This is a genomic window from Halobellus limi (assembly GCF_004799685.1).
Classification (GTDB): Archaea; Halobacteriota; Halobacteria; order Halobacteriales; family Haloferacaceae; genus Haloquadratum; species Haloquadratum limi.
Window position 1 is genome coordinate 2744254 of record NZ_CP031311.1, and the last position, 55079, is coordinate 2799332.

The following is a 55079-nucleotide window of genomic DNA, read 5'->3' on the forward strand; positions in this document are numbered from 1 at the left end:
GGGAGGCGGAACCCTCGGTCCCGACGACGACGCGTGTATCGCGATTCAAGCGGGCGATGTCACGCTCGACGGGAACGGCTACACGCTCGAAGGAGACGGCGACGGAGTAGGGGTCCGGATCGGGATGTACGGGCCGGAATCGACGGTACGAAACCTCACGGTTCGGAATTTCGATCGAGGGATCGCACCGGAGTACGGGTCGGTCGTCGCGATCGATTCCGTGACAGTCGAGGGAAACGCCGAGGGGATACGGGGCGAGTTATCGGACCTCACCTGTACGAACTCGGTCGTTCGGGACAACGACGGGTACGGCATTTACCTCAGTAACGAGACCCTGACCGTCCGAAACTGCGAGATACGCGACAACGGCGGCGCTCCAATTGGGATGTGTTGCCGTGGGTCAGTGGTTGTCGAGGAGTGTGAGATCGTCGGGAACGGGGGTCCGGTCTGGTTCACAATAAACCCCGACACGAGAATCGAGGGGAGCGTGATCGCCGGATCCAGCGAGGAGGGAATCGCAACGGGAGTGGGCGATATGCACAACGCCCCCGACGAGCCCGTTCGCATCACGGACTGTTACATCCACGATAACGAGGGCCCCGGAATCAACCACCGCAACGGATATTTCGAAGTGAGACAGTGTACGCTCGCCGGCAATCGGGACGGGTACTACGCGGATGGAATCGAAGTGGGCAGCGCCGTACTCAAATATAACAACATCGAAAATAACGAGGAGTACGGGGCGTTCTTCCGGAAGGAGTTCGAGAACGAAGTCGACGCGGAATGCAACTACTGGGGTCACGAGAGCGGTCCGAAGCACCCGAACAACCCCCAGAGCGATCCGAGGGGCGAACGCGTCACCGAAAGCATCGACGTCACCCCGTGGTCGGTCGAGCGGATCGAAGACGGCGAGGGCGTCTGCATCGGCGGGCAAGAACAGGTCGGCTACATCAGTCAGTCGTCGTTCGCGAAGGTGATCGGCGACGACGAGGTCGCCTGTGTCCCCAATGGGAACGGCTGGGAAGAGACGTTCTACATACGGCGAGAGGCCCGGAACGGCTGGAGCGACGAGGGCGTCGTCGTCGACGTCCCGAATTCCTCACAACGGTTCCGCGGCTACCTCATAACTGCGACGGGAGACACCACTTGCAACGGCGGCCCGAGCGGCGAGGGTCCCTGGGGAGAGGACTGCGGTAGCTGGGTGTTCGTCGACGAATCGCAGGACGTTCAGGTCGACGTCGAACACAGCGTCCACGACCCCGAGGCGACGGTCGCCCACGAGGCGATCCAGCCCACGAACGGCGACGGCGAAGAGGTCGGACTCCCGCTCGATCTGGTACGGACCACGTTCGCTCCCTTCGCTGAGTCGGAGTAGCGAACTACGGATATCCCGGGACGCGGGCGGCTCGCAGAAGCGTCCCTGCTCAAATCTCCGGTCGGAGTTTCGCGAGACGCAGACTCCTCGCTCCGCTCGTCGTGTTGTGCTGCAGAGAAACGTCCTGACGGAGTTCCACGCGAGCGGACGCGAGCGTGGAGCAAGTCAGGTCGCGAACGAAGTGAGCGTCCTGACGGAGATTTGAACTCCGGTCCCTGGCTCCGCAAGCCAAGAGGATAGTCCACTACCCTATCAGGACTCACTTCTCCGTACTGCGGGTTCACTTATGAGGGTTACGATGCGACGGGAGCGCGACACCGCACCACACGGCAGCGATTCACCCGGACGGGTTCGGGTCTCGTAGTGTAAGCAGCAACATTTTCTGCTATCTGCGAAGATCCCAGGATTCGAGCGACGACGCAGATGCCACAGAGAACTGGCAGAATGTTACGTGATTGTGTCGGTCCGAGAAATATGTGAGTCACATCCGGCGTTAATCGCTGCCCTGTCGAATTCCCGCCGTCGCAGGTGGCTTCAGAAACTGACGAGACGCGGGAGTCTTTAGGGTCCCGTGGTCTTGATCCGGTTATGGTACAGCTAATTCGGTCCCTCTGGCGACAGTATCGGTCCGTCGCGCTCATCTATCGGATCTTCGTCGCCTTCGTGCTCGGCTCGGCAGCGGGTATCGCCTTCGGCGAGCGGATGGCCGTCGTCGCCCCGCTCGGCGACCTGTTCCTCCGACTGCTCAATATGCTCGTCATCCCGATAATCGTCTTTACGTTGCTCACCGGGATCAGACAGCTCTCGCCCGCGCGGCTCGGGCGGATCGGCGGCGCGACCGTCGGGCTGTACGCCGCGACGACGACCGTCGCGGGGATCATCGGCCTCGCCGTCGCGAACGTCCTCCAGCCGGGGCGCGGCGTCGAGTTCGCCGGCGGCGAGGCGCAGTCGCAGGCCCCGCCGTCGGTCACGGAGGTGCTCCTGGGCCTCGTCCCGAACAACCCGGTGGCGGCGATGGCCGACGGCAACCTCCTCGGGACGGTCTTCTTCGTGATCGTCTTCGGGATCGCGCTCACGTACGTCCGCGCGCGAAAAGAGGAGTACGCCGAGAGCGTCGACTCCGTGTTCGAGGCCTTCGAGGTCGGCGCGGAGGCGATGTTCGTCGTCGTCCGCGGCGTGCTCGAGTACGGCGTCGTCGGCGTCTTCGCGCTGATGGCCGCCGGGATCGGAACCGAGGGAATCGGCGTGTTCACCTCCCTCGGTGCGCTCGTCCTGGCCGTCGCGGTCGGGGTCGCCGTCCACATCGCCTTCACGTACCTGTTCCTCCTGATGGGCGTCGTCGTCGGCGTCTCGCCGGTCTCGTTCCTCGCGGGCGCGAAGGACGCGATGCTGACCGCGTTCGCGACGCGCTCCTCCAGCGGGACGCTGCCCGTGACGATGCGGAACGCCGAGGAGGACCTGCGGATCGAAGAGCGCGTGTACTCCTTCGCGCTCCCGGTCGGCGCGACGGCGAACATGGACGGCGCGGCCATCCGGCAGGCGATCACGGTGATGTTCGCCGCCAACGTCGTCGGTCAGCCGCTGGCGCTGACCGAGCAGGCGTTCGTCCTGCTGGTCGCCGTCCTCATCAGCATCGGCACCGCTGGCGTCCCCGGCGCGGGCATCGTGATGCTCACCGTGATCCTCACGCAGGTCGGCCTCCCGCTGGAGGTCGTCGGCTTCGTCGCCGGCGTCGACCCGATCCTCGGCCGGATCGCGACGATGAACAACGTCACCGGCGACCTCGCGGTCTCGACCGTCGTCGGCAAGTGGAACGACGCGGTCGACTTCGAGGAGGGGGTGTGGACCCGCGGGAGAGAGCGTCTCGGCACCGTCGTGCCCGGCGGCGACTGAGTCTTTCTCCGTGAGTCGCGATCGAGGCTCATACCTCGAACGCGACCTCGGATGGGACAAGGATCCGTTTGAACCTCCGGCACCTCTTTTGGATCACCCGTGATACGGGGAGGTATGCACCGCCGAACCGTCCTGTCAGGCCTCGCCGTCGCCCTCCCCCTCGCGCTCGCCGGCTGTACCGGCGCCGCCCCGCCGGGCGATTCGGACGGGACGAACACCACCGACGAACAAAGCGAGACGGACGCGCCGACTAACGAAACCGAGACGCCTGACGAAACCGTCACACCGGGACGCATCTCCGCGAATCTCGTGCCGCGCGAGGAGTGTCCGAATCCGGGTGCGGCGACGGTCAGTCTCGGTGACGAGGCGGTCTCGGTCGTCGGGTGCGTGGTCGGGAACAACGGCTGTAACGTCCCGCGGTTGCAGGAGGTCGACTACGACACCGAGAGCCGGGAACTCGTCGTGGTCGTCGCCGCCGTCGACGAGAGCGGCGAAGACGAGGCGTGCACGGAGGCGCTGGTGAACCTCGGCTACGAGGTCGAGATCGAGGCGGACGGGATCGAACCGATCAGCGTGCGCGTCGTCCATGATGACGTCGATGGGCGTCGAACAGTCGTCGACGTGACGAGGTAAGCGGTCGGGAGTGCGTCGGACTCGGGCCGCGAACGTTCTTATAGGAAGCCGAGCCCACACTCGGTGTGCCAGGAATCGACAGCGGAATCGGGAGACTGCGAGGGGTCGTCGCCGACGGTGTGCGGGAAAAGACCGCGGCCCGACTCCGAATCGACACCGCCGACAAGACAACGCTTAAGCGGCGGCCTGCCTTGGCTGTGGATATGTCTGTGGCCGTAGCCGCTCGAACCGCGGGTTTCGCGCTCGGACCCGACGGCCGTCGGCGCGACGGGGGTGTCGCGTAGATGGGTGCGATCGAAGAGGTGTACGAGGACCTCGACACCGACGTCGAGTTCGAGGAGTTCGAGGCGGCCGTCGAGGACAAGGTCGAACAGATGGGCGGCCTCGCCGACGAGGAGACCGCGGCGATGCTCATCGCCCACGAACTCCGCGACGAGGAGGTCGAGGGCGTCGCCGACGTCGCGCCGGGGATGAACGACGTGAAGTTCCTCGCGAAGGTGATGAGCGTCGGCGACCTCCGAACCTTCGAACGGGACGGCGAGGACGAGGACGGGAAGGTCGTAAACGTCGACGTCGCCGACGAGACCGGCCGGATCCGGATCACGATGTGGGACGATATGGCCGAGGACGCCGTCGAGAGCCTCGAAACCGGCCAGACGCTCCGCGTGGCGGGTCGCCCGAAAGACGGGTACAACGGCATCGAGGTCGACGTCGACAAGGTCGAACCCGCGCCTGACGCCGAAGTGGACGTCGAGGCCCGTGACACCTACCGCGTCGAGGACCTCGCGCTCGGACTCTCGGACGTCAACCTGAAGGGCCGGATCCTCAGCACCGACAGCGTGCGGACGTTCGACCGCGACGACGGCTCCGAGGGCCGGGTGGCGAACCTGACGCTCGGCGATCCGACCGGCCGAATCCGAGTGACGCTGTGGGACGAGAAGGCCGACGTCGCCACCGAGTTCGAGGCCGGCCAGTCGGCGGAAGTCGTCGACGGCTACGTCCGCGAGCGGGACGGGACGCTCGAATTACACGTCGGCAACCGCGGCGCGGTCGACGAACTCGACGAGGAGATCGAGTACGTCCCCGACACCCGCGCCGTCGACTCGCTGGAGATCGGCGAGACCGTCGACATCGCCGGCGGCGTCATCGAGACCGATCCGAAGCGGACGTTCGACCGCGACGACGGCTCCGAGGGGCAGGTCCGGAACGTTCGGGTGAAAGACGACACCGGCGACATCCGCGTCGCCCTGTGGGGCGACAAGGCCGACCTCGACGTCGACCTCGCGGACTACGTGGTCTTCACCGACGTGGAGATCCAGGACGGCTGGCAGGACGACCTCGAGGCCTCCGCGGGGTGGCAGTCGACGGTCAGCGTGATGGACGACGCGCCGGAGGACGCCGCCGACACCGACACGGAGGCGGCGCAGTCGACCGGTCTGGGCGCGTTCGAGGCCGGCGGATCGCCGGCGGGCACGGGTGACTCGGAGTCCGACTCGACTGCGTCCGGCGTCGGGGGCACAGCCAGCGACGGCGGCGGTTCCGCCGCGGCGGCCGTGGCGGAGCGTCCCGGCGAGGCCGACGGAGAGGCGGAGACGGAGACGTTCACCGGGACGGTCGTCCAGGCCGGGAGTCCGGTCGTCCTCGACGACGGGAGCGAGACGCGGAGCGTCGAGACCGACGAGTCGCTGCGGCTCGGCGAGAAGGTGACCGTGAGCGGACCGCTCGCCGACGGGACGATCACCGCCGAGGACGTCGAGCGGTCGGGCTGAGCGCGCGGCCGCGTATCGCCCCGGACGCGTCGCTCGGGTGACCGTCGCACTGCGCCCGGACGGATCGCTCCGATCGAGAGCCGCTGCGCCGCCGAGAGCGTCGAAGGCGGACGGAGCGGCCTACGGAAAGGATTATACGCCGGTCGAACACGATATAGTGGTAATGAGTGTCGAATTGCCGTTCGCCCCCGTGGACGCGATCATTCGACGGAGAGCCGGCGACCTCCGGGTCAGCTCCGGGGCCGCAGAGGAGCTCGCTCGCCGCGTCCAGGCGCACGGAGCGGCGCTCGCCGTCGACGCCGCCGAGCGGGCGGCCGCAGACGACAGAAAGACGCTGATGGCCGAGGACTTCGACGTCCAGCAGGTCGTGAGCCGTCGCGACCTCGAACTGCCGATCGCGCCGATCGACCGCATCGCCCGCCTCCGGATCGACGACCGCTACCGCGTCTCGATGGATGCACGGATCGCGCTGGCGGACATCCTCGAGGACTACGCCGACAACGTCGCGAGCGCGGCCGCGACGCTCGCGCGGCACGCGGACCGGCGGACCGTCCAGGCCGAAGACATCGAGACGTACTTCGCCCTCTTCGAGTAGCGATGCAGTTCGGCTACAGCGAGACCTGTCTCGCACACGATACCGGCGAACGGCACCCGGAGACCGCCGACCGTCTGCGAGCGATTCGCCGGGCGCTCGCGAAGCGGCACGGGATCTCCTACGTCGAGGCGGACCCGGCCGACGAGGAGTCGGTCGCCTCGGTCCACGACGACGACTACGTCGAGGAGGTCCGCGAGTTCTGCCGGGACGGCGGCGGCAACTGGGACCCCGACACCGTCGCCTCCGAGGCCACCTGGGAGGCCGCGACGGCCTCGGCGGGCCTCGCACAGTGGGCCGCGCGGGAGGCCACAGAAGGGGCGAGCGGACGCGACACGCCCTTCTCGATCGGTCGCCCGCCCGGACATCACGCCGTCGCGGACGACGCGATGGGGTTCTGCTTCATAAACAACGCCGCCGTCGCCGCCCAGACGCTCATCGACGACCCCGATTCCGACGTCGAGCGCGCGGTCATCTTCGACTGGGACGTCCACCACGGCAACGGCACCCAGGACATCTTCTACGACCAGGGCGACGTCCTCTACGCGTCGGTCCACGAGGACGGGCTCTACCCCGGAACCGGCGAGATCGAGGAGACCGGAACGGGAGACGGCGAGGGGACCACACTGAACGTCCCGCTGTCGGCCGGCGCGGGCGACGAGGACTACCTCCTCGCGGCCGAGGAACTGCTCCGTCCCGTCGTCGAGCGGTTCGATCCGGACCTCTTCGTCGTCAGCGCCGGGTTCGACGCCCACCGGCACGACCCGATCTCGCGGATGCGCGTCTCGACGGAGGGGTACGCCCTGCTGACCGACCGCGTCCGCTCGATCGCCGACGACGCCGACGCGGGGCTGGCGTTCGTCCTCGAAGGCGGGTACGGGCTCGACACGCTCTCGGAGGGCGTCGCGACCGTCCACGAGACCTTCGACGGCCGGTCGCCGGTGGAGCCCGACGGAGACCCCGGCGAGTCGACCGAGCAACTCGTCGAGGACGTGCGTCGGGCGCACGATCTCGACGGCTGACGGCGGGTCAACGAGCGGACAGGAACCCGGCCCGGCGGCCTCATCCGCCGAAGTGGTCGGGACCGATCCGCCCTACGGTCGGGGGTCGAAGTACGACGCCAACTCGCCTCCGAACTCCTCGGACAGCGTCGCGACCTCGTCGCCGACGAGGACGTCGTACTCGGTTTCGAGCGCCGTTTCGACCCGGGCCCCGAGGCCGACCGAGAACAGTTCCGCCGAGCGGAGCAGTTCCGCGGCGTCGGTGAACTCCCGCTCGCGCTCGACGACGTAGCGCTCGCCGTCGACGAACGGCCCGTAGGTGTCGGGCGGGGCGTCGCCCCCGGGAGGCGTCTCCCTGTCGCCGCCGTTCGGCGCCGCCTCTGCGTCCGCGTACGCCTCGTAGAACCCCTCGGCGTGCGCCCGGACGTGCACCGGCGGCCCGCCGTGGCGTTCGATCGACGGGAGGGTTCGGCGGGCGAGTTCGACGAACAGGACCGCGCGCTCGTCGGCGAACGTCGTCGCCCGAATCGGCTCGAACCCCCGGCGGGCGAGTTCGTCGCGGACGCCCGACAGCGACTTCCGGAGCTGGGGGTACAGCTGATCGTCGACGAGGTCCGGCGCGTCGAAGACGACCGCGATGGGCGTCGTCCCGCGGCGGTCGAGATGCGCGCGGACGGCGTCGGGGCCGATCGGCTCGGGCTCTCGCGGCTCGAAGATCCCCTCGCTCGGGGCCGAAAGGAACGCCCGGGCGTAGTGCTGCAGGCGGGCGACGTTCTCCGCGGCGCAGACCGCCGCGACGTTCCGCGCGGGGTCCGTCGGGTCGACCATCACGAGCGGGTCGTCGTGCGATCTCGTCGCGTGGTCCTCGGGATCGAAGACGACCGGCGGGTGCCAGTCGGCCGCGGCGGCCAGGAGCGTCTCGACGTCGCCGTGTTCGAGGACGAGCAGTTCCGAGAGGTACCCGGAGAACCCCTCGGTCTTCAGGTTGCTCCCGTAGACGCCGATCCCCTTCAGGAACTGCTTGAACACGCGCATCTCGCCGGCGAGGTCGTCGTCGATCCGCTCGCGCAGGTAGGCGTTGTGGTGCGGCGTCCGATCGACCGCCGACTGGAGGGCGGACCCGTCGCCGACGTCGTAGCAGGGCACGAGATCGACGTCGAAGCCCTCGAACTCGCCGGTGACGTAGGGGTGTTCGGCGTACTCCTCGTGGCCGTCGGGGAGGACCGCGTTGCCGATTTCGAGCCCGTAGCGCTCCAGCGTCTCGCGGTCGAGGTCGGCCGGGAACCGCACGAAGAGGTCGATGTCGCGGTCGCCCGCGAGCCAGGTCCCGCGGGCGGTCGATCCGACCTGGACGACGTCGGCGTCGACCGGGAGGTCCGAGACCGCGGCTTCGATCCGCGCGGTGAGCGTCGAGACCGCGGCCCGCATCGCTTCGCGCTCGTCCGCGTCGGGGGTGACGCGCTCTCGGACCCGCTCTATCACCCGCCGTCTCGCGTCGGCGTCGGCCATCGTTGTCACGGCTTCGAGAGGGTCCGGCGAAAGGGTGTCGATGCGGACGGACGTCGACGCCGACGGATCGGAGACGCCGACGCCGGCCGAACGAGCGACTCTCGTCCCGGCGGCGTGCCGTCACCTCGCACCCGTGCGGTGAAAACGAAAGCCCTATCATACTACCTCGGTGTACATTCGTGTGCAGGCACGCCGAGCCGTCGTAGCTCAGTTGGTAGAGCACCTCGCTGTTAACGAGGTGGTCCCAGGTTCGAGCCCTGGCGACGGCGTCAGTTTCTCTCGACGTCGACTTCGGAGTGGCAAATTTGCTCCTCCTCTCGGCGTACCGCCCGCCAACGACACGTCTAAGGGGGAGACCGGGAAACGGTAGACCGCCGGGCCCTTAGCTCAGTCTGGTCAGAGCGCTCGGCTCATAACCGGGTGGTCAGGGGTTCGAACCCCCTAGGGCCCATCACGAAACGAATCGCTCGTGAGCCGGTGCCGTCCCAATAAAGCCGAGTTTGGATTCGTTTAAAACGCCGAAAGTAGCCTTCAACGGGAGTAAACCGGCGATATCCTGGTTCAGAGTGTTGCCGGACTAAGTGGTGTCCGGTCGATGGATCGGACACGATGAACCGAACGAAATCGAAGACCGAGCTGAGCAGACGGACGTACCTCAAGGCGACGGGAGTGGCGGCGGCGGGAACGGTCGGGCTGGCGGGGTGTGCCGGGACCGCGTCGGCGACCGGAACGCTCGCCACGCAGGTGACGGATCAACCCGGCGACATCGCCGACTTCGAGTCGTGCGTCGTCACGATCCAGGGGATCTGGGTCAAGCCGAGCGGGGGCGACGACGACACCGAGACCGCGGAGACAGAGGGAGACGACAGCGGAACCGACGGCGATCAGACCGACGGCACACAGACCGAGACCGGCGCGGCGGAGGAAGGGACCGAGGCGGAGGTCGACGAGAGCGACGCCCGGGAGTACCACGAGTTCGAGGAACCGCAGGAGGCCGACCTCGTGGAGCTACAGAACGGAAACACGCAACTGATCGACGAGCGCGAACTCGACGTCGGGACCTACGAGTTCCTGCAACTCGACGTGACGGACGTGGAGGGGGTGCTCGACGGCGGCGACGAGGCCGAGGTCGACACCCCCGGGAGTGCGCCCCTGCAGTTCAAGGAGCCCTTCGAGATCCGCGAAGATCAGGTGACGACCTTCACGGGGGACTTCACGCCCGTTCGTCGGGGGCGGACCGATCGGTACCTGCTCCAGCCGGTCGCGAGCGGGACTCGGGTGGAATACGGAGACGAGGCCGGGGATGGGTCCCAGTAGCGCGCTGTTGATCGGCGGCCCGCTGACCTCGCCGCCGGGGATCGTCGCGACGCTGCTCGTCCTGCTTCTCGTGATCGTGGTGGGACGCATCGTGCTGGCGCTCGCCTGGCGGATCGTCCTCGTCGCCCTCGTCGTCAGCATCGCGCTGTGGCTGCTGGGCGCGGTGGGGCTCGGGCCGCTCTGACGGCTGACGTCAGCCGAGCGAGATATCGAGATACAGCATCACGACGACGCCGACGATCGTGCCGAGCGTCGCGATCCGCTCGTGGCCGCCCGTGTGCGTCTCGGGGACGATCTCGTCGCTGATGACGAACAGCATCGCGCCGGCGGCGAAGCCCATCGCGTAGGGGAGCAGTACGGAGACCGTCTGGACGGCGTAGGCGCCGAGGACGGCCAGCGGGATCTCGACCACGCCCGAGCGGATGCCGGTGAAGACGGCGTAGGCGCGTCGGTTGAGCCCGGCGTTGACGGCCGCGACCGACACCGCGAGCCCCTCGGGGATGTTCTGGATCCCGATCGCGAGCATCAGCGGGATCGCGCCCGCGACGTCGCCGCTGCCGAACCCGACGCCGACGGCGAGCCCCTCGGGCATGTTGTGGATCGTGATCGCGAAGATGAAGAGCACGACCGGGACGAGCCGTTCGTCGTCGAGCGGGAGCGCGTCGCTCGGGTTCGCCGCGTCGGAGCGCCGCCGTCCGGTCAGGAGGTAGTGCACGTGCGGAACGAGGCCGTCGGAGCGGTCCAGAAAGAGCGCGCCGAGGAGGACGCCGACGAGCGTCGGGATCGGGTTCCCGTTCGAGTAGATCTCGATGCCCGGGATGATGAGACTCGTGAAACTGGCCGCGAGCATCACGCCCGCGGCGAAGCCCAGGGCGCCGTCGAGCGCGCGCTCGGAGGGGTTCCGCCAGACCAGCACCAGGGACGCCCCGAAGAGGTTCATCCCGGCGATGACGAGCCCCCCGACGAGGGCGTGGACGACCGGGTTCGAGCCGAACCACTCGACGAACAGCTCGGCGATCACGACGCCGCCTCCGGCCCGGCCCGGCGGGGCCGAGCGGTGGGAGCGAGCGCGCGCCGTCGACGACCGTCCCGAGTGACGTGGCCGCCGTCGGGCCGCCGGCACCTCGAAGGGTCGATCACAGCAGGGAACTCGGCGCGGAACGTCTTATATTGTCGGTCGGACGTCGTTCGATCCGGAGAGATACCGCCCCACGGGACCGCGCCCCGGCCGTCGAAAATACGGTTTCGATCCGGTATTCGGTCCCTAACAATAGCCGAGCGGGGACGTTACCACGTCGTGTAGGGGTAGGGATCGAAATGGGAGTCACAGTACTGGTTTCGAGGCCAATCGCGCGACGGCGACACCACCGATGAAGGCGGAGAGAGCCGTCTCACTGGTGATCGCGGTGTCGTGCGTCCTGGCCGTCGGCGTCTCTGCGACCACCCTCGACGCAACCCTCTCGACGGATCCCGACGACGTGATCAACGTCGACTGGGCGGAGCTGCCGGTCGACGGGGGCGTCGCTGGGTCGATCGAGCGCGAAATGCAGCGTCGACAGGGCGGTGAACGGGAGACGCGGGAGAGGTCGTCTCGCGACGCGGCCGCCCGGAACGCCGCCGCGTCGGGCGCGCCGGAGCGGCAGTCACAGCAGCAGGACGCGTCCCGAACCGGATCACAGCTCCGCGAACCGAGCCCCTGGGCGAGGCTGCTCGCGATGCTTCGGAGCGGCCTCACCTGGCTGATCACGCTCGGGTTCCTCACCGTCGGGAGCACGCTGGGGTACCGCTACCGAGCGCGGGTGCGTGGCCTGCTTGCCCGAGCGTTCCGCGGCTCCAACCGCGGCGGGCGAGACCGGGGCGAGGAGAGCGACCCGGTCGCGGTGGACCCGGCGACCGAGATCGACCGCATCTGGGGGGCGGTGGTCCGCTCGCTCGACGTCGAAAGCCCGGAAACGACGACCGTCAGCGGCGTCGTCCGCCGGGCGATCGATCGCGGGCACGACCCCGACGCCGTGCGGGATCTCGCCGACGTGTTCGCCGCCATCCGTTACGGGGAGCGACCCCTGACGGGCGAGCGCCGGCGACGCGCCCGGGAGAGCTACCGGGCGCTCGATCTGACGGACCCCCCGCTCGATCCGTCGGCGTACGCCGACGGCGGCGACCGCGACGACGAGTCCGGGGATGCAACGACAGGAGGCGGTGAGTCGGAGTGACCCGACTCAGAGACGCCCTCGCCGCCGGCGGGGGAGTCGTGCTCGCGGGGGCGGTCCTGGTCGCCGTCGCGCCGGGAACGGGAGCGGAGCAGTACGCCGAGGGGCTCGTCGAAGCGGCCGGCAACGACTACCTGTTCGTCGTCCCGATCGGGGTCCTGGCGGTGACCGCGGTCCTGGCGGCGCTCGGGGGGCGGCTCCGGTCGGGGATCGACCAGGCGCGGCCGCCCGATCCGGAGGGCGTCCCGAGCGGGCCGGCGCCCGGAACGGCGTTCGATCGGCTGGCCACCGGGAGACGGGGGGCGCTCGTCGGCCTGTCCGCCGATCGGAGCGAGGCGGTCCGCGAATCCCTCCGGGCGACGGCGGTCAAGACCGTGATGCGCGTCGGTGGCTGCTCGCGCTCGGAGGCGCGCGAGCGGGTCGACGACGGTCGCTGGGCGGACGATCCCGCGGCCAACGCGTTCCTCGCGTCGGAAGACCGGGAGCTCACGGGCGTGCTCGATCGGCTCCGGGCGGTCGTACGGTTTCGACGTCGGCTCCGCCGCACGGCCGCGGCCGTCGCCGCGTACGACGATCAGCCGAAGCGCGCGAGTGAGACACGTCACGATCGGCCGGGAAGCCGCGGCTTCGGCGTGGCTGACGGCAGCGGACCCGGCACATCCGACGGCGAGGAACACGATCCGGCCGGCGAGACGACCCGATCGGAGGTGGCCGATGTCGACGCGTAGGACGACCGGGCGCTGGCGGGGCGTGGTGGCCGTCGCCCTGTTCGCCGGCGCTATCGGCGTGTTCGCGAAGCGTCCGGACGTCCTCCTGTGTGCGGTCGTCGGCGTCGCCTTCGCCGTCTACCCGCAGGTCACGTCCGGGCCGACCGTGGACGTCGAGGTCGACAGGGCGGTCAGCGACCGCGCGCCGACCCACGACGAGCCGACCGAGGTGACGGTCACCGTCCGCAACGCCGGGGAATCGACCCTGCCGGACGTCAGAATCGTCGACGGCGTCCCGCCGATGCTCCCGGTGAGCGGCGGGTCGGCGAGACACGCGACGGCGCTTCGACCGGGGGAGACGACGAGGTTCTCCTACGAACTGACCGCCCGCCACGGGACTCACTCGTTCGGAGAGACGACGGTCATCGCCCGCGACGTCAGCGGGATGCGGGAGCGGGAGACGACCGTCTCGGCCGACGCCGAAATCGACTGTCACGCGGCGGTGCCGGTGGTGCCGCTGCGCGCCCAGACGGGCCGGCGTCCCGGCCGGATCGCCACCGACTCGGGCGGGAGCGGGATCGAGTTCGACCGCACGCGGACCTACCGCGCCGGCGACCCGCTGAACCGCATCGACTGGCGGCGGTACGCCCGGACGGGAACGCTCACGACCGTCGAGTTCCGCGAGGAGCGCGCCGCCTCGGTCGTCGTCTGCGTCGACGCTCGGCCGCCCGCCTACCGCGCCCGCGAGGGGGAGCCCCACGCGGTCTCTCACGGCGTCGCGGCCGCCCGAGAGATCTGTGCGGCCCTCTCGGAGACCCACGACCGAGCCGGTCTCGCCGCCTTCGGTCGCGATTTCCTCTGGGAAGCGCCCGGTATGGGCGCAGAGCACGACGCGCGACTGCGTCGGGTGTTGGCGACGCATCCGACGCTGTCGCCACGTCCCCCCGACGGATCCGGGTCGCGCTCGGGGAGCCGTGACCGGTCCGGGGGTCCGTCGAGCCCGCTCTTCGGACCGCTGGTCCCGGAGACGCTGGACCCGCTCGCGGGGACGCTGGAGTCGCTCTCCCTCCCGCGTGAGTCGCCCACGGCTCGCCCCGGAATCGCCGACGGCGGCGAGTCGAAGGCGACAGAACAGACCGCGGAGTTGCGGCGGCGGCTCGACGGCGAGACGCAGGTCCTCCTGCTCTCGCCGCTGCTCGATGACGACGTCGTCGAAGCGGCGTTGACGCTGGAGGCCGGCGGGAACGCCGTCACCGTCGTCAGCCCCGACGTCACGACCGCGGAGACGGTCGGCGGTCGCCTGGCCCGAACCCGGCGGGCGAACCGGAGTCACTCGCTGCAGCGCGCCGGCGTCCCGGTCGTCGACTGGGACACCGCCGAGTCGCTGGGGGCCGCGCTCCTGCGCGCGGCCGAACGGAGGTCGCGATGACCCGGGGAGCGTCGACCGCGACGCGACGGTTCCCGACCGCGGTTCCAGAGGGATCGCTCGTGACCCGGACCGTGCCGGCCCCCGCTCGGAGGGACCGGCGATGAGCACGGTCGTTCGCGCCCACGACGACCGTCCGACCGTCGTCGCGGCCGTGCTGGCGACCGCGGCGGCCGTACTTTCGGTCGCGGCCGTCGCCAACGACCCCTCGCAGTTGCTGGCGGTCGCGATCGAGGTCGGTGCCGTCCTCGCGCTCGGGGGCGGCGCGCTCCTGTACACCGAGGCTCAGGGCGCCGAGAACGAGAAGCACGGCGCGGACGCCGGCCGCCGCGCGGTCGCCGTGTTCGCGGTCTGCGTCGGGGTCGTCGGCGCCGCGGTGGCGCTCGGCCTCGCCGTCTACGCACCCACCGGAATGACCGCGCGTCTGGAACTCGTGCCGGGGCTCCTGGGCGTCACGACGCTCGTGTGCGGCCTGCTCCCCGTCCGCCGGGGACGGTGGGCGCGGTACCTCGTCGGGACCGGCGCTGCGCTGCTGGTGATCGCGGCCCTCACGAGCGGCGTCGTCTACGGGGCGGACACGGTCGCGCTTCTCTCGGCGACGGCGCTCGCAATCGTCGCCTGGGACGCCGGCGAACAGGCGATCAACCTGGGAACGCACGTCGGCCGGCGCGGCGAGACGGCGACGGCCGCGCTCGTCCACGTCGGAGCCAGCACGGTCGTCGGCGTCGTCGCCGTGACGGTCGCGCTGCTCGTCCGCTCGATGCAGGTCACGGGACTCTCCCTCCCGGCGCTGGCGTTGCTCCTCGGAGCCGCGGTGCTGTTGGCCGCCGCGCTCTCGGAGTGACCCCGGCGAAGGGCGGAAAGCGGAGCCTAACCTTCCTCACGACGGACTCGTTCTGACGGTCGGCACCTCGATCTCGTCTAAGATGTCGGCGATCACCGTCCGCTCGTCGACGTCGTTGACCCGCGATTCGGGCGTGAGCACGAGTCGGTGGGCGAGAACGGGCTTCGCCGCTCGCTGGACGTCCTCGGGCGTGACGTACGCTCGGCCCCGGAGCACGGCCATCGCCCGCGACACCTCGAGCAGTCGCTGGGTGCCGCGCGGCGACGCGCCGGCCGCGACGCGGGCGTCCTCCCGTGTGGCCCGGGAGACGGTCGCGACGTACCGACGGACGTCGGCCTCGACGTGGACGTCCTCCGGGGCCGCGCGGACGTCGTCGACCGCCTCGCGCGTGCAGACGGGGTTCGCCGACGGCCGCTGGCTCCGACGCGCCAGCCGCCGATCGATCAGTTCCAGTTCCCCCTCCAGCCCCGGATAACCGAGGCTCGTCTTGACGATGAACCGGTCCTTCTGGGCCTCCGGCAGCTCGAAGGTCCCCTCCTGCTCGACGGGGTTCTGCGTCGCGATGACGAAGAACGGGTCGGGCAGCGGCCGGGTCTCGCCGTCGACGGTCACCTGTCCCTCCTCCATCGCTTCGAGCAGCGCGGCCTGCGTCTTCGGCGAGGCGCGGTTGATCTCGTCGGCCAACACGACGTTCGCGAAGATCGGGCCCTCGGTGAACTCGAACTCACCGCTGCGCTCGTCGAACACGTGCGTCCCGGTCACGTCCGTCGGCAGGAGGTCGGGCGTGAACTGGACTCGCGAGAAGGAGAGATCGAGCGCCGTCGCGAGACTCCGTGCGGTCAGCGTCTTCCCCGTCCCGGGGACGTCCTCGAGGAGGACGTGCCCGCGACCGACGAAGCCCGCGAGGATCGTTCGGAGCGTCTCGCGTCCGACGACGACCGCGCTCGCGACCTCGTCGAGGATCGCCTCACACTGGGCTTCGGCATCAGCGGTGGCCATAGCCACGCTTCGCGACCGTCGGGTTTCGTTATGCGATGGCTACGCGCCGCGCTGTGGGCGAGTTCATCGGGGACGGGGAGCACGACTCACTCGACGGCCGAAACCACGGCACTCCCGCACTCCACGCAGACGTAGGTCTCCTCGATCGTCTCCGCGGCTGGAGCATTGCAGTCGATGCATTTGACGCGCGCGCTCCGGACGGTTCGCGGGTAGCGGGCCATAACGAGTGATTCACCGCACGAGGGAAAAGTGTAACCACACCGGTAGGATAGGCGGCCCACGACCGCACACAGACCGACCCACAAGACCTAATCGGGGGCGTCCGAAGTAGGGAATATGGATCGGAAGCGGGGGAAGCGACCGTGGCTCGCGGCGCTCCTCGGGACGCTCGCCACCGGGCTCGGGCACTTCTATCTGCGGCGCTGGCGGCGGGGGCTCGCGTGGTTTGCGGCGGCCGTCGTCGCGTCGTTCCTGTTCGTTCCGCCCGAGGCCGCACAGGCGCTGCTGTCGGGAACGGGGAGCGATCCGATGGATCTGGCGCCCGTCTTCGCGGTGGGCATCGCGAGCATCGCCGACGCGTACGTCCTCGCCCGCCGCCGGCAGCAGCAAGCGCGCAGCGGGGCCGCGACAGGGACGGCGGATACGGGCGCGAATCAGGACGGGAACGGGAAAGAGACGGTGATCGGCGCAACGCCCACCGTTGGACCGGACGGGCCGTCGCTCTCGTCGGACCCCGAAACCTGCCCGGACTGCGGGAAGGAGTTGGACCCGGACCTGGATTTCTGCCCGTGGTGCACGACGCGACTGGACGCCGACGGCAGGGGAGACGAGTGACCGCCCAAGGCGGCCGTGCGGAGGATCGGGGCTTCCCCTGAGGATCGCCGGAGTCGGGGTACGCTCGGCGAGCGCTAGCGCTCCTCGTCCGAATCACTCCTCGACGTCGAAGCCGCTGAACTCGTCGACCGGCATCACCGAGTAGTCGACGCTGAGCGTGTCCTTCGTCGCGCGGATCTTGCCGACGAACGTCGAGATGTCTTCGAGACGCCCCTCGAGGACGAACAGTTCCATACAGCGGTGCTCTCCGACGTGGCTGTGGAAGTTCGAGGCGACGAGCGACTCGTACTCGTGGCGGAGTTTCATCATCCGCTCTTCGACGTTCGTGGTCTCGTAATCGAAGACGACGGTGACGACGGCCATGAGATCGCGTTCCTCCAGTCGCTTGTCCTCGAACTCACCCAGGAGGTTCCGGGAGGCCTCCCGGACGACCTCACTCCGGCCGGTGTAGCCGTGTTCCTCGGCGAAGGAGTCGATGCGTTCGACCAACGCTTCGGGCATCGAGACGCTGACGACAGTCATATATTAACTCAACCCCGGATGGATATTAATCCCTTGCAACGGTGACCGCGAACGGTCGACGCGGACCGGAGAACGCACCGGGATCACTCGTCGCGGGCGGATCGAACCTACTCGTCGCGAGCGGACTGAAGCTACTCATCGCGGGCGGATCGAACGCTACTCGTCGTGGGCGGCCCGGAGTTCCGCCGCCAGTTCCGCCGTCGCGCGGCGGACCGCCTCGTCGCTGGACTGGGTCGGCTCCCACCCGAGCGCGGCGAGCTTCTCGATGGAGAGCCGCATCTTCGGCACGTCGCCGGTCCACCCGCGGTCGCCGCCGGTGTAGGTGTACTCGGGATCGAGCCCGAGTTCGTCGGCGACGATGTCGGCGATGCGGTTGACCGAGGTGGTCGTCCGCGTGCCCAGGTTGTACGTGTTCAGCGGCTCGTCGGCGTGCTCGACGACGTGACAGATCGCGTCGACGCACTCGGTGACGTGGAGGTAGGACTTCTCCTGGCGTCCGTCGCCGAGGATCTCGAGCGTCTCGGGATCGTCGAGGAGCTTCTCGATGAAGTCCGGGATGACGTTCCCGCGTTGCTTCGGCCCGACGATGTTCGCGAACCGGAAGCACCAGACCGTCATCCCGTAGGAGTGCGCGTACGTCGACAGGAGCGCCTCGTCGGTCAGTTTCGAGGCGCCGTAGATCGAGATCGGTTCGAGCGGGGCGTAGTCTTCGGGCGTCGGGCGCGGCGCCTCGCCGTAGACCGTCGACGAGGAGGTGAACACGAAGTCCTCGACGCCGACGTCGTCCATCCGTTCGAGCAGGTTGTACGTCATCTCGGAGTTCTCCTCGAACAGCTGTCGCGGCCGGTCGTAGTTCGTGTCCGTGTACGCCGCGAGGTGGAAGACGACGTCGACGTCGGGGGTCACGACCGCTTCGACGTCCGCGGGGTCGGTCAGATCGGCCTCGGCGAACTCGACGCCGTCGGGCACGCGGTCTCGGGTCCCCTTCGAGAGGTCGTCGGCGACGACGACGTCGTTGTCGGCGCTGAGTCGTTCGGCGAGGTGCGACCCGATGAGTCCGGCCCCGCCCGTGACGAGGACGCGCTGGTCGGTCAGTTCCATACGCGGTATCCTCGATGTGCGGAAAAAGAGGTTGCGATGGGTCACAGCGCGGTGAGAACCCGGGAGTGACTCCCCGGTAGCGGTCCACCGGGACGAACAGAATCGGTGACGGGCGAAGGGGGGCTCCGTCTCAGTCCGGTCCGTCGTACGTCGAGCGGATCGTCTCCGCCAGCACGCCGTCGCGCCGGAACACCACGTAGACGACGACGAACGGCTCGTCGACCGGCCGCAACACGAACACCGCGCGGGGTTGCTCGGCCTCCGGCGGAACCGACTCGGCCTCGTCGGCGCGCCGGACGAGCGGGTCGATCGGCGTCACGCCGGTCCGGAACTCCTCGAAGAGGTCCCGAGCGCCGGACTGCTTCGCGAACACGTACAGCGCGCCGTTGGGTTCGCCGTCGGTGTTCTTCGTCACGCGGCCGTTCATCGCCGCGTTGTCCGCCTCGGCGACCATCCACGCCCCCTTGGCGGCCTCGAAGATGCCGGTGACGCCGTCGTAGAACTCGAAGGCGCTCTCGGCGACGACGTCGACGGACTCGAAGCGGGGGTCGCCGTCGGCCCACGCGAGCGTCGCGTCGATCAGGTTGCCGGCCGAAAGCGAGTCGACGGCATCGGCGAGTTCGCCCTCGTAGCCCGCCGTCCCGACGTACGCCGGGTCGAAGGTCGAATCGGCTTCGCCGTCCGCCGCCGGGGACGGGTTCTCAGCGGTCGGGGGCGCGGTGTCCGCCGCGTCGGCGACCGAGACGAGCAGGAGTTCGTCCGGATCACGCGGTCGCCCGAGCACGCGGTAGCGGCCGGTCGTCGTCGGGGTCATCGCCACGACGGCGTCACCGCGAGATCCCGCCGGCGTTCCGTTCGACGACGGCGTCGACTTCCTCGGCCGTGACGACGGCCAGGTCGCCGTCGACGGTGCGCTTCAGCGACGCGGTCGCCGCGCCGTAGGCGAGCGCGTCGGAGACGTCGCCGCCGTCGAGTCGCTTCGCGAGGAAGCCGCCGACGAACGCGTCGCCCGTCCCGATCGGATCGAACGTCTCGGCGTCGTAGACGTCCTGTTCGTACACCTCGCCGTCGTGGACCGCGAGAGAGCCGCTCTCGCCGCGCGTGAGGACGACCGTCTCGAAGTCGAAGTCACGGAGGAGGCCGTTCGCCACCTCCACGGCGTCGCCCTCGCGGCCGAGACAGGTCGCCGCGTCGCGCTCGGCGGCGACGAGCACGTCCACGTGCGGGAACAGCGACTCGTAACGCTCGCCGGCCTCCATCGGCGACCAGAGCTTCCCCCGGTAGTTCAGGTCGAACGCCGTGGTCGTCCCCCTCTCCTGGGCCGCCCGGAGCAGCGCCTCGGTCGTCTCCCCGAGCGTCTGCGAGAGCGCCGGCGTGATGCCGCTCGTGTAGAAGACGCTCGCGTCGTCGAGCGCGCCGGCCGGGAGCTCCCCGGGGGTCGCCGTCGTCACCGAGGCGTCGGCCCGGTCGTAGATCACGTCGGTCCCGCGCGGTTCCCCGCCGTGTTCGAGGTAGTACGTCCCCAGCCGCGCGTCGTCGGAACCGTCCCACGCGACGTCCATGCGTACCCCGTGGCTCCGCAGTTCCGAGACGATCCGGCGCCCGAGCGCCGAGTCCGGCAGCTTCGAGATCCAGGTCGCGTCGCGGCCGAGGCGGGCGGCCGCCACGGCGACGTTGCTCTCTGCGCCCCCCGTCCGGACGCCGAGTTCGGACGTCCGTTCGAGTCGTTCGCCCCGGGGCGGCGAGAGCCTGAGCATCGTCTCGCCGAAGGTCACGATGTCGGTCATACTCCCCTCTTGAGTCAGGGAGTACATAATTGCGATTATCGCCGGAGGGTCGCGGTGGTCGCGGTGGGCGGCGTTCACCTTCGGTACCGGCCGAACGGCGCGGCAGAAACGCCGATCTAGTCGTCGGGCGCGTCCGCCGCGAGCAGTTCGGGATACGCGAAGCACCGCGCGATCCGCTCCTCCGCGTCAGCCCGATCGAAGAGGGCACCCGCGTCGCGGTCGGGATCGGTGTACCACTCGTGGACGACTCCGAACTCGCTGGTGTTCTCGAGTGCGATCGGGGCGTACGTCGCGACCGCGTGGACCGAGAAGGGCTCGCCGTGTGGGACGCCGGAGACGTCGTCGAGCCGTTCGAACGGCGTCGGATCGGGTGACCCGAATCCGGCAACCGTCACTTCGTCGTCGGCGATCCCGATCAACTCACCGTCGGGGTCGGAGACAGACAGCGCGAGTCGCCGGTGGGTATCCGGGTCCACTGCGACCGGATCGCGGTCGGAAACCGACTCACCGAGTCGGGCCACCGTCTCCTCCAGCGCGTCTGTGACCGCGACGCCCGCGACGACGTCGGCGCCGACGAGGTCGCGGAGGGAGTCGGCCGACAGCACCGCGTCGGGGTCGGCGTTTTCGGGGGCTGCCACCGGGAGCGTCGAGTACTGCCCGGACGACGGATCGGCGAGCGCGTCTTCGAGCGCGTCGAGTCGCCGTCCGAGCCGGTCCCGCCGCTCGGAGAGTTCGGTTCGCTCCTCGCGAAGCTCTCTCACCTCCGCTTCGAGACGGTCCCGCTCGGCCCGGAGGTCCTCGCCCGCCCGCTCGTGGCGCTCGACGACCAGCGACCGAACCTCCCGGAGCCGCTCGTACTCGTCCTTCAGCTCACGGAGTTCGGCGTGTCGCTCCCGGATCCGTTCCAGTCGCGACTTCTGCTCGCGGCGGTGGAACACCCGAACGGGCAGCGTACGGTCGACGGCGCGCTCGATCGTCCGCCGGCGCTGTCGGAGGAGCGGTTCGAGCGTCTGCTCCCACCGCGTCACGGGGTCAGCGTCTGCCCCCGGAACCGGGTCGTCGATGCGGTCGCGGACCTCGTCGGCCAGGGCCTCGACCGCTTCGGGAAACGGATGCGAGTGCACCACGTCCTCGGCTCGTCGTTTCAGTTGCCCCGTGAGGAGGTAGGTGGTTAGGGCCTCGTCGTCGATCGATCCGATCGGATCGGTCTCCTCGGCCGCGGACTCGACGGTCGAATCGAGTTTCGGCTCGTCGAGGTGGACCAGATCGATCGAAGCGGCCTCGTCTCGGACGCGCGCGAACGCCTCCGGTGAGACCGGGAGGTCGTCCGCCTCGCCGTCGGACAGTGCCGCGACGGACTCCCGATCGAGAACGGCACGGGCCCCGCGGAGGGCATCCTCAACCGAGGAGTGACGCGTCTCCTTCCGTCCGATCGCCGCGTCGGTCTCCTCGCGTTCCGCCGCCGTCTCGTAGAACTCGCGGAGGTCGTCGACGGGCGCGCTGAACCCGCCCCCGTCGAGCGAGAACAGCGTGGTGTCGTTCGTCCACCCGCCCGCCGGTCGGCTGGCGACGAGGTCGGTCTCGACGGCCGAATCGACGATCAGATCCGCCGCGATCCGGTTCCGCGTCCGGATGTAGGCGTCGTCCGCGACCGCCGCCTGATCCGTCCCGATGAGGCCGTAGGCGTCGATCGGACTCCCTTCGAGCGCGAGCGAATCCGACTCGACGGATCGAGGGTCCGACTGGAGTTCGAGTTCGAGCGGATACGGATCGCCGTCGCCGAGGCCGAGCAGGACGCGGAGCTCGCGCAGGGCGGCGTAGGCGTTGTAGTAGAGGGTCGAATCGCCCGGCGGGACGGAACTGGTGGACTCAAGCCCGTCCAGTCGCGGCACGGACCCGATCCCGAAAGTAGCCGCCTGTGGCGAGAGCGTGTCGACGAGGCCGGCCAGCAGGGGGATGAGTCCGCTCCCGGTGCCGCCGCCGAGCGAACTGAGAAGCCAGACGTGATGGGCCTCCGGGTGCCCCTCGACCCGTTCCGATCCGGCGCCGAGTACGCCCGAGAGCTCCTCGACGAACGGATCGACGCTCTCGGCGTTGTCGACGCAGTAGCGACCGACGGGGCGCCGACGGGTCGTCCCGCCGTCGTACGCTAGTTCGGCCGACACGTCGAGATAGTCGAGTTTCTCGCGGTCGTCCGAAAAGCGGCTCGTCGGTGCGTCCAGGTGGATCTTCCTGGCCTCCGCCGACGCGTTCGCGTCGAGGTCGGGGACGCTGGAGTCGATCGCGACGTAGGAGAACGCCGGGTCGGGTTCGTATCGATCGACGGCGTCCTCGACGGCCGAGAGCATTCGACAGCCGGCGCTTCCGAGGCCGATCACCGTCACCGCTCCCGCCGGCGGAGGCGAGAGCGGTCGTCCGCCGTTCGGCATACCGGTCCATACGAGAACAGGTCAATAAGCGTTCCTGTCAGGTATAAATCAATATCTCGGATAGCGAACCGGACAGTCAGGCATCGGATCGGATATCGGGGCGTAACCGTGCGATCCGACGGGACGTCGAGGTCGAGGCCGCGCGGCGACCCGGCGGTCGGACGGCCGATCAGTGCCCCGGGTAGTCCCGCTCGAACCGATCTCCGATCTCGTCGCCGTCGATGTGGATGACCACCGGGCGACCGTGCGGGCAGGCGTAGGGGTTCTCGCAGTCGTCGAGCGCTTCGAGGAGTTCCACGACCGAGCCCTCGGTGAGCGAGGTGTTCCCGGTGACGGAGGGGTAACACGCGAGGTCCGCGAGGAGGTCGTCGGCGACCGCCTCGACCGTCTCGGCCCCGCCGTCGCCCTCGGCGACGAACGCCGAGAGGACGTCTCGGACCAGTTGCGGGTCCAGCGCCTCGGCGAAGACCGCCGGCACCGACCGGACCGCGACCGTTCGGTCGTCGACGCGCTCGGAGCGGAACCCCAGATCCGAGAGCGCCTCCTCGTAGGCGTCGAACAACGCCGCCTCTCGGGCGGTGAGTTCGAGTTCCACCGGCTCCGCCAACGCCTGCGTGACGACGTCGCCGTCGAGTTCGGCCCGCAGGCGCTCGTAGTTCACCCGCTCGTCCGCGGCGTGCTGGTCGACGAGGATCAGCCCCGAGTCGGCCTCGGCGACGACGTAGGTGTCGTGTAACTGCCCGAGGATCCGCATCGAGGGCAGGGAGTCGAACCGCGGCTCCAGCGTCGCCGACTCGCCCCGCAGGTCGCGCTGGACGGTCGGGCCGACGATACCCGTCGGCCGCGACCCCCGGGGCGATTCTCCCTGTCCTCCCGACCGAGCCCGACCGTCGGCACCGTCGGCTGCGGGCGCTTCAGAGGTCGATCGCCCCTCGGCGTTCGGGGGCTTTTCGGGGGGCTGTCGCCGGTCGCTGGACGACCTCGAATCCGGGTCGTCGCGGGCGGTAGACGGCGACGACGCCTCAGCGTCGGCCGCCCCGGACTTCGATCCGGCGGAGCGGTCCGCGTCCAGTCCCGGCGACAGGTCGGAACCGGAGCCGTTGCCGGACCAGTCGGAATCAGAGCCGTTGCCGGACAGATCGGTCTCCTCCGACGCCGACTCCGCCGTCGGGTCGCTGCGCTCGCCGCCGAGTCCGTCGACCGTCCAGGCGTCGTCGTCCGTCGGATCCACGCCGGTCGCGGGCCCGCGTTCCCGACTCCCGGACTCCGGCTCGGCCAGAGATCCCTCGCCGTCCGCGTCGGGGTCTGCCGCGGCGTCCGAGTCGGCCACGTCGTCCGAGTCGGCCGCGGCATCACCGTCGGCGGTCGCCGGTGGGGGACCGTGCCCCGCGCCGCCGCGGACCTCCGAAGTCGGCGACTCCGGCCGGACCTCGGTCTCGTCCGGTGCCGAGCGGCCCCGCGGCGCAGTCGATCGAATCAGTCCCTCGTCGAGCAGCGCGGTCCGTACGGCGTCGGTGACGGCCGTCCGGACGCCCGATTCGTCGTCGAATCGGATCTCCATCTTCCGCGGGTGGACGTTCACGTCCACGGTGCCGGCGGGGACGTCGACGAACAGCACGGCGAACGGGTAGCGGTCGCTCGCCAACTGCCCGCCGTAGGCGTCGAGGACGGCCTCCCGGAGAACGCCGTCGGTGACGTACCGGCCGTTGACGAACGTCGAGAGGTACTCGCGGGTGCTTCGGGTCGTCTCGGGGTGGCTGACCAGGCCTCGCACGCGCTCGACGGTCGCCGTCGCGTCCGTCGAGTCGGGTTCGGCGTCGACTTCGATCATCGACTCGGCCACCTCGCGGCCGTACACCGACAGCACCGCCGACCGGAGGCTCCCGCGGCCCTCGGTGGCGAACACCTCGCGGCCGTCGTGTTCCAGCGAGATGGCGACGTCGGGGTTCGCGAGCGCGTAGTGCGTGACGACCGTGTTGACGTGGTCGAACTCCGTCGCGGTCGTCTTCAGGAACTTCTTGCGGGCGGGCGTGTTGAAGAAGAGGTCCTCGACCTCGACGACCGTCCCCTCGGGGCAGCCCGCGGCCCCGACGGCGGTCACCTCGCCGCCCTCGATTCGGATTTCGGTGCCGGAGGCGTCGCCGCCGCGCGTTTCGCGGTTCCCACCGTCGCCCGGGCGCGCTCGGGGTTTCGTCCGGATCGTGAGCCGGGAGACGGCACCGATGGTGTGCAGCGCCTCGCCGCGGAAGCCCAGCGTGCCGACGCCCGCCTCGAGGTCGTCGATGCCGTCGATCTTGCTGGTGGTGTGCTCTTCGACCGCGCGTTCGGCCGACTCGCGGTCCATTCCGACGCCGTCGTCCCGGACGCGGACGCCCTCCGTACCGCCGGCGTCGACGGCGACCGAGATCCGGTCGGCGTCGGCGTCGAGGCTGTTCTCGACGAGTTCCTTGACGACCGAGGCGGGGCGTTCGACCACTTCGCCGGCGGCGATCTGTCGGACCGTCCGGTCGTCGAGTTCGCGGATGGTCGGCGTCCCGGTCGGCCGGTTCCATTCCTCTGGCGTGTCCCCGGTACTATCCTCGTCCGCCGGCGTATCCCCGGGACTGTCTTCGTCCGTCAGCGTGTCTCCGGCACTGTCCTCACCCGCCGGCGATTCCTCCGCGTGATCCCCACCCGCCGGCGATTCGTCCTCGCGGTCGGCGTCCGTCGGTGCCCCGTCCCCGCTCACGGCTCGTACACCTCGGTCGCGACGTCGACGGCCCGCTCCTGGACGTCGCTCAGGCGGTCGCTCGCCGATTCGGGCGGGAGCCACGCGTAGTCGGTGTGCTCGTGGCTGAGCGTGACCGGGTCGTCGCCGTCACGGACGTCGAGATCACCGGTCGCCTCACACCAGTAGTAGACCGCGAACCGTCCGCTGTCGCCCTCGTTCCGCCACGACACCGCGTGGATCGGCCGGCCGACCCGGGCGTCGATGCCGGTCTCCTCTGTGATCTCCCGACGGACGCCGTCGGGCGCGTCCTCGTGTGGGCCGAGCCGTCCACCGGGGAGCTCCCAGCCGCCGTCGCTGGCGCGTCGGACGACGAGCACGTCGCCGCAGGGCGCGAACAGCACGCCGCGGAGGCTGATCGTCGCCTGGAGGTGCTCCTCGGTCATCGGCCCACCCCGCGCGTGGGCGGCGGCGCTCGACCGGGGGCGGTCGATTCCCGCATACGACGGGAGAGGATCAGCGGGCCACGGCGTGTCTCGCCGCCAGCACGGGCGTCCGGAGAACGGGACGCGCGCTCGTTCGGACACATTGAGTGTGGGTGTAACTGGACCGGACAGGGCCTAATCGTTACCGGTCCGAGCGATCGGAAGCGGCGTCCGACGCTACGAGAGCCGATCGTGGAACGCGTCGACGAGCCCGGAGAGCCGTCGCGTGCCGAACAGCGCGACCAGAACCGCGCCGACCGTATCGAAGACGAGGTCCAAGATCGTGTCCTCGAGTCCGTACTGGACGAGGACGGCCTCGACGCCGACGGTCGACGCGGCAATACGCGCGAGGAACTCGAGGACCTCCCAGAGGACGCCGAGCGCGAGCGTGAACAGCAGGATGAACACCGAGAGGAACCGCGGCGGGAACGACACCGCCTCCGAGTAGCGGTCGAGCGCACGTGTGGCCGCGTAGCCAACGGCAGCAACGATCGCGGCCGAGAGGGTGTGCGTCAGGTGGTCGTACCACCAGAGGTGCTCGTAGAGGCCGACCATCCCGACCGTGTGCAGAAGCACCGCGAGCGTCACGACGAGGGTCAGTTCCGGCGAGAGGCGGAGGTCCCAGTCGCGACGCAGCACGGCGGGCAGATACGTGACTCCGAGTGCGAGCACCGCGTTGACGACGACGCTCACATTCAGCGTCGCGATTCCGACGCCGAGGACGACCGCGATGCTCATCCGCATCGCGCTGGCGATCGAGCGGGCGTTCACCGACCGGATCGGCCGCCGCATATCGGACGATAGACCGGCGACGAAAAAAAGGTCGCAGTGTCGCCCCGACGTTCGGGGCCGAATCGGGATATCGTCGCACGCGGTCCGAGCGGTATCGATCGCCCACCGGCAGCAGTGGTACCGAGACACACGCAACGGTCATACCGTTCATCGGCGTACGACCCGGTGATGATGGCAACTACGCACGCGCTGGCCGGCGTCGTGCTCGCAGTGCTCGCGGGCGTCCTCTTTCCGGGGAGCGCCGCGGGAACGTCCGTGATACCCGTCGCGGCGGCCGCTCTCGGCGGGTTGTTTCCGGACTTCGACCTCTACGCCGGACACCGCCGGACGTTGCACTTTCCGGTGTACTTCAGCGCCGCGGCCGTCGGGGCCGCCCTCGTGGCCGTCGCCGTCCCCACGGCGGTCACCGTCGCCGCCGCGCTCTTTCTCGCGGCGGCGGCGCTGCACTCCGCGATGGACGCCCTCGGCGGCGGCCTGGAGCTGAAACCGTGGCTCGGCACCTCCGAACGCGCGGTCTACAGCCACTATCACCGCCGCTGGATCCGCCCCCGACGCTGGGTCCGCTACGACGGCGCGCCGGAAGACCTGTTCGTGGCGACCGCGTTCGCCGCCCCCTCGGTGTACGTCCTCGACGGTCTCGCGCAGACGGCCGTCCTCGCCGCCCTCGCCGTCTCCGCGCTGTACGTCCTCGTGCGCAAGCCGATGGTGATCGTCACCCAGAAGCTCGTCGACGCGCTTCCCTCCCAGTTCGTCGACCGACTGCCCGCCCGGTTCGTCGAGGACTTCCGGTAGCCCGCCAGCGGCGACGGGACGATGTGGTCGGCCGGCGCCGCGTCTACGGTGAACGGCTCGTCGTAGGAGATAGCGTGTTGGAGCGGATTTTGAATCGCCCAGAATCCCTCCTGTACGCCTCGGTATTCTCGAACCGTCTCGGTCGACTCCGAATCGCCTCTATCGTCCGGCGATCGACGTCGCGCGTGGCGACTTCCTGCTGTGCCCACACGGACGCCGGTGAAAACGATATAAACACATACATCCAGAAAATTTTTGAAGTAGTATCCAGTATAGAAAGTTATGACAGATAACAGTGGACGTTCACGTATCGATTCACACACGCAATACACGCACAGTCGGTTCCGGTGTCGCCGCTGTGGTGCGGTCGTTCCGGAGGAGGCCGTCGAGGGGGCGCTCTGCGTAAACTGCGAACGGTCGCGTTGACGGTCGGCCGGCCGCGGGCCTCGCGGTGCGACGGGACGAGACTACTTATTCGGAACTGTCACAATCGGGAGTGATGTCGGACTCCGGGCTATCGGCCGCGTCGCCGCCACAGCCAGTCAGATCACTCCGGAGAGGCCTGTGGTCGTCCCGGTGGATCTAGTGGGCCTAGTGAACCCAGTGGACCCAGTGGTGATCGCTGGGGAGACGCAAGGGTGGGACCTTTGCCACCGGCGTGAGTGCGGGTCCGTATGGTACTCGTCTCTATCGGTCTCACCGTCGGCGCGATCGTCGTCCTGATCGGAGTGAGCGCGTTCTTTTCGAGCAGCGAGACGGCGATCTTCACCCTTCCCGAGGAGTGGTTCGCGGCGGCGGATCCGGCGGCCGACGGGCGGTTCGCGACGCTGCAGGGACTCCGAGGCGATCCCCACAGACTGCTGGTGACGCTTCTGGTCGGGAACAACGTCGTCAACGTCGCGATCGCGAGCATCACCACGCTGCTTCTGACCGAACACCTGCCGGCCGGCGTCGCCGTGACGGCCTCGACCGTCGTCGCCAGCACCGTCGTGCTGATATTCGGCGAGATCGTCCCGAAGTCCTACGGACTGGGCCACGCCGAGGAGTGGGCGCTCAGGGTGGCCCGGCCGATCGCGCTGGTCGGTCGGGTCCTCCTCCCGCTCGTGGTGCTCTTCGACTGGATCACCCGTCACCTGAACGCCGCGATTGGCGGCGAGTCCGCGATCGAGAAGACGCACGTCGAGGAGTGAGCGCCGCCGCTCGTCCGTCAGGACGTGCTGCCCTTCCGGAGCGTTTCGAGCGCGGTCGGTGAACGGTTTTGTTCCTCCCGTGTTTGCAGTCGTTATGAAACTGTCAACCGCAGTCAAGAGCAGCTTCTTCGCGGGATTGATTCTGATCACGCCCCTGGTCGTCACGCTGTACGTTCTTCGGATCCTCGTCAACTGGTCGCTCCAGTTCGTCAACCCAGTCGTCCGAGAGACTCGCCTCACGCAGTACACGGCGAACATCGAGGTCGTCGCCCAGGTCCTCGCCGTCGTCGTGATCCTGGGATCGATCACGGTCCTGGGCTATCTCGCCAAGCAACGCGTCGGACGGGAGATGTTCGGCAATCTCGGTCGGATCGTGAACGTGATTCCCCTCGTCAGTACGATCTACGTGGGCGTGCGGCAGGTCGCCAACTCGCTCGTCGATCGGGATACGGCGTACGAAAGCGTCGTGCTCGTCGAATACCCGCGGAAAGACGTCTACTCTATCGGTCTCGTCACTGGCGAGAGCCCCACCGTCGCCGAGGACGTCGCAGGCGAGCGACTGTACAACGTGTTTCTCCCGCACAGTCCGAACCCGACGGCCGGACGGTTGGTACTCCTCCCGGACGATCAGATCCACGAGGTCGACATGAGCGTCCGCCGAGGGATGCGGCTCATCGTCACGAGCGGGATCGGAGCGGACGAGAAGCCCACGACGCTCCCGAGACTCGACGAATCTGCGGATTGATACCTCCACACGGCTAAATACGCGTGTTTCTGACCGCAGGACGGGGAGTCCACGACGAGCGGGCTTGGGCTCGAAACTCGGTAACTCACGGGGCAAAGGGGCACTCCTAGCGAAGATCTTCCGCAATTCTGTGGCCTTCAGGAGTGGCCCGAGGAGAACCGATGTGGTTCACGACCGACGACAACTGGGGCCAGCCCCACCGAATCCTCCACCCGTATCTCGCCGCATCGAGGGCCTTTTGTCACTCACTCAGTCGTCAGCGGTGTACGCGCCGCCCCGACGCTTGATACGTGCGACGACGAGCCGCCCGTCGTCCTGCCGGAAGCTCACTGAGAGCCGGAACTCCCCGACGCGTATCTTCTTGTACGGGCCGTTCTGGAGCGGCTCACCGTAGTCCGGCGGGTCGCGCCACGGCGAGGAGACGATTTCATCGAGCTTGTCGAGTATCCGGTCTTGGTCGGCGGGGGACAGTCCGTCGAGGTCGTCTTCGGCGGTCGAGGAGAGTTCCCACGTCCACCCGTCGTCACTCATCGCTCGTGCCGAACCGCTCGCGGGCTTCCTCGGCGCTCGTCGTTCGTCCCTCGCGGATGTCCTCCTCGGCTTCGAGCAGGGCGACGAGTTCGTCGCGGTCGAACGTCGGGAACTCGACGGCGTCCCGAAGCGTGTACCGGATGAACTCGCTTCGGCTGTTGAACCCGCGTCCCTGCCACGTATCGTCTATCTGTTCGAGGAACGACTCGGTGAGTTTGAAATTCACCGTGGCGATATCGTCCCCGCCGTCGTCGTCCGTAGCCGCTTCGGACATATAGACGTAATACGCTGGTCTTACCAATAGTCGTTTCGGCGGAACATCACTCACCGCGTACTCGTCGTGGATAGCCGCATCGAGGAGCATTTCTATCACATTCCTGACTACGGTTCATCGTCCGTCCTGCGAGCGTGGATTAGCGAAATCCGCGATATCCCATTGAGGGGACGCGCCCCCGGTCGATTTCGGGGTCCATCCCACCGCAGTCTGTGAATTAGTTTGTATCTCCTGATAATTCATCGAATCCATTACGGCGAGGGATGCCCTGTTTAGCGAGAGAAGCGAATCTTGAACGGGTTTCGTTCAGACGAGTGTAGCCGGAAAAGTGTGCGTACGAGGAGTGTACGGCGGAAAGAGCCTAGGCCGGGATTTGAACCCGGGGTCTCGTCCTTACCAAGGACGCGCTTTACCGCTAAGCTACCCAGGCGCAGTTCTCCGTAGCGCGGATTCGTCTTTAGGGGTTTCGATTCGCGGCGGCAGTTTCCGCCGAGCGCGCCGCCGCCCGGGAGCCGTTATTCGGTCACGAGTCCGTCGCCGACGACGGCACTCTGTCGTCAGAGCCGCTTCCGACGGCCGACAGCGACGCGAGGCGCTCGGCGGTCGCCTCCGAGAACGCCGCATCCGCGGGCTGTAGCTCCCCGTCGGCGTCGCAGTCGCGGCCCAGTTCGGCCGCGTACTCCAGCAGGGCGGGCGAGGGCGTCGCGCCGACGGCGGTCGTCCCCGCGACGACGGCGAGCGCGAAGACGTCGGATTCGAGGTTCCGATCGAGGGAGTCGACGTCGGCACCCTCGCCGCGTCTGAGCGTCTGGTCCCGTCCGAAGGCGCGGACGACGTCGACCGCTCGCCCGGCGGCGTCGGTCCGCGCGAGCAGGTAGAAACCGCGCGAGACGAACACGTCGGCGGCGAGGACGTCGAGGTCGGCGGCGATGTCGCCGGTAGCGTCGCCGTCGGCAATGCGCGTCCAGGGTTCCTCGTGGGCCAGCGTGCGAGTGAGCCGAAGGCCCTCGTAGATCAACTGTACGCCGGCAGCACGCTCTGCGAGGCCGTCGGCATCGGTGTCAACTCCGGTTTCGGGTGCGCGAGCGCTCAGAAGCGCCAACACGGCCGGCGTCATCGGCGCGTCGGAGAGGCGCTCGAACAGTACCTCCCGGAGCCGGTCGGGTTCGACGTCTTCGACCGCCTCCTGCGCGGCGTCGCGGACCCGCACGGCGTCGTCCATCGACACTTCCTAGCGACGGGAGCGGCAAAGACCTTTGGAAACCCCGTCCGCGCGGATGCGACCGCGAGCGCGGGACTCGCGGCCCCCCACGACGATGCTCGCGTTCGAGACGTTTTTCAGAACTGGGACGAATGCGTGGGTATGTTCACCGGAATCGTCGAGACGACGGGGAAGGTCGTCGAGACGAGTGACGACGAGGGGGGCCGGCGGCTCCGCATCGAGGTCGGCGGACACGGGTCCGCGGCGGACGCCACCTCCGAGGGGAGAGAGGATGCACCCGACGCCGGCGGTGCCGGCGACCCAGAGGCGGGAGTCGCCTACGACGACCTCCACCACGGCCAGTCGATCGCCGTCAACGGCGTCTGTCTGACCGTCGAGGCGTTCCGAACCGACCCGGTCCCGGAGTTCGAGGTGTTCCTCGCGAGCGAGACCGTCGAGAAGACCTACCTCGGAGCGGTCGAGGCGGGCGATCGGGTGAACCTCGAACGCGCGCTCGCCGCGGACGGCCGGTTCGACGGTCATCTCGTGCAGGGGCACGTGGACACCACGACCGAGGTGACGGAGATCGAGCGCGTCGGCGACGACTGGTTCTTCGAGTTCGCGCTGCCGCCGGCGGTGAAGCAGTACGTCGTCGGAAAGGGGTCGGTCACGCTCGACGGCATCAGCCTCACCGTCGCCGACCGCGGGACGGATCGCTTCACCGTCGCGATCATCCCGACGACGTACGACCTGACGACGCTCTCGGAGAAAGACGTGGGCGACCCGGTGCACCTCGAGGTCGACGTCGTCGCGAAGTACGTCGAGCAGATGGTCGCCGGCTACCGCGACGCGATCGAGCAGGGCTAGCGGGCGTCCGACCGTATCGCTGCTGGGTCACTCGAAGCGTCGCGTCACCTGACCGCTGCGGGGAGCATCGAACGGCCGCGGGATCACTCGAACTCGGTCAGTTCCGAGTCGAAGTCCGATTCGGTCGCGGGCGGCGCGTGGGCCTCGCGGTAGCTGTCGCGGTACTTCTGGATCTTCCGGAGCAGGAAGAGCCCGAAGACGCCGTCGTAGAGCACGACGTAGACGAGGAACGGCGCGAGCCCCGAGAGCCCGGTCACGGCGCCGATGAGCGCCGAGCCGATCCCGACGGTGGTGTTGTACGTCGCGTGGACGAACGCGGCGAGCAGAATGCCCTTCACGACGATCGGGCCGCGTTTGCCCGGATTGAACTTCGCGAGGCCGAGGTAGTAACCCGCGATGGCTGAGTAGATCACGTGTCCCGGACCGGCGAGCGCCCTGATCGCGGTGATGCCGCCGCCGACGCCGATGAGCCCGAGTCCCATATCGAGCCCCTGGTCCGGGAGCTGTCGGGTGATGTAGAGCGCGTTCTCGATGACGGCGAAGCCGAGGCCGGCCATCGCGCCGTAGACCGTCCCGTCGAGGACGGCGTCGAACCGGTCGTCGGTGTAGGCGTAGAGCCGAACCGCCAGCAGCTTCACCACCTCCTCGACCGGGCCGACGACGACGTAGAAGAACGCCGCCGTTCCGAGAAACCCGAGCACCTGGAAGTACGGGCGCAGCACGGTGTTGAGAACGGCCGCGAAGTTCGCCGTCAGCACCCCGAGGAGGAACGTCGCGACGAGAAGCGAGAGCGGTTCGCTGGAGGTCACGTCCGTCGAGTAGACGTACGCGGCCAGCCCGATCGCCGGGATCGCAGAGAGAAGCGTGAGCAACCCGATCTGCGGGTCAGTCAGCGCCGCGAGGCCGCCGATACCGAGGAGCAAGAGGAAGGCGAAGCCGACCACGGCGAGTCGGGCGGACCCGGCGACGACGCGCCAGATGAGCGCCGACACCTTGTCGAGCGGGGTGCGCACGTCCCAGGTCGCCACGTCGTAGAGGTCCATCGAGTCCCCTGCAGCCTCTTCGATCGGATCCTTTCTGTCCCGCATCGCCGGCCGGTTCTCACGCGGCGACCTAAGGTCTTCGGCCGGGGCGTTCGAGAGGTGCGTCGGCGCCTGCCGCGACCGCCTGGTGTCGGCCGCGACTGGCTGGATTCGTACTGGTTACGCTCACTTGTCACCGCCGGGCGCCACCCCGTTGCCGGCGCTCGGCGGGAAGAGGCGAGAGTAATCAGTCTCAAAAGTCGGCCGCCCGTATCACCGGGTACCGATGCACTTCGATCAACGTACGCAGGCCGCCCTCCGGGAGGTCGGCCTCACCCGCGAGGAGGTCCGGGAGGCCTCCGAACTCGTCTCGACGGCCGTCGACCGCGACGCCGAGACCCTCCGGGAGTTCTTCGAGCGCGACGTCGTCTACTCGGACATGGAGCTGGCGCACAGCGCGAGCGGGATCAACGAGCACGCCGTGGAGTACCTCGACCTGTTCACCCACGGCAGCGACCTCCGGGGGTACCTCCGGTTCGATACGTGGGGCGTCCCGGTCGAGGGCGGGCGCGTCCTCTCGTCGGACGTCGTCGAACTGTCGCTCGGTCCGACCGTCCACGACCGGGTGCGGTTCGCCCACGACGAGGACGCGCTGCGATGAGCCGGGAGGACGGCGACGGGCGGTCGACGGCGGATGAACCCGCGAGCGCGTCGCCCCGCGTCCGGGTCAGGGGGATCTACGCGACGGCCGTGACGTGGGTCCTCCTCGACGCGGGCGCCGAGGTCGTGCAGGCCTCCGAACCGATCCGGGAGCGATTCGACGCCGAGTTCGGCGAGGGATCGCACGACGTCACGGTCGCGACGACGGGCGACCGCCAGGGCGTCGGCGTCGACGGCGACCCCGACGCCGTCGCGACCGTCGGCGCGGAACTCCGAGACGTCGGCCGCGACACCTTCGCGTGGGAGGATCCGACCCCGCCGGGCGCGGTGTTCGAGGCGACCGTGAGCGAGACGCTCGGCTCCGGTGCGGTCTGCGATCTCGGGGAGAGCGAGGGGTTTCTCCCCTACGGCGAGTCCGACACGCATCTCGAAACGGGCGACGACGTCAGGGTGCAGGTCAGAGAGAGCGCGCCGCCGTGGGCCGACCGGCGGGCGCGACTCGGCACCGAGATCCGCGCGGACGCCGGACTCGCGACCCTGGTGCGCGGCCGCGACGGCGTCGCGGTCGACACCCGAGACGACGCCGCCGGGCGCGAACTCGCGGGGATGACGGACCTGCTCTCGGTCGACGTCCCCGACGGGTGGGGCATCGAGTGGTCCCACGCGGCGACCCGGGCCGAGATGAGCGCGCTGGAGGCGGCGCTCGAACAGGCCGTCGGACGCGCCGAGGATCTCGCCGCGGCCGTGGACGAGGCGGGGATCGACGGCGAAAGCGGATCGACCGCAGAGCGCCCGGCCACGCTCGCGACGCCCTCGACCGGGCTGTGGCTGTGGTTCGGCCGCGAGACCCGGTTCGCGCTCGACGCCGCTCGACGCGAGGTGACGACGACGATGCCCGGGCACCACCGGACGAAGGCCGGAAGCGAGGCCGCCAGCGCCGGCGTCGACCTCGCGGAGGCGCTCTGGGGGGCGGACGGGGCCGGCGGCGTCGCCGACGGTGCCGCGGAGTCCGAGGACGGGAGCGACGGCCCCGACTTCCCGTTCGACGTCGTGACGCGGCAGTTCGGCCCCGTCGAGGGCGACACCGTCGAGATCAGACACGGGAAGCCCGACGGCCGCGCGTTCTCGCTGGGCAGCGGCGAGGTGACCGACCGGGACGTCGACGGCTCGCTGGACGTGACGCGGACGCTCTCGGGCAGCGGCACCTACGACGGACTGGGGACCCGGCGGGAGGCCGGCGACACCGCCCTCACGAAGTTCCGCGAGGGCCGTTGGTGGTACCCGACCGTCTACCGGAGCGCCGAGGGCGAGCACCGCGGGACCTACGTCAACGTCTGTACGCCCGTCGAGTGCTTCCCCGACGAGGTCCGGTACGTCGACCTCCACGTCGACGTCGTGAAACGTCCCGACGGGACGGTCGAGCGCGTCGACGACGACGAACTCGACGCGGCGGTCGAGGCGGGGGCCGTCCCCGAAGGCGTCGCGGAGAAGGCGCGAGCGGTGGCCGCGAGTCTCGAACGCGCGCTGTCCGAATAACGCCCGGGCTTTCTCGAACGCGCGCTGTCCGAGTAGCGACCCCGATAACGGCGGACTCGAACGCCGTGGAAGGAGCTCCCACACCCTCCCTCGGGGCGAGAACAGCAACTTTATCAGTCGCTCGCGGCGAATTGCACGCAAGATTACTCTCTAGGAGGTCAATAGTGACACAACAAACACAACAACCGGAGGTGAACATCGGACTCGTCGGGCACGTCGACCACGGGAAGACGACGCTCGTGCAGGCGCTGTCCGGATCGTGGACGGATCAGCACTCCGAGGAGATGAAGCGCGGAATCTCCATCCGCCTCGGATACGCCGACGCCACGTTCCGGAAACTCCCCGACGTCGACCCGCCGGAGTGCTACACGGTCGAGGAGACCGGACCGGACGGCGAGGAGACCGAGGTGCTGCGGACGGTGTCGTTCGTCGACGCCCCGGGCCACGAGACGCTGATGGCGACGATGCTGTCGGGCGCGGCCATCATGGACGGCGCGGTCCTCGTCGTGAGCGCGACCGAGGACGTCCCGCAGGCCCAGACCGAAGAGCACCTGATGGCGCTGGACATCATCGGCATCGACAACATCGTCATCGCACAGAACAAGATCGACCTGGTCGACCGCGAGCGCGCGGTCGAGTCCTACGAACAGATCGAGGAGTTCGTCGAGGGCACCGTCGCCGAGGACGCGCCGATCGTCCCCGTCAGCGCCCAGCAGGAGGTCAACATCGACCTCCTGATCGACGCCATCGAGCGTGAGATCCCGACGCCAGAGCGCGACGAGAGCGAGTCGCCGCGGCTGTTCGCGGCGCGCTCGTTCGACATCAACCGCCCGGGGACGACCTGGGAGGACCTCAAGGGCGGCGTCGTCGGCGGGTCCGTCGTTCAGGGCAAACTCGCCACCGGCGAGGAACTGGAACTCCGCCCCGGCCGCGAGGTCGAGGAGGGCGGCTCCTCGGAGTGGGAGCCGATCACGACGGAGATCCGATCGCTGCAGGCCGGCGGCCAGTCGGTCGAGGAGGTCCGACCCGGCGGCCTCTGCGGGATCGGCACGGGCCTCGATCCGAGCCTCACGAAGGGCGACGCGCTGGCCGGGCAGGTCGCGGGCGAACCCGGAACGCTCCCGCCGACGCGCGAGGAGTTCACGATGGACGTCGAACTCCTCGACCGGATCGTCGGCGAGGACGAGGGCGCAGTGGAGGAGATCTCGACCGGCGAACCGCTGATGCTCACCGTCGGGACCGCGACGACCGTCGGCGCGGTCACGAGCGCCCGGACCGGCGAGGCCGAGGTGTCGCTGAAGCGACCGGTCTGCGCCGAGTCGGGCGCGAAGATCGCCATCAACCGCCGGGTCGGCGCGCGGTGGCGACTCATCGGCATCGGGACGCTGCAGTGACGGCCGGCCGCGACGCCGCGGTCCGACGGCGGCCGTGAACGCACACGCGAGCGGATCGAAACGCGCGGCGGCGGAGCGGGACGCGACCACACGACACACACGAGGATGACGACCGTGATACTCGACACGAACGCGCTGATGATGCCGGTCGAACTCGACGTGCGGGTCTTCGAGGAACTCGACCGCCTCGTCGGCGCCGACGCCGACCTGGTCACCCCGCGCGCCGTCGTCGAGGAACTGGAGAAGCTCGCGGAGGGGGGCAGCGGCGTCGAGGCGACCGCCGCGAGCGTGGGCCGGGACCTCGTCTCGCGGTGTCGCGTCGTCGAGACCGGCGTCTCCTACGCCGACGACGCCGTGATCGAACTCGCAGAAACCGAGGGCGGGTACGTCCTCACCAACGACAGGCCGCTCCGCGACCGGTTGCTCGAACGCGGCGTTCGCGTAATCGGTTTAAGGGGGCGAAACGCATTGGAGATAACAGAACCATAACACATGTACAAACGGGTACGACTCAAGGACACAGTCGAGGTACCGCCGAAGCACCTCGCGGACGTGACGCCGCAGCGGGTCAAGCGGCTCCTGCAGGACAAACTGGAAGGACGGATGGACGAGGACGTCGGCAGCGTCGTCAGCGTCGTCGACGTCCACGACATCGGCGAGGGGACGGTGCTCCCCGGCCGCGCCGGCGTCTACTACGAGGCGGAGTTCGACGCGATCACGTTCGACCCCTCGATGCAGGAGGTCGTCGACGGCGAGGTCGTCGAGGTCGTCGAGTTCGGCGCGTTCGTCGGCATCGGGCCGGTCGACGGGCTGCTGCACGTCTCGCAGATCTCCGACGAGTACCTCGCCTACGACGGCGAGAACCAGCAGCTCGCGTCGACGGAGTCGAACCGGACGCTGAGCGTCGGCGACTCCGTCCGCGTGCGCGTCGTGACGAAGAGCATCGACGAGCGCAACCCGCGCGACTCGAAGATCGGTCTCACCGCCAAACAGCCCGGGCTCGGCAAGCACGGCTGGCTGGAGGCCGACCGCCAGGCGAACACCGCGACGACCGGGGCGGAGGGCGAGTAGATGGCCGAGTCCCGTCTCGCCTGCCGGGAGTGTCACTACATCAACCACGGCGACGCGCAGGCGTGTGAGAACTGCGGCTCCAGCAGTCTCACCGAGGACTGGGCGGGCTACGTCGTCATCACGCACCCCGAGCAGTCGGAGATCGCCGACGAGATGAACGTCAACGAGCCGGGCGGCTACGCGCTGAAGGTCCGCTGAGTCGGATGCTCACGCTGCCAGACGACGTCAGAGGCTCGTTCAAGGACCCCTTCGGCCCCGTCTACACCGACGCAGCGGCGCTGCTCGCCGACGCCGGCCGCCCCGTGATCGCCGTCGGCGACGTCGTCACCTATCACCTGCGGCGGGCGGGTCACGCGCCGTCGGTCGCGCTCGTCGACGGGAAGACGAAACGCGAGGCGGTCGACGCCGAGATCCGCGAGGCGCTCTCGGACCCCGATCACAGGCGCGACGTCGAGAACCCGCCGGGTACGCTGTCGGAATCGCTGCTTTCCACGCTCGCCGAGGCCGTCGCGGCCGACGACCCGATCACGATCGTCGTCGACGGCGAGGAGGACCTCGCCGCGCTGCCGGCGGTGCTCGTCGCACCGGTGGGCGCGACAGTCGTCTACGGCCAACCCGACGAGGGGATGGTCCGCGTCGACGTCACCGACGACGCGAAGGCGGAGATGCGGTCGCTGATCGAGCGGATGAACGGTGACGTCGCCGGCGCGCTGGCGGCCCTCGGCGTCGAACCGGCGGGCGACTCCCGTTGAACGCCTCGGGAGTCCGGACGAACCCGGCCGAACGGCGTCGGAGGCGCGACTGAGAACCGCGTTCGCCTCTTCGAAATCCTTTTACTCCTTTCGGGAGGAAGGTAGGACAACTGAACCATGGAAATCGACATTATCTCCGAGGACGAGAATCCGATGTTACATCGGACCGACGTCCGGTTCGAGATCGTTCACGACGACGCGACGCCCTCGCGGCTCTCCGTCCGCGACAGCCTCGCCGCGAAGCTGAACAAGGACTCGGCGGAAGTCGTCGTCCACGAACTCGACACGAAGTTCGGGATGCGAAAGACCGTCGGCTACGCGAAGGTCTACGAGTCGCCCGACTTCGCCCGCGACATCGAGCAGGACTACATGCTCGATCGGAACAAGATCGAGGCCGAAGAAGGGGCCGAGGCGGAAGCCGAAGAGGCCTGATCGGTCGCACAGCCAGCGGACACTCACTTCTCGATGCGAATCGTCGGAATCGAAGGGACCGCCTGGGCCGCCAGCGCCGCGCTCTACGACGCCGAAACCGACGACGTCGTCATCGAATCCGATCCCTACGAACCCGACAGCGGCGGCATTCACCCGCGCGAGGCGGCCGAACACATGGGATCGGCGATCCCCGAGGTCGTCTCGACGATCCTCGATCACGCGGCATCGACCGCCAGTGAAGACGGGGACGGGCTCGACGTCGACGCCGTCGCGTTCTCCCGCGGGCCCGGACTCGGTCCGTGTCTCCGCATCGTCGGCACCGCGGCGCGGGCGCTGGCGCAGACGCTGTCGGTGCCGCTCGTCGGCGTCAATCACATGGTGGCCCACCTCGAGATCGGTCGCCACCGGTCGGGCTTCGAGTCGCCGGTTTGTCTGAACGCCTCGGGCGCGAACGCGCACCTCCTGGGCTACCACGACGGGCGGTACCGGATCCTCGGCGAGACGATGGACACCGGCGTCGGAAACGCGATAGACAAGTTCACGCGGCACCTCGGCTGGTCCCATCCGGGCGGCCCGAAGGTCGAGAGGCGGGCGAAAGATGGCGAGTACCACGACCTCCCCTACGTGGTGAAGGGGATGGACTTCTCCTTCTCGGGGATCATGTCCGCCGCGAAGGACGCCGTCGACGACGGCGTGCCGGTCGAAGACGTCTGCGCCGGCCTCCAAGAGACGATCTTCGCGATGTTGACCGAAGTCGCAGAGCGGGCGCTGTCGCTGACGGGGACCGACGAACTCGTCCTCGGCGGCGGCGTCGGGCAGAACGAGCGCCTGCGTGAGATGCTCGCCTCGATGTGCGAGCAGCGCGGCGCGGACTTCTACGCGCCCGAGCCGCGGTTCCTCCGCGACAACGCCGGGATGATCGCGGTGCTGGGCGCGAAGATGTACGCCGCCGGCGACACGGTCGAGATCCCGGACTCCTCGGTCGACCCGAACTTCCGGCCCGACGAGGTCGCAGTGACCTGGCGCGGCGGCGACGAGTCGGTCGTTCGCGATCCGACCGCGTCGGGGACGATCCGCGGGGCGGAGGCGACCGTGACGATCGAGAGCGACCGCGTGATCAAGCGACGCGTCCCGAAGGCGTACCGCCACCCGGCGCTCGACGACCGCCTCCGCGCCGAGCGCACGCGGGCGGAGGCGCGGCTCACGAGCGCCGCGCGCCGCGTCGGCGTCCCGACGCCCGTCGTCTACGACGTCGATCCCGCGGAGGGGACGCTGCTCTTCCAGCGCGTCGGCGACGACGACCTCGCCGCGGCGCTCTCGGAGGAGCGGTGCCGGGCAGTCGGGCGGCACCTCGCGGCCGTCCACGACGCCGGCTTCGTCCACGGGGATCCCACGACCCGGAACGTCCGCGTCGACGGCGAGCGGACGTACCTCATCGACTTCGGCCTCGGCTACCACACCGGCCACGTCGAGGACCACGCGATGGACCTCCACGTGTTCAAACAGAGCGTCGCCGGGACCGCCGCCGACGCGGAGCCGTTGCTCGACGCCGTCGAATCGGGGTACGCCGCCGTCGGCGACGGCGCCGTTCTGAACCGACTCCGGGAGATCGAGGGACGCGGCCGGTACCAGTGAGTCGGACTAGCGGCGTTGGGGGCGAACAGTCGGCACCCGCGCGGGGCGGCCGGCCGGTCCTCGCCCGACTGGCGGCCGCCCGCTCGTCCCGCGCCGACGTGCCGAACGACCGCGGCCCGACGCGGGATGACGCTTACGTCACGGGGGCCATGGCCGCGGGTTCGCATATAAATCTCCGCGTCGGGGCGCCGTCGAGCGTCCGCCGACCCGCGGCCGACTGTCAGCGAACCGATGCCAAAACGATTTATTACCGCCCGGCGTACGCTCTCGTATGGTAGACAAACCGAAGCAGGGAGAGGTTCTCGGGATCCCGTACAACTTCGAGCGCCCCTCGTTCGGCCGGATGCTCGCGTCGTACTGGAAGCCCGGCGAGGGGATGCTCGTGAAGAAGCCCTTCGGCATCGGCTACACGCTCAACCTCGCGAACTGGCGCTCGTGGGTCGCGCTGCTCGTGGTGGGCGGCCTCCTCTGGCAGGAGCAGAAGTCCCGGAGCGGCGACGACGACCTCGACGCCGACGAGGACGACGACGGTCCGGTCGAAGTCATCGTCGATTGAATCGGAGCGCCGAAGCGGCGCGGTGACGAGGCCGTCGCCGCGCCGGCGACGCGGAACCGACGGTACTTTCTCTCGACTCGCCTCACGTGTCGGTAGATGCTTCGCTACGTCACGACGAACGCGGGGAAAGTGCGGGAGGCGCGCGAGTACCTCGACGGCGTCGAGCAGTTGGACTACGACTACACCGAGGTCCAGGCGTCGGATCTGGGGCCCATCGCCGCACGGGGCGCGCGAGAGGCGTACCGCCACGCGGGCGAACCCGTCCTCGTCGACGACGCCGGCCTGTTCGTCGAGGGGTTCGACGGCTTCCCCGGTCCGTACTCGTCGTACGTCGAGGATACGCTGGGCGTCGGGGCGGTCCAGCGACTCGTCGAGCGCGAGGCCGACGACCCGTACCGCGCGTCGTTCCGGTGCGTCTTAGCGTACTGCGACGGCGACGACTTCGAGGCGAGTCCGGACCCGATCGACCGCGCGGACCGGAGCGCCGCGGCCGCCGCGGGTGCGGCGAGCCAGGACGACGAGGGCGCCGACGCGCTCCCGGTGAAACTGTTTCACGGGCGGGTCCCCGGCCGGATCGTCGAACCGCGCGGCGAGGGCGGGTTCGGCTACGACCCCATCTTCGAGCACGACGGCACCACGTTCGCGGAGATGAGCCCCGAGGAGAAGAACGCCGTCTCCCACCGGGGGCGGGCGTTCGCGAAGTTCGCGGAGTGGTTGCAGGAACGGACGCAGTAGCGACGAGGGCGACCGTCGGGCACCGGAGTCGGCGCGGGCCACGGCGGAGATCTCGGAACCGCGTATCGAAACTGATAGCGGGACGCAAACCTTGATACGGATTCGGTTTTTGTGTGGAGGCCGTTATCAGTAAGTGAGAACACGATAGCAGACTTATGCGTGAGCGTCGGGTGAGCCAGCGTATGAGACTCCTCGAATCGTACGAACGACTCCTCTGGGGAACGATGGACGTTCTGGACGTCTCTCACTCCGTCGCGCGAAAAGTGCTGGCCGCGGTGGGGATCCAGTTCGCCATCTCGATCGCTCAGGCGGGCCTCCCGTGGGTCACGAGCGGCGAGACGACGATCGCGCTGTCGGCGCTGCTCCTGGTCGGCGCGGCCGTCGCCTTCCTCAACACCGTCCTGATCGTCCGCCGCGACGTCGTCGAGCCGATCGACGGCCTCTCGACGTCCGCGTCCGCCGTCGCCGCGGGCGACCTCTCGACGTCGCCGCCGACGACCGACGGCGACGACGAGATCGCGGCGCTCGTCGAGGACTTCGCCGACATGCACGAGCACCTCCGACTCGTCTCGGCGCAGGCGACCGCGATGGCCGACAGGGAGTTCGACGACCCCGTGCTCGACGAGCGACTGCCCGGTGAGTTCGGCGACTCGCTCGGCCGGATGGCGACGGATCTCACGACCCACACGCGGGCGCTCCAGCGCCTCGTCGACGCCTTCGGTGAGGCCACCGAACACGCTCGCGAGGGCGACCTCACGGCGCTGATGCCGGCCGAAGAACTCGCCGAGGAGGACGAGCGGTACGGCGAGGTGGCGCGCTCGTACAACGAGTTCCTCCGGACGCTCTCGGCGACGATCGGCGAGGTGCAGACGTTCGCCGACCGGGTGGCGGAGATGAGCGACGAGGCGCGGACCCACGTCGAGCGCGCGACCGAGTCGAGCGAGGCGGTCGCGGCCGCCGTCGACGAGATCGAGGACGGGGCCGACGAGCAGACCGAGCACCTCCAGACCGTCGCCTCGGAGCTCTCGACGCTCTCGGCGACGGTCGAGGAGATCGCCGCCTCCGCCGACGAGGTCGCCGGCACGGCCGAGCGCGCCGCCGAGCGCGGGCGGGAGGGCCGCGACGTCGCGACGACGGCGATGGAGGAACTCGACGCCGTCGAGCGACAGATCGACGAGGCCGCGGCGGCGATGGAGGAACTCGCCACGCACATCGACGAGATCGAGGAGGTCGCCGCGTTCATCGACGAGATCGGGTCGCAGACCGACCTCCTCGCGATCAACGCCTCGATCGAGGCGGCCCACGCCGGCGACGCCGGCGACGGGTTCGGCGTCGTCGCCCGCGAGGTGAAGGCGCTGGCGGAGGAGACCCGCGAGTCCGCCGACGAGGTGTCCGGGCTCATCGCGGACGTGACAGAGCGCTCCGAGGAGACGCTCTCGATCGTCCACGAGACCGACGAGCAGGTCAGATCCAGCGTCGACACCGTCGAGGCCGCCATCGACGAGTTCGAGTCGATCGTGAGCGAGGTCGAGGGGATCGACCGGAGCATCCGCGAGGTGAGCGACGCCACCGACCAGCAGGCCACGTCCGCACAGGACGTCTCCGCGCGGGTCGACGAGGTCGCGAACATCTCCGAGGAGACGACCGCCCGGACCACCGCCGCGGTCGAGGACGCGAGGAGGCAGTCCGAGTCCCTCGGCGAACTCGAAGCGCAGGCGGCCACGCTCACGGCGCAGGCGAGCGGTCTCGACGACCTCGTCGACTCCTTCGAGACGCTCGACGTCGACGGGGGAAGCGGGGACGGACGACCGGCCGGAGACGACACCGCTCCCGCGGGGGCGACCGAACCACGGCCCGCGGGCGCCCCCTCCGACGACTGAGGTGGATGGTCGCCGGCGGCGGACCGCGTCCCGTCGTCTCCGGTCCGACTTGCGTGTGTCGTCTCCGATCCGACTCGCGTGTGTCGTCTCCGGTCCGAGTCACTCCGCGATTCGGATCGAACTCTCACCGGGCTGATCCGCAGTCTATAGCCTTATCCGTCCGCCGGTCGAACCGGGAAATATGAAGATAGTGCCGGACACGAGCGCGGTCATCGACGGTCGCGTGTCCGAGCGGGTCGAGTCGGGCGAGGACGCGGGGCCGATTTTGGTCCCGGAGGCGGTCGTCGGCGAACTCGAATCGCAGGCCAACGACGGCCTCGACACGGGATGGGAGGGGCTCGAAGAGCTCCAGCGACTCGCAGTGCTCGCAGACGACGGAGCGGTCGACGTCCGGTACGTCGGCCGCCGGACGAAGCCCAGCGAGGCCACCGGGGCCCACGAGGGCGACATCGACGCGGTGATCCGCGACGTGGCCGAGGAGGAGGAAGCGACGCTTCTCACGAGCGACGTCGTCCAGTCGGAGGTCGCGAAGGCGAAGGGCCTCGACGTCGAGTACGTCGAACCGCGGGTCCGCGGGTCCGGCGAACTCGTCATCGAGGAGTTCTTCGACGAGCAGACGATGTCGGTCCACCTGAAGACCGGCACGAAGCCGAAGGCCAAGCGCGGGGCCATCGGCGAGATGCACTACCAGACCATCGACGAGGAGGTGACCGACGAGGCGACAATGAAGGAGTGGGCCGACGACATCGAAGAGACCGCCCGCAGCAGTTCGGAGGGCTTTCTCGAACTGTCGGAACCGGGAATGAGCATCGTGCAGTTCCGCGACTACCGGATCGCGGTCGCCCGTCCCCCCTTCGCCGACGGCATCGAGATCACCGCCGTCCGACCGATCGTCAAGACCGACATCGAGGACTACGAGTTCGCCGACGAACTCAAAGATCGGTTGAAAGAGCGCCAGCGCGGCGTCCTCATCTCCGGGTCGCCCGGGGCCGGGAAGTCGACGTTCGCGCAGGCGGTCGCGGAGTTCCTCACCGACGCCGACTACGCGGTGAAGACGATGGAGAAGCCCCGCGACCTCCAGGTCGGCGACGACATCACCCAGTACACCGCCCTCGGCGGCGACATGGCGAAGACGGCCGACTCGCTGCTCTTGGTCCGGCCGGACTACACCATCTACGATGAGGTGCGGAAGACCGACGACTTCGGCGTCTTCGCGGACATGCGCCTCGCCGGCGTCGGGATGGTCGGCGTCGTCCACGCCACCCGCGCCATCGACGCCCTCCAGCGGCTCGTCGGCCGCGTCGAACTCGGGATGATCCCGCAGGTCGTCGACACCGTCGTCTACATCGAGGACGGCCGCGTGGACACGGTCTACGACGTGACGACCGAGGTGAAGGTCCCCGAGGGACTCACCGCCGAGGACCTCGCCCGGCCGGTGATCCAGGTCGCGGACTTCGAGACCGGCAAGCCGGAGTACGAGATCTACACGTTCAACCGCCAGGTCGTCACCGTGCCGATCGGCGACGGGGACGGGGACGGCGAGACCGGCGTCGGCCGCCTCGCGCGCCAGGAGATCGAACGCGAGATCCGATCGATCGCCCGCGGGCACGTCGACGTCGAACTGAAGGGGCAGAACGACGCGGTCGTCTACGTCGAGGAGGACGACATCTCCTACGTCATCGGCAAGGGCGGCGGCCGCATCTCCGACGTCGAGGACCGACTCGGCATCGACATCGACGTGCGGACGCACGACGAGAAACCGGGGCGGGCCGGCGGGGAGTCCGCCGCCGGCAGCGGACAGAGCGGTGGCTCGGGCGGATCCGGCGGCGCCGACGACGGCATCGTCGTCACGCCCGAGGTGACCTCGCGACACGTCGTCGTCCGGATGGACGAACACGTCGGCGAGACCGTCGAGATCCGCGCCGACGGGGAGTACCTCTTCACCGCGACGGTCGGTCGCGGCGGCGACATCCAGGTGTCCCGGGGCAGCGCCATCGCCGACGAACTCGAACAGGCGATCGACCGGAAACAGCGGATCACGGTTCACCCGGCCTGAGGCGGTGAAGACCGGGCTTTCGCGGCCCTCGGTGGTTTTATGACTCCGGGAGGCACAACCCAGCGATTGTGCCAATGGTCGGTCCCCTCCGCGGTCGCGTGTTTCGGGGTCGAAGCCGACCGACCGCTCGTCCGGGGGGCCGTCGTCCGTGTTCGTGACCGCCCCGATCCTGCTGTCGCTCCTGCTCCGCGTCCTCGGGGTCGGTCTCTCGGTGTATCTGCTGTATCGGGAGCGCGACCGCCGGTTCGTGTTTCTCGTCGTGCTGCTCTCGCTGATGGCGCTGCGGCAGGCGCTCACGCTGTTCGACGTCGGGTCGGCGGTGCGGGAGGTGCCCGCCTTCCTGGTCAGCGTCCTCGCCGTCGGCCTCGCGTTCTACCTGGTGCGGTACGTCCGAGAGGAGAACGAGACGAAAGAACGGCTGCGGGAGATGAACGCGCAACTGCAGGCGAGTCGGAACCGCCTCCGGGCGGCGATGAACGCCTCCCCCGAGTACATCTTCCTCCTCGACGGGGCGGCGCGCTACCGGGAAGTCCTCTCGGGCGAGGACGAGATCACGGTCCATCCGCCGGAGGACCTCGCCGGTAGAGCGGTCGAGGAGGTCCTCCCCGAGGAGACCGCCTCGGCGGTCCGGGAGGCGGTCGAACGGACGGCCGAGTCCGGCGAGATCCAGCGGACCGAGTACCCGATGCGGAGGGACGACGGGGTGGAGTGGTACGAGGCGCGGACGGCGTGCGTCCGGTACCCCGACGAGGAGGTGCGAGACGTGCTTCTCACCGCGCGCGACGTGACCGAGCGGAAGGAGCGAGAACGGAAGCTCCGGCGGTTCCGTCGCGCCATCGAGACCGCCGGTCACGCCATCTACATCACCGACGACAGCGGCCGGATCACGTACGTCAACCCCGCGTTCGAGGAGATCACGGGGTACGCGAGCGAGGAGGCCGTCGGCCGCACGCCGGACCTGCTCGACTCGGGGCAGATGTCCGAGGACTACTTCGCAGAGCTGTGGTCGACCGTCCGGTCGGGAGAGGTGTGGGAAGAGGAGATCCTCAACGAGCGTCGCGACGGATCGCTGTACTACGCCCAGCAGACGGTCGCGCCCGTCACCGACGAGTCGGGGACGGTCCGCGAGTTCGTGGCGATCCAGACGGACATCACGCCGCTGAAGGAGCGTGAGCGACAGTTGAACGTGCTCTCTCGCGTGTTGCGGCACAACCTCCGGAACGAGATGAACCTGATCCTCGGCAAGGCACAGACCATCCAGGAATCGGCCGACGGAGCGATCGCATCCGACGCGGCGCAGATCGAACGGGTCGGCGAACGACTGCTGGACCTCGCGGAGACGTACCGCGAGATACTCGATCTCATCGAGACCTCCGGGGCCCGCCACCGGATTCGCCTCGTGGATCGGATCCGCGCCGAGGTGCGCGAACTCCGAGAGGCCCACCCGAACGCGGAGGTCGAAGTCGCGTTCGACTGTCCCGAGGACGTCGCCGCCGTCGCGATCCCCGGAATCGAGCGCGCCGTCGGCGAGCTGCTCGAAAACGCCGTGGTCCACTCGGACCGCGAGCCGCCGGAGGTCGAGTTGCACGTCGAATCGACGGCCGATCACGTGCGGATCCGCGTCGCGGACCGCGGGCCGGGGATCCCGCCGACCGAGTGGGAGATCCTGACCGGCGAACACGAGATCGACCCGCTGTCTCACGGGACCGGGTTGGGGCTGTGGCTGGTCCACTGGCTGGTCACCCGCGCCGGCGGCCACCTCTCCTTCGAGGAGAACGACCCGCGCGGCAGCGTCGTGACGATTCAGCTACAGCGCGCCTCGGACCCGGAGGGCGAATCCGACGAGTAGCCGGTGAAACAATCCACCCCGTTCGGAGCCTGGGCGACAGCCGAATCCACACGACTCGAACGGCCGAACGAGGGCAGCGGATCGCGGTGTCTCCGGCCCGCGGGCCGGTCACGGTCTCGTCTCGGTAGTCGGGTATGGCGACGAGCGATGCCGGCGGTTCACACGGTCGCCTCGACGGCGATGGAGGGGTATTCGTCGGTCACGGCGTCGACGACGGTTTCGACGGCCGGAGAGTTGTTCGAGAACGCGATGTACTCGGTAGCGCGGTGATATTCGACCACTTTCATCTCGTACAACCGCGGGAGGTGCGTGTGGAGCAGCGAGACGTACACGCGGGTAACGGTCTCCTCGGAGACTTCCCCCGGGCGCGAATCCTGCTCGATGGCAGCGATCTCGGTCGCGAGATTGCGTACGGTCATCCGGTCTTCGGATTCGCGTAAACACAGGATCGCACAGAGTCGCCGCTCGTTCCCCAGGAGTTCGAACACGTTGCTGAGTGTGTGCAGATCGGCCGCGTCTTTGGTCCTCATTAGCCGGTGGTACGATAAACGAATAGACCGTTGATAAGTGTTTTTGACAGAGTGAAGAACGAGTATATTTTTATCGATGATTATAAATTAATCCGCCCGAACACGGATCGGTTTCCAGTGATCATCAACTTCCGGCGTCGCGTCGGCCGACGTGACGAGGTGAGACGATTCCGGCAACGTAGACGCGTGAGGTTCTCAAGTGACGGACCTCCGGCGCGCAACCGCGACCGTCCTCGCGAGGCGCGCACGGCCCGCGCGTTCCGCGAGGGAGTCGCCGTCGCCGAACCGGACGATTCTTTTCCCGACCGGGACACCTACGCGTATGGAGTCGGATACGCCGCCGGCGGAGGTCCTCGACGAGCTGTTCGCGACGATCGAGGAGCGAAAGGAGACGCTCCCGGAGGGGTCGTACACCGCCTCGCTTTTCACCCACGAGAAGGGGGAAAACGCCGTCTTGGAGAAGCTCGGCGAGGAGACGACCGAGACGATCCTGGCCGCGAAGGACGAGGAGGAGGAGGAACTGCTGGCGGAGAGCGCCGACCTCGTCTATCACTTGCTGGTCCTGCTCGCGATGGAGGACGCGACGCTGGACGACCTGCGGGCGGAACTTCGCGAGCGGTTCTGAGCGCCGAAGCGCAGTCGGCTCTCGCGACCCGAAAGGCGGGCGAACGAGCGCCCCGACGGCGCTACCCCTGCAGGAGATTCATCACTTCGTCGGCGACGTCGGGTTCGACGGCGACGACGTATCGGCTTCCGGCCGAGAGCGTGGTGTCCGATCGCGCGATCCGCTCGCCGTTCTCGTCGGAGACGACGAGCGTCCCCGCCGGGAACCGGACTTCGGTGAGTTGCTTGCCGGCCGCCGGCGCCCCCTCGGCGACCCGAACGAGCATGATGTCGAGCGAGCCCGTCACGTCCGCCAGCGTCTGGACGTCGCTGCCGCTGATCTCGTTCGCGGCCACCCGAGCGCCGGCGCGTTCGGGGAACAGGACGGCGTCGACGAAGCGGGTGTAGGACTCGCGGGCCGCCCGGTCGATTCGAGCGACCGTCCGAATGCCCGGAGTGAGCTCCGAGGCGGCCAGACAGACCGCGAGGTTCAGCCCGCTCTCGCCCGTCAGCGCCGCGATCACGTCGGCCCGCTCGACGCCGGCCTGTTCGATGATCGACGGGTCGGTCGCGTCGCCGTGGATCACCGTCGCGACCCACTCGTCGGCGATGTCGGAGACCACGCGGTCGTCGCGTTCGATGATCGTGACGTCGTGGCCGCGGTCTGCGAGCAGTTCTGCTGTTTGGAAGCCGACTCTACCGCCGCCGGCGATGATAACGTCGAGGGTTGCGGTCATACTCAGTCGTCTACCTCGGGAGTCATTTCGATGTCAGTTCCGTCGTCTCGCTGCGGCTCCGTTCGCACGCGGTTCAACACGGCGTAGGCCACGCCGCCGAGCAGTATCCACCCGACGCTGAGCCCCAGCGCCAGCGGGTCGGTCCGGATCAGATACTCGACGAGCACCACCGTCAGAAGCAGGTTGAGCGCGACGCCGATGAGCGGTGGGGCGGGATAGAACGGCATCTCGTAGGGGCGGTGCATGTCGGGACGCTCCCGCCGGAGTCTGATGACGGCGACGTTGACGATGATGAACGACAGCAGGAAGAACAGACTCGACATATTGCCGGCGCTCTGGGTCGGCAGCGCGACGGATCCGAGCATTACCACGGCGCTCGCGAGGATCGCGACGAACGGCGTCCCGTATCGGTGGTGGAGTTGGCCGAACGAGGGCAGGAGTTGCCCCTCCCGCCCCATCGAGAACGCGACCCGCGAGGAGGCGATCACGACCGCGTTCAGCGCGGTCAGCGTCGAGAACACCGCGCCGAAGACGATGAGCGCGCCGCCGTTCCGGATGACCGGGAGGCCGGTCGGCATGAACGACGTCGCCGCCGCCGCGATGCCCGCTTCGCCGGCGTCGGCCAGTCCCTGCGCTCCGAGCGTCCCCACCGCCACGGTCACGACCGCCAGGTAGACGATCACCGTCGCGACGAGACTGAGGAAGATCGCCTTCGGGATGTTCTTTCTGGGGTTCTCGACCTCCTCGGTGACCGTCGTGATGAGGTCGTACCCCTCGAAGGCGATGAAGGTCAGCCCCATCGCGGGGAGGATCGCCGCCGCGCCGCCCCCCTCGGGGAACAGCGGCTGGAACTCGGCGCCGGAGAACATCGGCGAGGCGATCCCGAAGCCGACGAAGACGACGAGGATGCTCACCTTGACGATCGTGAAGATCGTCTCGGCGCTCCCGCTCGCGGCCGTCGACACGGCGTTGAGCGTGACCAGGCCGAGGACCGCGACGAACGCCAGGAGAAACGCCAGCGGCAGCGTCGCGTCGACGACCGGCAGCGCGATCGCCCCCACCTGATCGGGCGGGGCCACTACGCCGTAGACGTGCAGCAGTTCCAGGAAGTTCGGCGCGAAGCCCAGCGCGTACAGCGCGCCGGCGATCATGTAGGCGAACCAGAGCATCCAGCCCATAATGAACGACGAGAGGTCGTCGAAGATCTCCCGCACGAAGGCGTAGCCGCCGCCGCTCTTGGGGATCGAAGCGGCGAGCTCCGCGTAGGAGAGTCCCGTGAACGCGGTGACGACGCCGTTGAGGGCGAAGACGACGATCGCGGCCGGGCCGGCGATCTCCGCAGCCAGTCCCGTGAGCACGAAGATGCCGGCCCCGATCATCGCTCCCATCCCGATCATCGTGGCGTCGAGCAGGCCGAGTTCGGCGTTCGGGGAACGACTCTGGCTACTCATTTCGGTCTTTTCGCGAGTCCCGTGTGAGGTTCGTACATTCGTGGGGGCGTTCCGGGTTCGGAAATCCGGTCGCGTCACTTCATCTTTGCGGCGCTCGTCCGGGACCGGGAACCACACCCGCGATTCATCCGTCGGGGTCGCGCGCCCGGCCCGAGCGAGTGGGCGCGTGGTTCCGACCGCAGGTCGTCGACGGTGCCACGCCGAGACCCGGACGGCTACCGGAACCGCACGCCGAGATCCGCCAGGTCGTCGTCGTTTCGCGCCAGATTGATCAGGAGCGGCGTCAGCGACTCGACCTCCGCGGCGTTCGCGAGTCCGCCGGCGTCGATCGCCCGGAGCCCGCCGACGTCCTCGATCAGTCCCGCGACGACGTCCTTCGCCCGTCCGTCGTCGCCGACGAGGGGCGCGTCGATCCCGAGGTCGGCGTCGAGGTCGGCGAGGCGGCCGGCGGGGAGGGTCTGCAGCGCGCCGACGACCGGGACGTCGTCGGGAGCGGCGTCGGCGACGAGCGCCGTGACGCTTCCCGCGCCCGGCGGGTGCGCGTGGAAGCCGTGCTCGTCGCGCTGCACCCCCGCCGCGGGCGTGACGAGAACGTCGTCGGACGCGAGGCCGTCGGCGACGGAGTCGACGACCTCGGCGACGTGGTACGGCGGGACCGCGAGGACGACGACGTCGGCGCGGTCGGTCGCCATCCCGTTCTCGAAGCCCGTGATCTTGACGTCGCGGCCGTGCGCCGCGACGGTTTCGGCGTACGCGTCGGCCGCCGCGTGCGCGTCGTCGGGGTCGCGGGAGCCGATCACGACGTCGTGGTTCGTGTGGAACGCCCAGCGGAGCGCGAGTCCCTCGCCGAGGTCGCCGGTACCGCCGAGCAGTGCGATGCGCATAGGTGCGCGTGCGGAACCGAGGGGGTAAAGGATTGTGAGAAACGGTCGGATGCGGACCGAACACGGCGGACGTGTCGAAACGGCGTTCGTTACGTCGACTCGGCGACCGCGGGGGCGTACACGACGAGAAACCCCAGCAGGGGCGCGACGAGGAGCGTCCCAAAGAGGATCGCGGTCCGGACCGTCGTCGCCGGCGGGAGCAGACTCCACAGTCCGAGGCCGAGGACGTCGACGGCCAGGACCACGACGACGAACCGGACGAGGTTCGATTTCACGTCGCCGAGTGGGGAGTCGTCTGTCATCGCCTGTCAGCCCCCTCGACGCGGGCACGGTACTCGCCTCCCCTCACGCCGCCGCCTCCCGGTTCCAGCGCCGCGGGTTCAGCCGCCGGGCTTTCGACGCGGCGAGCCAGCTGGCGGCGAAGACGAACAGACTCGGGCCGGTGCCGTCGTAGCCGAGCGACCCGAGCGCGACTCGCCCGACGACGGCGACGGCGAAGAAGACGACGTACTGGACGGTCTGATCGCCCGGTTCGGCGTCCCGGGAGGCCGCCCCCTTCGAGAGGCGCGCGGCGATCGGTGCCACGAGGGTAAACGTGACGACCGCGACGACGAGCGGGAGGACGCCCGTCGGGTCGGGAACGAACACGAAGGCGACGACGACGGCGACGAGGGCGGCGAAGACGCCGGCCCAGAACAGCCGTTCGGCGCGGAGCGCGTTCATCTCGGCTTCGTCCTCGTTCGACGGTCCGGCTTCGTCCTCATTCGACGGTCACTCCCCGAACAGCAGGGCGGGGAGGTCGTTCACGGAGTCGACGACCGCGGCGGCGCCGACCGACTCGAACGCCGCCCGGCCCGACTCGCCGGTCAGTCCGCCCGTGAGGACGCCGACGCCGTGGTACGTCCGATCGGGGTCGGCCTCGGCGGCGTTGACGGCGGTCTGCACGTCGTCGAGGGTGTCGCCCGCGAAGGCGACGCTGTCGGCGTCGAACCGCGCCGCGAGCGTCGTCAGCGCGTTCGGGTGCGGCTTGCCGTCGTCCCAGTCGTCCATCGTGAAGCGGTGCTCCTCGGGGAGGTCGAGGCCGACTCGGTCGAGCGCGATTTCGGCCTCCGCGGCCGGCCGACCCGTGAGGACGCCGACCACGGCGTTCGCTTCGAGCGCATCGAGCGTCTCCGGTTCGACGAGCACCGGTTCGTCGTGGATGTACCCGGCGGTCTCGAACGGCGGGTCGCCGCCCTCGAGGTCGCGGTAGAGGTCCGCGCCGAGGTACAGCGCCTGGAACGCGTCGCGGAGCCCCTCGCGGTTCCAGTCGGCGCGGACCGAAGCGAGCGCGTCGTCGTCGAGATGTTCCGCCGCGACCGACTCGGCGGCGTCGAGGCCGCCGCCCGACGCCTCGACGCGGTCGGCGAACGTCGCGAGGTCGATGGGATCGCGCTCGTCGGCGAGGACGTACAGCGCGGCGGCGTACGTCACGTCCCAGTCGTTGTTGAACCCGCCGGCGTCCTTGAACAACTGGACGTCGTCGCGGTCGATCATCCGGCCGTACAGTCGCTCGACGGACTCCACGATCGCGCGCCGGTAGGAGTCGGACACGTCGAGGAGGACGCCGTCGATGTCGAGGACGACCGCGTCTGCGTGCATACCGGGAGTCGGCCGGCCGGCGGCCTTAGCGTTGTCCCTTCCGTTCGGCCAGCGGCCGTCGCGTCCCCTCTTCCGCGCGGCACCGCGTCCGCCGGACGACGCCGCCCGTCCGAGTTAGGAGCTATTTTACCGTCCCGTTCAGTGAGGGTAGGTATGGACTACGACCCGCAGGAACTCGAAGCGCGCTGGCGCGAGCGGTGGGCCGAGGAGGGTCGCTACGAGGCCGATCCGGCGGACGCCGAGGCGGCTGTCGCGGTCGCAGACGACACCGACGCGTCCGACGACGACGCCACAGGCGACGCCGACGCCGACAGCGACGATCCCACGTTCATCACGGTTCCCTACCCGTACCCCAGCGGCGGGATGCACATCGGGCACGCCCGGACCTACACCGTTCCCGACGTCTACGCCCGGTACCGCCGCCAGCAGGGCGACAACGTGCTCTTTCCGATCGCCTGGCACGTCACCGGCACGCCGATCATCGGCGCGGTCGAGCGGCTGAAGAAGGGCGAGGAGGACCAGCTCTCGGTGCTTCGAGACACCTACAACGTCGCCGAGGACACCCTCGAGGACCTGGAGACGCCGATGGGCTACGCCCGCCACTTCATCGAGGAACATTATAAAAGGGGGATGAAGGACCTGGGGCTCTCGATCGACTGGCGGCGGGAGTTCACCACGAACGACGACCGCTACTCGAAGTTCATCACCTGGCAGTACGAGACGCTGCGCGACCGGGGGCTCCTGGAGAAGGGCCTCCATCCGGTGAAGTACTGCACCAACGAGGAACAGCCGGTCACGACCCACGACCTCCTCGAAGGCGAGGAGGCGGAGTTCCAGGAGTACACCCTGATCCGCTTCGGCCACGGCGACACGGTCGTCCCGATGGCGACGCTCCGGCCGGAGACCGTCAGGGGCGTGACGAACGCCTACATCGATCCCGACGCCGACTACGTCGTCGCCGACGTCGACGGCGAGGAGTGGTTCGTCTCCGCGGCGGCCGTCGAGAAGCTCCAGCTACAGGGCCACGAGGTGGTCCCGAAACGCACCGTCTCGGGCGAACACCTCGTCGGCGAGCGCGTCACCAACCCGATCACCGGCGACGAGGTCCTCGTGCTCCCGGCCG

57 protein-coding genes and 4 tRNA genes (2 of these 61 only partly in view) are annotated in these 55079 nt (G+C 69.0%); 36 read left to right on the top strand and 25 right to left on the bottom strand.

Features of this window, described 5'->3' with window-relative positions; all coding sequences use genetic code 11:
• Positions 1–1375, top strand: the 3' portion of a protein-coding gene (locus DV707_RS13590) for a right-handed parallel beta-helix repeat-containing protein (protein WP_103992840.1). The gene continues 173 nt to the left of window position 1, outside the view; only the last 1375 of its 1548 coding nucleotides appear in the window; its start codon lies beyond the left edge, outside the window; its stop codon occupies positions 1373–1375.
• A 186-nt stretch (positions 1376–1561) separates the two neighbouring features.
• Here DV707_RS13590 and DV707_RS13595 read toward each other — a convergent pair.
• Positions 1562–1634: transfer RNA gene (locus tag DV707_RS13595), tRNA-Arg, on the bottom strand.
• Positions 1635–1963: 329 nt separating this feature from the next.
• Here DV707_RS13595 and DV707_RS13600 point away from each other — a divergent pair.
• The 6 genes from DV707_RS13600 to DV707_RS13625 all read left to right on the top strand — a co-directional run bounded on the left by DV707_RS13600 (position 1964) and on the right by DV707_RS13625 (position 7284).
• A complete protein-coding gene (locus DV707_RS13600; RefSeq protein ID WP_103992841.1) occupies positions 1964–3268 on the top strand; it encodes a dicarboxylate/amino acid:cation symporter in 1305 nt (434 codons plus the stop codon).
• A gap of 114 nt (positions 3269–3382) precedes the next feature.
• Complete coding sequence (locus tag DV707_RS13605) at positions 3383–3901, top strand: hypothetical protein (protein ID WP_103992842.1); 519 nt, start codon at positions 3383–3385, stop codon at positions 3899–3901.
• 65 nt (positions 3902–3966) lie between these two features.
• Positions 3967–4185, top strand: coding sequence for a hypothetical protein (locus tag DV707_RS13610; protein WP_136361885.1), 219 nt, complete (start codon positions 3967–3969; stop codon positions 4183–4185).
• Positions 4186–5670, top strand: coding sequence for a single-stranded DNA binding protein (locus DV707_RS13615; protein WP_103992843.1), 1485 nt, complete (start codon positions 4186–4188; stop codon positions 5668–5670). It abuts the gene before it with no gap.
• A 163-nt stretch (positions 5671–5833) separates the two neighbouring features.
• Positions 5834–6265 carry a histone gene (locus tag DV707_RS13620; RefSeq protein WP_103992844.1) on the top strand — a complete coding sequence of 144 codons (432 nt, stop codon included), beginning with the start codon at positions 5834–5836 and terminating at the stop codon, positions 6263–6265.
• Positions 6266–6267: 2 nt separating this feature from the next.
• The gene (locus tag DV707_RS13625) at positions 6268–7284 is read left to right on the top strand and encodes a histone deacetylase family protein (RefSeq protein WP_103992845.1); all 1017 of its coding nucleotides are present in this window, start codon (positions 6268–6270) and stop codon (positions 7282–7284) included.
• 72 nt (positions 7285–7356) lie between these two features.
• Here DV707_RS13625 and cca read toward each other — a convergent pair whose 3' ends face one another.
• Positions 7357–8772, bottom strand: a complete 1416-nt coding sequence (gene cca / locus DV707_RS13630; RefSeq protein ID WP_103992846.1) for a CCA tRNA nucleotidyltransferase — start codon at positions 8770–8772, stop codon at positions 7357–7359.
• 196 nt (positions 8773–8968) lie between these two features.
• On the opposite strand from cca, the gene DV707_RS13635 reads away from it, so the two are divergent.
• The 4 genes from DV707_RS13635 (at position 8969) to DV707_RS13650 (ending at position 10273) form a co-directional block, all read left to right on the top strand.
• Positions 8969–9041, top strand: a tRNA-Asn gene (locus DV707_RS13635).
• A gap of 107 nt (positions 9042–9148) precedes the next feature.
• A tRNA-Ile gene (locus DV707_RS13640) sits at positions 9149–9223 on the top strand.
• A gap of 158 nt (positions 9224–9381) precedes the next feature.
• Complete coding sequence (locus tag DV707_RS13645) at positions 9382–10089, top strand: DUF4382 domain-containing protein (RefSeq protein ID WP_103992847.1); 708 nt, start codon at positions 9382–9384, stop codon at positions 10087–10089.
• A complete protein-coding gene (locus DV707_RS13650; RefSeq protein ID WP_103992848.1) occupies positions 10076–10273 on the top strand; it encodes a hypothetical protein in 198 nt (65 codons plus the stop codon). The genes DV707_RS13645 and DV707_RS13650 overlap by 14 nt, the downstream gene beginning before the upstream one ends.
• Before the next feature lie 9 nt (positions 10274–10282).
• Here the strand turns inward: DV707_RS13650 and DV707_RS13655 are convergent, their stop codons facing one another.
• Entirely contained in the window at positions 10283–11110 is an 828-nt protein-coding gene (locus DV707_RS13655; RefSeq protein ID WP_103992849.1) for a ZIP family metal transporter, read from the bottom strand.
• A 349-nt stretch (positions 11111–11459) separates the two neighbouring features.
• Between DV707_RS13655 and DV707_RS13660 the strand changes: the two genes are divergently transcribed.
• From DV707_RS13660 to DV707_RS13675, 4 genes are all read left to right on the top strand, one after another.
• On the top strand, positions 11460–12302 hold the full coding sequence (locus DV707_RS13660) for a DUF4129 domain-containing protein (RefSeq protein ID WP_103992850.1): 843 nt from the start codon (positions 11460–11462) through the stop codon (positions 12300–12302).
• The gene (locus DV707_RS13665) at positions 12299–13027 is read left to right on the top strand and encodes a DUF7269 family protein (protein ID WP_103992851.1); all 729 of its coding nucleotides are present in this window, start codon (positions 12299–12301) and stop codon (positions 13025–13027) included. The genes DV707_RS13660 and DV707_RS13665 overlap by 4 nt, the downstream gene beginning before the upstream one ends.
• Positions 13014–14435, top strand: a complete 1422-nt coding sequence (locus DV707_RS13670) for a DUF58 domain-containing protein (RefSeq protein ID WP_103992852.1) — start codon at positions 13014–13016, stop codon at positions 14433–14435. The genes DV707_RS13665 and DV707_RS13670 overlap by 14 nt, the downstream gene beginning before the upstream one ends.
• A 100-nt stretch (positions 14436–14535) precedes the next feature.
• Positions 14536–15276 carry a DUF7519 family protein gene (locus tag DV707_RS13675; protein WP_103992853.1) on the top strand — a complete coding sequence of 247 codons (741 nt, stop codon included), beginning with the start codon at positions 14536–14538 and terminating at the stop codon, positions 15274–15276.
• Positions 15277–15312: 36 nt separating this feature from the next.
• Here DV707_RS13675 and DV707_RS13680 read toward each other — a convergent pair whose 3' ends face one another.
• Together DV707_RS13680 and DV707_RS19205 are read right to left on the bottom strand one after the other, a co-directional pair.
• Complete coding sequence (locus DV707_RS13680; RefSeq protein WP_103992854.1) at positions 15313–16275, bottom strand: AAA family ATPase; 963 nt, start codon at positions 16273–16275, stop codon at positions 15313–15315.
• 86 nt (positions 16276–16361) lie between these two features.
• Positions 16362–16496 carry a hypothetical protein gene (locus DV707_RS19205; RefSeq protein ID WP_268806885.1) on the bottom strand — a complete coding sequence of 45 codons (135 nt, stop codon included), beginning with the start codon at positions 16494–16496 and terminating at the stop codon, positions 16362–16364.
• A gap of 115 nt (positions 16497–16611) precedes the next feature.
• Here DV707_RS19205 and DV707_RS13685 point away from each other — a divergent pair, with 115 nt between their 5' ends.
• Positions 16612–17109, top strand: a complete 498-nt coding sequence (locus DV707_RS13685) for a zinc ribbon domain-containing protein (protein WP_103992855.1) — start codon at positions 16612–16614, stop codon at positions 17107–17109.
• Between the two features lie 93 nt (positions 17110–17202).
• On the opposite strand, the gene DV707_RS13690 is transcribed toward DV707_RS13685, so the two are convergent.
• From DV707_RS13690 to DV707_RS13725, 8 genes are all read right to left on the bottom strand, one after another.
• Complete coding sequence (locus DV707_RS13690) at positions 17203–17631, bottom strand: CopG family ribbon-helix-helix protein (protein ID WP_103992856.1); 429 nt, start codon at positions 17629–17631, stop codon at positions 17203–17205.
• 156 nt (positions 17632–17787) lie between these two features.
• Positions 17788–18732, bottom strand: a complete 945-nt coding sequence (locus DV707_RS13695) for an NAD-dependent epimerase/dehydratase family protein (RefSeq protein ID WP_103992857.1) — start codon at positions 18730–18732, stop codon at positions 17788–17790.
• A gap of 130 nt (positions 18733–18862) precedes the next feature.
• Positions 18863–19546, bottom strand: coding sequence for a DUF6663 family protein (locus DV707_RS13700; protein ID WP_103992905.1), 684 nt, complete (start codon positions 19544–19546; stop codon positions 18863–18865).
• Between the two features lie 13 nt (positions 19547–19559).
• On the bottom strand, positions 19560–20519 hold the full coding sequence (kdgK1, locus tag DV707_RS13705; protein ID WP_103992858.1) for a bifunctional 2-dehydro-3-deoxygluconokinase/2-dehydro-3-deoxygalactonokinase: 960 nt from the start codon (positions 20517–20519) through the stop codon (positions 19560–19562).
• Between the two features lie 116 nt (positions 20520–20635).
• Positions 20636–22948 (bottom strand): tubulin-like doman-containing protein, encoded by a 2313-nt coding sequence (locus tag DV707_RS13710; RefSeq protein WP_103992859.1) that lies wholly within the window; start codon positions 22946–22948, stop codon positions 20636–20638.
• A 169-nt stretch (positions 22949–23117) separates the two neighbouring features.
• Positions 23118–25472, bottom strand: coding sequence for a DNA mismatch repair endonuclease MutL (mutL, locus tag DV707_RS13715; protein WP_103992906.1), 2355 nt, complete (start codon positions 25470–25472; stop codon positions 23118–23120).
• Positions 25473–25672: 200 nt separating this feature from the next.
• Positions 25673–26101 (bottom strand): NUDIX hydrolase, encoded by a 429-nt coding sequence (locus DV707_RS13720; protein WP_103992860.1) that lies wholly within the window; start codon positions 26099–26101, stop codon positions 25673–25675.
• A gap of 216 nt (positions 26102–26317) precedes the next feature.
• A complete protein-coding gene (locus DV707_RS13725) occupies positions 26318–26932 on the bottom strand; it encodes a hypothetical protein (RefSeq protein WP_170216850.1) in 615 nt (204 codons plus the stop codon).
• A gap of 168 nt (positions 26933–27100) precedes the next feature.
• Here DV707_RS13725 and DV707_RS13730 point away from each other — a divergent pair, with 168 nt between their 5' ends.
• The 3 genes from DV707_RS13730 (at position 27101) to DV707_RS13740 (ending at position 29659) form a co-directional block, all read left to right on the top strand.
• Positions 27101–27724 carry a metal-dependent hydrolase gene (locus DV707_RS13730; RefSeq protein ID WP_200820949.1) on the top strand — a complete coding sequence of 208 codons (624 nt, stop codon included), beginning with the start codon at positions 27101–27103 and terminating at the stop codon, positions 27722–27724.
• Between the two features lie 674 nt (positions 27725–28398).
• Positions 28399–28914 (top strand): DUF21 domain-containing protein, encoded by a 516-nt coding sequence (locus DV707_RS13735; protein WP_103992861.1) that lies wholly within the window; start codon positions 28399–28401, stop codon positions 28912–28914.
• A 94-nt stretch (positions 28915–29008) separates the two neighbouring features.
• Entirely contained in the window at positions 29009–29659 is a 651-nt protein-coding gene (locus tag DV707_RS13740; RefSeq protein ID WP_103992862.1) for a DUF502 domain-containing protein, read from the top strand.
• Between the two features lie 249 nt (positions 29660–29908).
• Here the strand turns inward: DV707_RS13740 and DV707_RS13745 are convergent, their stop codons facing one another.
• From DV707_RS13745 to DV707_RS13760, 4 genes are all read right to left on the bottom strand, one after another.
• The gene (locus DV707_RS13745; RefSeq protein WP_103992863.1) at positions 29909–30190 is read right to left on the bottom strand and encodes a type II toxin-antitoxin system RelE family toxin; all 282 of its coding nucleotides are present in this window, start codon (positions 30188–30190) and stop codon (positions 29909–29911) included.
• The gene (locus DV707_RS13750; protein WP_103992864.1) at positions 30183–30464 is read right to left on the bottom strand and encodes a ribbon-helix-helix domain-containing protein; all 282 of its coding nucleotides are present in this window, start codon (positions 30462–30464) and stop codon (positions 30183–30185) included. Before DV707_RS13750 ends, DV707_RS13745 begins: the two co-directional genes overlap by 8 nt.
• A 358-nt stretch (positions 30465–30822) precedes the next feature.
• Positions 30823–30894 (bottom strand) — tRNA-Thr (locus tag DV707_RS13755).
• 93 nt (positions 30895–30987) lie between these two features.
• On the bottom strand, positions 30988–31686 hold the full coding sequence (locus tag DV707_RS13760) for a DUF7114 family protein (RefSeq protein ID WP_103992865.1): 699 nt from the start codon (positions 31684–31686) through the stop codon (positions 30988–30990).
• Between the two features lie 141 nt (positions 31687–31827).
• On the opposite strand from DV707_RS13760, the gene DV707_RS13765 reads away from it, so the two are divergent.
• Positions 31828–32532 carry a riboflavin synthase gene (locus tag DV707_RS13765; protein WP_103992866.1) on the top strand — a complete coding sequence of 235 codons (705 nt, stop codon included), beginning with the start codon at positions 31828–31830 and terminating at the stop codon, positions 32530–32532.
• Between the two features lie 83 nt (positions 32533–32615).
• Here DV707_RS13765 and DV707_RS13770 read toward each other — a convergent pair whose 3' ends face one another.
• The gene (locus DV707_RS13770; RefSeq protein ID WP_103992867.1) at positions 32616–33620 is read right to left on the bottom strand and encodes a PrsW family intramembrane metalloprotease; all 1005 of its coding nucleotides are present in this window, start codon (positions 33618–33620) and stop codon (positions 32616–32618) included.
• A gap of 220 nt (positions 33621–33840) precedes the next feature.
• Here DV707_RS13770 and DV707_RS13775 point away from each other — a divergent pair, with 220 nt between their 5' ends.
• From DV707_RS13775 to DV707_RS13840, 14 genes are all read left to right on the top strand, one after another.
• Positions 33841–34215, top strand: coding sequence for a DUF7532 family protein (locus tag DV707_RS13775; protein WP_103992868.1), 375 nt, complete (start codon positions 33841–33843; stop codon positions 34213–34215).
• Complete coding sequence (locus DV707_RS13780) at positions 34212–35750, top strand: DUF402 domain-containing protein (RefSeq protein WP_103992869.1); 1539 nt, start codon at positions 34212–34214, stop codon at positions 35748–35750. Before DV707_RS13775 ends, DV707_RS13780 begins: the two co-directional genes overlap by 4 nt.
• 164 nt (positions 35751–35914) lie before the next feature.
• Entirely contained in the window at positions 35915–37144 is a 1230-nt protein-coding gene (locus DV707_RS13785) for a translation initiation factor IF-2 subunit gamma (RefSeq protein ID WP_103992870.1), read from the top strand.
• A 105-nt stretch (positions 37145–37249) separates the two neighbouring features.
• The gene (locus DV707_RS13790) at positions 37250–37633 is read left to right on the top strand and encodes a PIN domain-containing protein (RefSeq protein ID WP_103992871.1); all 384 of its coding nucleotides are present in this window, start codon (positions 37250–37252) and stop codon (positions 37631–37633) included.
• Between the two features lie 3 nt (positions 37634–37636).
• Positions 37637–38215 (top strand): DNA-directed RNA polymerase, encoded by a 579-nt coding sequence (locus tag DV707_RS13795; RefSeq protein ID WP_103992872.1) that lies wholly within the window; start codon positions 37637–37639, stop codon positions 38213–38215.
• Positions 38216–38413, top strand: a complete 198-nt coding sequence (gene spt4 / locus DV707_RS13800; protein WP_103992873.1) for a transcription elongation factor subunit Spt4 — start codon at positions 38216–38218, stop codon at positions 38411–38413.
• Between the two features lie 5 nt (positions 38414–38418).
• Positions 38419–38967 carry a GTP-dependent dephospho-CoA kinase family protein gene (locus DV707_RS13805; RefSeq protein WP_103992874.1) on the top strand — a complete coding sequence of 183 codons (549 nt, stop codon included), beginning with the start codon at positions 38419–38421 and terminating at the stop codon, positions 38965–38967.
• A gap of 117 nt (positions 38968–39084) precedes the next feature.
• The gene (locus DV707_RS13810; RefSeq protein WP_103992875.1) at positions 39085–39399 is read left to right on the top strand and encodes a 30S ribosomal protein S24e; all 315 of its coding nucleotides are present in this window, start codon (positions 39085–39087) and stop codon (positions 39397–39399) included.
• A 33-nt stretch (positions 39400–39432) separates the two neighbouring features.
• Positions 39433–41034: a bifunctional N(6)-L-threonylcarbamoyladenine synthase/serine/threonine protein kinase gene (locus DV707_RS13815; RefSeq protein ID WP_103992876.1), complete on the top strand. Its 1602-nt coding sequence runs from the start codon at positions 39433–39435 to the stop codon at positions 41032–41034.
• A 271-nt stretch (positions 41035–41305) separates the two neighbouring features.
• Positions 41306–41590 carry a DUF5808 domain-containing protein gene (locus tag DV707_RS13820; RefSeq protein ID WP_103992877.1) on the top strand — a complete coding sequence of 95 codons (285 nt, stop codon included), beginning with the start codon at positions 41306–41308 and terminating at the stop codon, positions 41588–41590.
• A 96-nt stretch (positions 41591–41686) separates the two neighbouring features.
• Positions 41687–42325, top strand: coding sequence for a non-canonical purine NTP pyrophosphatase (locus tag DV707_RS13825; RefSeq protein WP_103992878.1), 639 nt, complete (start codon positions 41687–41689; stop codon positions 42323–42325).
• 182 nt (positions 42326–42507) lie between these two features.
• Positions 42508–44205 carry a methyl-accepting chemotaxis protein gene (locus DV707_RS13830; protein ID WP_103992879.1) on the top strand — a complete coding sequence of 566 codons (1698 nt, stop codon included), beginning with the start codon at positions 42508–42510 and terminating at the stop codon, positions 44203–44205.
• Positions 44206–44386: 181 nt separating this feature from the next.
• Positions 44387–46261 (top strand): PINc/VapC family ATPase, encoded by a 1875-nt coding sequence (locus tag DV707_RS13835; RefSeq protein WP_103992880.1) that lies wholly within the window; start codon positions 44387–44389, stop codon positions 46259–46261.
• A 154-nt stretch (positions 46262–46415) separates the two neighbouring features.
• On the top strand, positions 46416–48110 hold the full coding sequence (locus tag DV707_RS13840) for a PAS domain-containing protein (protein ID WP_136361886.1): 1695 nt from the start codon (positions 46416–46418) through the stop codon (positions 48108–48110).
• Between the two features lie 158 nt (positions 48111–48268).
• On the opposite strand, the gene DV707_RS13845 is transcribed toward DV707_RS13840, so the two are convergent.
• On the bottom strand, positions 48269–48640 hold the full coding sequence (locus DV707_RS13845) for a DUF7344 domain-containing protein (protein WP_103992882.1): 372 nt from the start codon (positions 48638–48640) through the stop codon (positions 48269–48271).
• 322 nt (positions 48641–48962) lie between these two features.
• Between DV707_RS13845 and hisE the strand changes: the two genes are divergently transcribed.
• Positions 48963–49265: a phosphoribosyl-ATP diphosphatase gene (gene hisE / locus DV707_RS13850; RefSeq protein ID WP_103992883.1), complete on the top strand. Its 303-nt coding sequence runs from the start codon at positions 48963–48965 to the stop codon at positions 49263–49265.
• A 61-nt stretch (positions 49266–49326) separates the two neighbouring features.
• Here hisE and DV707_RS13855 read toward each other — a convergent pair whose 3' ends face one another.
• From DV707_RS13855 to DV707_RS13880, 6 genes are all read right to left on the bottom strand, one after another.
• Positions 49327–49980: a potassium channel family protein gene (locus DV707_RS13855; RefSeq protein WP_103992884.1), complete on the bottom strand. Its 654-nt coding sequence runs from the start codon at positions 49978–49980 to the stop codon at positions 49327–49329.
• A gap of 2 nt (positions 49981–49982) precedes the next feature.
• On the bottom strand, positions 49983–51431 hold the full coding sequence (locus DV707_RS13860; RefSeq protein ID WP_103992885.1) for an APC family permease: 1449 nt from the start codon (positions 51429–51431) through the stop codon (positions 49983–49985).
• Between the two features lie 215 nt (positions 51432–51646).
• Complete coding sequence (gene npdG, locus DV707_RS13865; RefSeq protein ID WP_103992886.1) at positions 51647–52315, bottom strand: NADPH-dependent F420 reductase; 669 nt, start codon at positions 52313–52315, stop codon at positions 51647–51649.
• Between the two features lie 89 nt (positions 52316–52404).
• A complete protein-coding gene (locus DV707_RS13870) occupies positions 52405–52617 on the bottom strand; it encodes a hypothetical protein (protein ID WP_103992887.1) in 213 nt (70 codons plus the stop codon).
• Positions 52618–52660: 43 nt separating this feature from the next.
• Complete coding sequence (locus tag DV707_RS13875) at positions 52661–53038, bottom strand: hypothetical protein (protein WP_103992888.1); 378 nt, start codon at positions 53036–53038, stop codon at positions 52661–52663.
• Between the two features lie 48 nt (positions 53039–53086).
• On the bottom strand, positions 53087–53956 hold the full coding sequence (locus DV707_RS13880) for a TIGR01548 family HAD-type hydrolase (RefSeq protein WP_103992889.1): 870 nt from the start codon (positions 53954–53956) through the stop codon (positions 53087–53089).
• Between the two features lie 153 nt (positions 53957–54109).
• On the opposite strand from DV707_RS13880, the gene leuS reads away from it, so the two are divergent.
• Positions 54110–55079, top strand: partial view of a leucine--tRNA ligase gene (leuS, locus tag DV707_RS13885; protein ID WP_103992890.1) — the 5' end (the start) only. It continues 1970 nt past the right edge of the window; 970 of the gene's 2940 nt are visible here — the first part of the coding sequence; the start codon lies at positions 54110–54112; its stop codon lies beyond the right edge, outside the window.

Excerpts from the sequence above, each read along its gene's own strand:
- DV707_RS13730 (WP_200820949.1), top strand. The coding sequence starts at position 27,101 with ATGATGGCAACTACGCACGCGCTGGCCGGCGTCGTGCTCGCAGTGCTC.
- DV707_RS13600 (WP_103992841.1), top strand. The coding sequence starts at position 1,964 with ATGGTACAGCTAATTCGGTCCCTCTGGCGACAGTATCGGTCCGTCGCG.
- DV707_RS13615 (WP_103992843.1), top strand. The coding sequence starts at position 4,186 with ATGGGTGCGATCGAAGAGGTGTACGAGGACCTCGACACCGACGTCGAG.
- DV707_RS13770 (WP_103992867.1), bottom strand. The coding sequence starts at position 33,620 with ATGCGGGACAGAAAGGATCCGATCGAAGAGGCTGCAGGGGACTCGATG.
- DV707_RS13700 (WP_103992905.1), bottom strand. The coding sequence starts at position 19,546 with ATGACCCCGACGACGACCGGCCGCTACCGCGTGCTCGGGCGACCGCGT.
- DV707_RS13680 (WP_103992854.1), bottom strand. The coding sequence starts at position 16,275 with ATGGCCACCGCTGATGCCGAAGCCCAGTGTGAGGCGATCCTCGACGAG.
- DV707_RS13810 (WP_103992875.1), top strand. The coding sequence starts at position 39,085 with ATGGAAATCGACATTATCTCCGAGGACGAGAATCCGATGTTACATCGG.
- cca (WP_103992846.1), bottom strand. The coding sequence starts at position 8,772 with ATGGCCGACGCCGACGCGAGACGGCGGGTGATAGAGCGGGTCCGAGAG.
- DV707_RS13775 (WP_103992868.1), top strand. The coding sequence starts at position 33,841 with ATGCACTTCGATCAACGTACGCAGGCCGCCCTCCGGGAGGTCGGCCTC.
- hisE (WP_103992883.1), top strand. The coding sequence starts at position 48,963 with ATGGAGTCGGATACGCCGCCGGCGGAGGTCCTCGACGAGCTGTTCGCG.
- DV707_RS13675 (WP_103992853.1), top strand. The coding sequence starts at position 14,536 with ATGAGCACGGTCGTTCGCGCCCACGACGACCGTCCGACCGTCGTCGCG.
- DV707_RS13760 (WP_103992865.1), bottom strand. The coding sequence starts at position 31,686 with ATGGACGACGCCGTGCGGGTCCGCGACGCCGCGCAGGAGGCGGTCGAA.
- DV707_RS13620 (WP_103992844.1), top strand. The coding sequence starts at position 5,834 with ATGAGTGTCGAATTGCCGTTCGCCCCCGTGGACGCGATCATTCGACGG.
- DV707_RS13845 (WP_103992882.1), bottom strand. The coding sequence starts at position 48,640 with ATGAGGACCAAAGACGCGGCCGATCTGCACACACTCAGCAACGTGTTC.
- DV707_RS13860 (WP_103992885.1), bottom strand. The coding sequence starts at position 51,431 with ATGAGTAGCCAGAGTCGTTCCCCGAACGCCGAACTCGGCCTGCTCGAC.
- DV707_RS13645 (WP_103992847.1), top strand. The coding sequence starts at position 9,382 with ATGAACCGAACGAAATCGAAGACCGAGCTGAGCAGACGGACGTACCTC.
- DV707_RS13685 (WP_103992855.1), top strand. The coding sequence starts at position 16,612 with ATGGATCGGAAGCGGGGGAAGCGACCGTGGCTCGCGGCGCTCCTCGGG.
- DV707_RS13795 (WP_103992872.1), top strand. The coding sequence starts at position 37,637 with ATGTACAAACGGGTACGACTCAAGGACACAGTCGAGGTACCGCCGAAG.
- npdG (WP_103992886.1), bottom strand. The coding sequence starts at position 52,315 with ATGCGCATCGCACTGCTCGGCGGTACCGGCGACCTCGGCGAGGGACTC.
- DV707_RS13670 (WP_103992852.1), top strand. The coding sequence starts at position 13,014 with ATGTCGACGCGTAGGACGACCGGGCGCTGGCGGGGCGTGGTGGCCGTC.
- DV707_RS13695 (WP_103992857.1), bottom strand. The coding sequence starts at position 18,732 with ATGGAACTGACCGACCAGCGCGTCCTCGTCACGGGCGGGGCCGGACTC.
- DV707_RS13870 (WP_103992887.1), bottom strand. The coding sequence starts at position 52,617 with ATGACAGACGACTCCCCACTCGGCGACGTGAAATCGAACCTCGTCCGG.
- DV707_RS13650 (WP_103992848.1), top strand. The coding sequence starts at position 10,076 with ATGGGTCCCAGTAGCGCGCTGTTGATCGGCGGCCCGCTGACCTCGCCG.
- DV707_RS13740 (WP_103992862.1), top strand. The coding sequence starts at position 29,009 with ATGAAACTGTCAACCGCAGTCAAGAGCAGCTTCTTCGCGGGATTGATT.
- DV707_RS13745 (WP_103992863.1), bottom strand. The coding sequence starts at position 30,190 with ATGAGTGACGACGGGTGGACGTGGGAACTCTCCTCGACCGCCGAAGAC.
- DV707_RS13690 (WP_103992856.1), bottom strand. The coding sequence starts at position 17,631 with ATGACTGTCGTCAGCGTCTCGATGCCCGAAGCGTTGGTCGAACGCATC.
- DV707_RS13805 (WP_103992874.1), top strand. The coding sequence starts at position 38,419 with ATGCTCACGCTGCCAGACGACGTCAGAGGCTCGTTCAAGGACCCCTTC.
- DV707_RS13720 (WP_103992860.1), bottom strand. The coding sequence starts at position 26,101 with ATGACCGAGGAGCACCTCCAGGCGACGATCAGCCTCCGCGGCGTGCTG.
- DV707_RS13875 (WP_103992888.1), bottom strand. The coding sequence starts at position 53,038 with ATGAACGCGCTCCGCGCCGAACGGCTGTTCTGGGCCGGCGTCTTCGCC.
- DV707_RS13835 (WP_103992880.1), top strand. The coding sequence starts at position 44,387 with ATGAAGATAGTGCCGGACACGAGCGCGGTCATCGACGGTCGCGTGTCC.
- DV707_RS13710 (WP_103992859.1), bottom strand. The coding sequence starts at position 22,948 with ATGCCGAACGGCGGACGACCGCTCTCGCCTCCGCCGGCGGGAGCGGTG.
- DV707_RS13660 (WP_103992850.1), top strand. The coding sequence starts at position 11,460 with ATGAAGGCGGAGAGAGCCGTCTCACTGGTGATCGCGGTGTCGTGCGTC.
- DV707_RS13625 (WP_103992845.1), top strand. The coding sequence starts at position 6,268 with ATGCAGTTCGGCTACAGCGAGACCTGTCTCGCACACGATACCGGCGAA.
- DV707_RS13880 (WP_103992889.1), bottom strand. The coding sequence starts at position 53,956 with ATGCACGCAGACGCGGTCGTCCTCGACATCGACGGCGTCCTCCTCGAC.
- DV707_RS13830 (WP_103992879.1), top strand. The coding sequence starts at position 42,508 with ATGAGACTCCTCGAATCGTACGAACGACTCCTCTGGGGAACGATGGAC.
- kdgK1 (WP_103992858.1), bottom strand. The coding sequence starts at position 20,519 with ATGACCGACATCGTGACCTTCGGCGAGACGATGCTCAGGCTCTCGCCG.
- DV707_RS13790 (WP_103992871.1), top strand. The coding sequence starts at position 37,250 with ATGACGACCGTGATACTCGACACGAACGCGCTGATGATGCCGGTCGAA.
- DV707_RS13815 (WP_103992876.1), top strand. The coding sequence starts at position 39,433 with ATGCGAATCGTCGGAATCGAAGGGACCGCCTGGGCCGCCAGCGCCGCG.
- DV707_RS13825 (WP_103992878.1), top strand. The coding sequence starts at position 41,687 with ATGCTTCGCTACGTCACGACGAACGCGGGGAAAGTGCGGGAGGCGCGC.
- DV707_RS19205 (WP_268806885.1), bottom strand. The coding sequence starts at position 16,496 with ATGGCCCGCTACCCGCGAACCGTCCGGAGCGCGCGCGTCAAATGCATC.
- DV707_RS13855 (WP_103992884.1), bottom strand. The coding sequence starts at position 49,980 with ATGACCGCAACCCTCGACGTTATCATCGCCGGCGGCGGTAGAGTCGGC.
- DV707_RS13750 (WP_103992864.1), bottom strand. The coding sequence starts at position 30,464 with ATGTCCGAAGCGGCTACGGACGACGACGGCGGGGACGATATCGCCACG.
- DV707_RS13605 (WP_103992842.1), top strand. The coding sequence starts at position 3,383 with ATGCACCGCCGAACCGTCCTGTCAGGCCTCGCCGTCGCCCTCCCCCTC.
- DV707_RS13735 (WP_103992861.1), top strand. The coding sequence starts at position 28,399 with ATGGTACTCGTCTCTATCGGTCTCACCGTCGGCGCGATCGTCGTCCTG.
- DV707_RS13765 (WP_103992866.1), top strand. The coding sequence starts at position 31,828 with ATGTTCACCGGAATCGTCGAGACGACGGGGAAGGTCGTCGAGACGAGT.
- spt4 (WP_103992873.1), top strand. The coding sequence starts at position 38,216 with ATGGCCGAGTCCCGTCTCGCCTGCCGGGAGTGTCACTACATCAACCAC.
- DV707_RS13820 (WP_103992877.1), top strand. The coding sequence starts at position 41,306 with ATGGTAGACAAACCGAAGCAGGGAGAGGTTCTCGGGATCCCGTACAAC.
- DV707_RS13725 (WP_170216850.1), bottom strand. The coding sequence starts at position 26,932 with ATGCGGCGGCCGATCCGGTCGGTGAACGCCCGCTCGATCGCCAGCGCG.
- DV707_RS13780 (WP_103992869.1), top strand. The coding sequence starts at position 34,212 with ATGAGCCGGGAGGACGGCGACGGGCGGTCGACGGCGGATGAACCCGCG.